General features: G+C 74.1%; 46 protein-coding genes and 1 pseudogene (2 of these 47 running past the window's edge). 30 read left to right on the top strand and 17 right to left on the bottom strand.

The genetic code is table 11. The features are described 5' to 3' along the window. The 6 genes from ABZ862_RS25735 to ABZ862_RS25710 all read left to right on the top strand — a co-directional run. Positions 1-804, top strand: the 3' portion of a protein-coding gene (locus tag ABZ862_RS25735; RefSeq protein ID WP_360962461.1) for an MFS transporter. Its footprint begins 480 nt before the window's first position; only the last 804 of its 1,284 coding nucleotides appear in the window; its start codon lies off the left edge, out of view; it ends in the stop codon at positions 802-804. 327 nt (positions 805-1,131) lie between these two features. Then, a complete protein-coding gene (locus tag ABZ862_RS25730) occupies positions 1,132-3,939 on the top strand; it encodes a SpoIIE family protein phosphatase (protein ID WP_360962306.1) in 2,808 nt (935 codons plus the stop codon). A 71-nt stretch (positions 3,940-4,010) separates the two neighbouring features. Then, positions 4,011-6,929: a SpoIIE family protein phosphatase gene (locus ABZ862_RS25725; protein ID WP_360962303.1), complete on the top strand. Its 2,919-nt coding sequence runs from the start codon at positions 4,011-4,013 to the stop codon at positions 6,927-6,929. Further along, on the top strand, positions 6,926-7,132 hold the full coding sequence (locus tag ABZ862_RS25720; RefSeq protein WP_360962300.1) for a hypothetical protein: 207 nt from the start codon (positions 6,926-6,928) through the stop codon (positions 7,130-7,132). The genes ABZ862_RS25725 and ABZ862_RS25720 overlap by 4 nt, the downstream gene beginning before the upstream one ends. Positions 7,133-7,342: 210 nt before the next feature. Beyond that, on the top strand, positions 7,343-8,044 hold the full coding sequence (locus ABZ862_RS25715) for a DedA family protein (RefSeq protein WP_360962297.1): 702 nt from the start codon (positions 7,343-7,345) through the stop codon (positions 8,042-8,044). Between the two features lie 38 nt (positions 8,045-8,082). After that, the gene (locus ABZ862_RS25710; RefSeq protein ID WP_360962458.1) at positions 8,083-8,772 is read left to right on the top strand and encodes a phosphatase PAP2 family protein; all 690 of its coding nucleotides are present in this window, start codon (positions 8,083-8,085) and stop codon (positions 8,770-8,772) included. A gap of 76 nt (positions 8,773-8,848) precedes the next feature. On the opposite strand, the gene ABZ862_RS25705 is transcribed toward ABZ862_RS25710, so the two are convergent. The 3 genes from ABZ862_RS25705 to ABZ862_RS25695 all read right to left on the bottom strand — a co-directional run bounded on the left by ABZ862_RS25705 (position 8,849) and on the right by ABZ862_RS25695 (position 13,694). After that, entirely contained in the window at positions 8,849-10,348 is a 1,500-nt protein-coding gene (locus ABZ862_RS25705; protein ID WP_360962294.1) for a hypothetical protein, read from the bottom strand. A 254-nt stretch (positions 10,349-10,602) separates the two neighbouring features. Further along, positions 10,603-12,948 carry a glycosyl hydrolase family 65 protein gene (locus ABZ862_RS25700; RefSeq protein ID WP_360962291.1) on the bottom strand — a complete coding sequence of 782 codons (2,346 nt, stop codon included), beginning with the start codon at positions 12,946-12,948 and terminating at the stop codon, positions 10,603-10,605. Further along, entirely contained in the window at positions 12,945-13,694 is a 750-nt protein-coding gene (locus tag ABZ862_RS25695) for a beta-phosphoglucomutase family hydrolase (protein ID WP_360962288.1), read from the bottom strand. Before ABZ862_RS25695 ends, ABZ862_RS25700 begins: the two co-directional genes overlap by 4 nt. A 166-nt stretch (positions 13,695-13,860) precedes the next feature. On the opposite strand from ABZ862_RS25695, the gene ABZ862_RS25690 reads away from it, so the two are divergent. The 5 genes from ABZ862_RS25690 to ABZ862_RS25670 all read left to right on the top strand — a co-directional run bounded on the left by ABZ862_RS25690 (position 13,861) and on the right by ABZ862_RS25670 (position 20,898). Next, a complete protein-coding gene (locus ABZ862_RS25690; RefSeq protein WP_360962285.1) occupies positions 13,861-14,535 on the top strand; it encodes a nucleoside/nucleotide kinase family protein in 675 nt (224 codons plus the stop codon). 376 nt (positions 14,536-14,911) lie between these two features. Next, on the top strand, positions 14,912-16,501 hold the full coding sequence (locus ABZ862_RS25685) for a phospholipid carrier-dependent glycosyltransferase (protein ID WP_360962455.1): 1,590 nt from the start codon (positions 14,912-14,914) through the stop codon (positions 16,499-16,501). Between the two features lie 143 nt (positions 16,502-16,644). Continuing rightward, positions 16,645-17,568 carry a MurR/RpiR family transcriptional regulator gene (locus tag ABZ862_RS25680; protein WP_360962282.1) on the top strand — a complete coding sequence of 308 codons (924 nt, stop codon included), beginning with the start codon at positions 16,645-16,647 and terminating at the stop codon, positions 17,566-17,568. Positions 17,569-17,983: 415 nt separating this feature from the next. Further along, complete coding sequence (locus ABZ862_RS25675; RefSeq protein WP_360962279.1) at positions 17,984-18,364, top strand: hypothetical protein; 381 nt, start codon at positions 17,984-17,986, stop codon at positions 18,362-18,364. 89 nt (positions 18,365-18,453) lie between these two features. Further along, a complete protein-coding gene (locus ABZ862_RS25670; protein WP_360962452.1) occupies positions 18,454-20,898 on the top strand; it encodes a SpoIIE family protein phosphatase in 2,445 nt (814 codons plus the stop codon). A gap of 282 nt (positions 20,899-21,180) precedes the next feature. Here ABZ862_RS25670 and ABZ862_RS25665 read toward each other — a convergent pair whose 3' ends face one another. Beyond that, a complete protein-coding gene (locus ABZ862_RS25665) occupies positions 21,181-21,666 on the bottom strand; it encodes a flavin reductase family protein (protein ID WP_360962276.1) in 486 nt (161 codons plus the stop codon). A 109-nt stretch (positions 21,667-21,775) separates the two neighbouring features. Next, on the bottom strand, positions 21,776-22,501 hold the full coding sequence (locus ABZ862_RS25660) for a peptidoglycan-binding domain-containing protein (RefSeq protein WP_360962273.1): 726 nt from the start codon (positions 22,499-22,501) through the stop codon (positions 21,776-21,778). 238 nt (positions 22,502-22,739) lie between these two features. Between ABZ862_RS25660 and ABZ862_RS25655 the strand changes: the two genes are divergently transcribed. Together ABZ862_RS25655 and ABZ862_RS25650 are read left to right on the top strand one after the other, a co-directional pair. Then, positions 22,740-23,408 (top strand): TetR family transcriptional regulator, encoded by a 669-nt coding sequence (locus tag ABZ862_RS25655; protein WP_360962449.1) that lies wholly within the window; start codon positions 22,740-22,742, stop codon positions 23,406-23,408. 174 nt (positions 23,409-23,582) lie between these two features. Beyond that, a complete protein-coding gene (locus tag ABZ862_RS25650) occupies positions 23,583-23,999 on the top strand; it encodes a hypothetical protein (RefSeq protein WP_360962270.1) in 417 nt (138 codons plus the stop codon). 21 nt (positions 24,000-24,020) lie between these two features. Here the strand turns inward: ABZ862_RS25650 and ABZ862_RS25645 are convergent, their stop codons facing one another. Next, positions 24,021-24,413, bottom strand: a complete 393-nt coding sequence (locus ABZ862_RS25645) for a PPOX class F420-dependent oxidoreductase (protein ID WP_360962267.1) — start codon at positions 24,411-24,413, stop codon at positions 24,021-24,023. Between the two features lie 169 nt (positions 24,414-24,582). On the opposite strand from ABZ862_RS25645, the gene ABZ862_RS25640 reads away from it, so the two are divergent. Continuing rightward, positions 24,583-25,989, top strand: coding sequence for a S1 family peptidase (locus tag ABZ862_RS25640; RefSeq protein ID WP_360962265.1), 1,407 nt, complete (start codon positions 24,583-24,585; stop codon positions 25,987-25,989). Positions 25,990-26,074: 85 nt separating this feature from the next. Here the strand turns inward: ABZ862_RS25640 and ABZ862_RS25635 are convergent, their stop codons facing one another. Beyond that, complete coding sequence (locus tag ABZ862_RS25635) at positions 26,075-26,248, bottom strand: hypothetical protein (protein ID WP_360962263.1); 174 nt, start codon at positions 26,246-26,248, stop codon at positions 26,075-26,077. A gap of 220 nt (positions 26,249-26,468) precedes the next feature. On the opposite strand from ABZ862_RS25635, the gene ABZ862_RS25630 reads away from it, so the two are divergent. Continuing rightward, positions 26,469-27,671 carry a Gfo/Idh/MocA family oxidoreductase gene (locus tag ABZ862_RS25630; protein WP_360962261.1) on the top strand — a complete coding sequence of 401 codons (1,203 nt, stop codon included), beginning with the start codon at positions 26,469-26,471 and terminating at the stop codon, positions 27,669-27,671. A 17-nt stretch (positions 27,672-27,688) separates the two neighbouring features. Here ABZ862_RS25630 and ABZ862_RS25625 read toward each other — a convergent pair whose 3' ends face one another. From ABZ862_RS25625 to ABZ862_RS25610, 4 genes are all read right to left on the bottom strand, one after another. Beyond that, on the bottom strand, positions 27,689-28,387 hold the full coding sequence (locus ABZ862_RS25625; RefSeq protein WP_360962260.1) for a L,D-transpeptidase family protein: 699 nt from the start codon (positions 28,385-28,387) through the stop codon (positions 27,689-27,691). Positions 28,388-28,550: 163 nt separating this feature from the next. Then, a complete protein-coding gene (locus ABZ862_RS25620; RefSeq protein WP_360962257.1) occupies positions 28,551-29,180 on the bottom strand; it encodes an MBL fold metallo-hydrolase in 630 nt (209 codons plus the stop codon). After that, on the bottom strand, positions 29,180-30,265 hold the full coding sequence (locus ABZ862_RS25615; RefSeq protein WP_360962254.1) for an S-(hydroxymethyl)mycothiol dehydrogenase: 1,086 nt from the start codon (positions 30,263-30,265) through the stop codon (positions 29,180-29,182). Before ABZ862_RS25615 ends, ABZ862_RS25620 begins: the two co-directional genes overlap by 1 nt. Before the next feature lie 125 nt (positions 30,266-30,390). Continuing rightward, positions 30,391-30,657 (bottom strand): metal-sensitive transcriptional regulator, encoded by a 267-nt coding sequence (locus tag ABZ862_RS25610; RefSeq protein WP_360962446.1) that lies wholly within the window; start codon positions 30,655-30,657, stop codon positions 30,391-30,393. Positions 30,658-30,841: 184 nt separating this feature from the next. Between ABZ862_RS25610 and ABZ862_RS25605 the strand changes: the two genes are divergently transcribed. Beyond that, complete coding sequence (locus ABZ862_RS25605) at positions 30,842-31,210, top strand: nuclear transport factor 2 family protein (RefSeq protein WP_360962252.1); 369 nt, start codon at positions 30,842-30,844, stop codon at positions 31,208-31,210. A gap of 193 nt (positions 31,211-31,403) precedes the next feature. Further along, positions 31,404-32,651, top strand: coding sequence for a YncE family protein (locus ABZ862_RS25600; protein ID WP_360962250.1), 1,248 nt, complete (start codon positions 31,404-31,406; stop codon positions 32,649-32,651). Between the two features lie 99 nt (positions 32,652-32,750). Here the strand turns inward: ABZ862_RS25600 and ABZ862_RS25595 are convergent, their stop codons facing one another. Beyond that, positions 32,751-33,785 (bottom strand): hypothetical protein, encoded by a 1,035-nt coding sequence (locus ABZ862_RS25595; RefSeq protein WP_360962247.1) that lies wholly within the window; start codon positions 33,783-33,785, stop codon positions 32,751-32,753. 1,337 nt (positions 33,786-35,122) lie between these two features. Here ABZ862_RS25595 and ABZ862_RS25590 point away from each other — a divergent pair. Further along, positions 35,123-35,380 (top strand): DUF1876 domain-containing protein, encoded by a 258-nt coding sequence (locus ABZ862_RS25590; protein WP_360962244.1) that lies wholly within the window; start codon positions 35,123-35,125, stop codon positions 35,378-35,380. Positions 35,381-35,470: 90 nt separating this feature from the next. Here ABZ862_RS25590 and ABZ862_RS25585 read toward each other — a convergent pair whose 3' ends face one another. Then, positions 35,471-37,342: a cellulase family glycosylhydrolase gene (locus tag ABZ862_RS25585; protein WP_360962241.1), complete on the bottom strand. Its 1,872-nt coding sequence runs from the start codon at positions 37,340-37,342 to the stop codon at positions 35,471-35,473. Positions 37,343-37,565: 223 nt separating this feature from the next. Here ABZ862_RS25585 and ABZ862_RS25580 point away from each other — a divergent pair, with 223 nt between their 5' ends. The 7 genes from ABZ862_RS25580 (at position 37,566) to ABZ862_RS25550 (ending at position 45,632) form a co-directional block, all read left to right on the top strand. Further along, positions 37,566-38,126, top strand: coding sequence for a (2Fe-2S)-binding protein (locus ABZ862_RS25580; protein WP_360962238.1), 561 nt, complete (start codon positions 37,566-37,568; stop codon positions 38,124-38,126). Further along, positions 38,123-40,498: a molybdopterin cofactor-binding domain-containing protein gene (locus tag ABZ862_RS25575; RefSeq protein WP_360962235.1), complete on the top strand. Its 2,376-nt coding sequence runs from the start codon at positions 38,123-38,125 to the stop codon at positions 40,496-40,498. The genes ABZ862_RS25580 and ABZ862_RS25575 overlap by 4 nt, the downstream gene beginning before the upstream one ends. Then, complete coding sequence (locus ABZ862_RS25570; RefSeq protein WP_360962232.1) at positions 40,495-41,349, top strand: xanthine dehydrogenase family protein subunit M; 855 nt, start codon at positions 40,495-40,497, stop codon at positions 41,347-41,349. The genes ABZ862_RS25575 and ABZ862_RS25570 overlap by 4 nt, the downstream gene beginning before the upstream one ends. 48 nt (positions 41,350-41,397) lie before the next feature. Beyond that, positions 41,398-42,255: a MoxR family ATPase gene (locus tag ABZ862_RS25565; RefSeq protein ID WP_360962229.1), complete on the top strand. Its 858-nt coding sequence runs from the start codon at positions 41,398-41,400 to the stop codon at positions 42,253-42,255. Continuing rightward, the gene (locus ABZ862_RS25560; protein WP_360962226.1) at positions 42,252-43,781 is read left to right on the top strand and encodes a VWA domain-containing protein; all 1,530 of its coding nucleotides are present in this window, start codon (positions 42,252-42,254) and stop codon (positions 43,779-43,781) included. The genes ABZ862_RS25565 and ABZ862_RS25560 overlap by 4 nt, the downstream gene beginning before the upstream one ends. Then, positions 43,774-44,874, top strand: a complete 1,101-nt coding sequence (locus tag ABZ862_RS25555) for an XdhC/CoxI family protein (RefSeq protein WP_360962223.1) — start codon at positions 43,774-43,776, stop codon at positions 44,872-44,874. Before ABZ862_RS25560 ends, ABZ862_RS25555 begins: the two co-directional genes overlap by 8 nt. 80 nt (positions 44,875-44,954) lie before the next feature. Then, on the top strand, positions 44,955-45,632 hold the full coding sequence (locus ABZ862_RS25550) for an SRPBCC family protein (RefSeq protein WP_360962220.1): 678 nt from the start codon (positions 44,955-44,957) through the stop codon (positions 45,630-45,632). Between the two features lie 219 nt (positions 45,633-45,851). Here the strand turns inward: ABZ862_RS25550 and ABZ862_RS25545 are convergent. Then, a pseudogene (locus ABZ862_RS25545) lies at positions 45,852-46,130 on the bottom strand (metallophosphoesterase family protein); the annotation flags it as partial. Positions 46,131-46,242: 112 nt separating this feature from the next. Here ABZ862_RS25545 and ABZ862_RS25540 point away from each other — a divergent pair. The 3 genes from ABZ862_RS25540 to ABZ862_RS25530 are packed head-to-tail and all read left to right on the top strand — an operon-like array spanning position 46,243 to position 48,835. Beyond that, positions 46,243-46,704, top strand: coding sequence for a MarR family transcriptional regulator (locus ABZ862_RS25540; RefSeq protein WP_360962217.1), 462 nt, complete (start codon positions 46,243-46,245; stop codon positions 46,702-46,704). Next, the gene (locus tag ABZ862_RS25535) at positions 46,704-48,242 is read left to right on the top strand and encodes an MFS transporter (RefSeq protein ID WP_360962215.1); all 1,539 of its coding nucleotides are present in this window, start codon (positions 46,704-46,706) and stop codon (positions 48,240-48,242) included. Before ABZ862_RS25540 ends, ABZ862_RS25535 begins: the two co-directional genes overlap by 1 nt. Positions 48,243-48,244: 2 nt before the next feature. Beyond that, entirely contained in the window at positions 48,245-48,835 is a 591-nt protein-coding gene (locus ABZ862_RS25530) for a hydrolase (protein WP_360962212.1), read from the top strand. Between the two features lie 34 nt (positions 48,836-48,869). On the opposite strand, the gene ABZ862_RS25525 is transcribed toward ABZ862_RS25530, so the two are convergent. Further along, positions 48,870-49,145, bottom strand: a complete 276-nt coding sequence (locus ABZ862_RS25525) for a hypothetical protein (RefSeq protein ID WP_360962209.1) — start codon at positions 49,143-49,145, stop codon at positions 48,870-48,872. Positions 49,146-49,238: 93 nt separating this feature from the next. Beyond that, the gene (locus ABZ862_RS25520; RefSeq protein ID WP_360962206.1) at positions 49,239-51,707 is read right to left on the bottom strand and encodes a SpoIIE family protein phosphatase; all 2,469 of its coding nucleotides are present in this window, start codon (positions 51,705-51,707) and stop codon (positions 49,239-49,241) included. A gap of 267 nt (positions 51,708-51,974) precedes the next feature. Here ABZ862_RS25520 and ABZ862_RS25515 point away from each other — a divergent pair, with 267 nt between their 5' ends. Continuing rightward, positions 51,975-54,107, top strand: a complete 2,133-nt coding sequence (locus ABZ862_RS25515) for a SpoIIE family protein phosphatase (protein ID WP_360962203.1) — start codon at positions 51,975-51,977, stop codon at positions 54,105-54,107. A gap of 254 nt (positions 54,108-54,361) precedes the next feature. Here ABZ862_RS25515 and ABZ862_RS25510 read toward each other — a convergent pair whose 3' ends face one another. Continuing rightward, positions 54,362-55,678, bottom strand: coding sequence for a S1 family peptidase (locus tag ABZ862_RS25510; RefSeq protein WP_360962200.1), 1,317 nt, complete (start codon positions 55,676-55,678; stop codon positions 54,362-54,364). 410 nt (positions 55,679-56,088) lie between these two features. Between ABZ862_RS25510 and ABZ862_RS25505 the strand changes: the two genes are divergently transcribed. Next, positions 56,089-57,264, top strand: partial view of an MFS transporter gene (locus tag ABZ862_RS25505; protein ID WP_360962197.1) — the 5' portion only. The gene runs 333 nt beyond the window's last position; the window shows 1,176 of its 1,509 coding nt (coding positions 1-1,176); its start codon is at positions 56,089-56,091; its stop codon lies off the right edge, out of view.

Below are 57,264 nucleotides of genomic sequence, written 5' to 3'. Positions count from 1 at the left end.
ACCGTGCTGGGCCCGCCGCTGGGCGGCGCGGCGATCGGCCTGTTCGGCCCGGTGGCGACGGTCGTCGCGGACGCGGTCAGCTACCTGCTCTCGGCGGCGGGAATCGGCACGATGAGCCCCGACACCGAGGGCGGTTCCGGCGGCGGGTCGCGTTCGGGGCGGGCCGGGAAGGGGTCGGCCTCCGGTTCCCGTCCGCGCCCGCGGGACGTGCTGGAGGGCTGGCGCCACATCCTCGCCCACCCCGTGCTGCGTCCGCTGTTCTTCAACACGGTCCTGGTCAACGGTCTGATCATGGCGGTGGCGCCGCCGCTGGCGGTGCTGATGCTCGGGCCGCTGGGCTTCCCGCCGTGGCAGTACGGCCTGGCCTTCGCCGTGCCCTGCCTGGGCGGGCTGGTCGGCGCGAGGCTGTCACGCCCGCTGGTGGCCCGGTACGGAGGCCACCGGGTGCTGCGCACGGCCGGGGCGCTGCGGGCCTGCTGGTCGCTGGGGCTGGCGTTCGTCCGGCCGGGGACGGCGGGGCTGGTGCTGGTCATGGTGGTGGAGTTCGGGCTGATCACCTGCATCGGCGTCTTCAACCCAGTGCTCGCGACGCTGAGGCTGGAGCTGACCCCGGCGGAGAAGGCGGCCCGCACCCTGTCGGCGTGGTCGGTGACCGGCAAGGCGTCGATCGCGGCCCTGACCGCGGCATGGGGTGTCCTGTCCGCCGTGACGACCACCCGCACCGCCCTCGCCGCCGCGGGCCTGCTCCTCCTGGCCACCCCTCTCCTGCTCCCCCGGCGCGCCCCTGCCGGAGCCGGCCCCTGACACCATCACCGGACCGGATCCCCGCAGTCCGGGCCACCCCTGCCCGGCAGGGCCCCACCGGGAGCTTCAGGGCGGTTCAGGGGGTTTCAGGGGCGGAGCCCCTGGGGCCGGGAAAGGGAAGGGGCGGCGGGGGCGAGATCCAGCCGCCCGGCCGAGGGCCCGGGGGCGCAGCCCCTGAGGCCGGTACGGGCCCCGGGGGACGGAAGCCCGTCCGTCACCGCCCCCGCGAGGGAACCCGTCCGCCCAGGTGCGCACCGAGCGGATCGTGGCGCATTCTTGCTGTGTCACCCAGCCGGCGGTGCAGGTGCGCGGACGAGACGGGACCGGATGAACGGGAGCGGAGAGCACGAGGACCGCACCCGCGGGCGGCTGGCCACCTTGCTCGCCGAGGTCTCCACCGAGGCACTCGGCACGGTCGGCGGTCGCGTGGGCGGTGTCTACCTGCGCACCGACACCCCCGGGCTGCTGCGGCTCGCCGTGATCGCCGGGCTGCCGAAGCAGCTGTTCCGGCCCTGGTGGCGCCTGCACGCGGACCGCCCGTTCCCCGTCGCGGACTCCTACCGGCTCGGCGTCCAGGTGGTGCTGCCCGACGCGACCGAGACCATGCGCCGCTATCCCCAGTTCGCTGCCGGGCTGCCCTTCCAGTTCGGTTCGATGTATCTGCCCGTCGTCGGCGAGACGACCACGTTCGGGGTGCTGGTGGTCCTGCACCCGGCGGCCCCGGACGCCGTCGCCGGGCTGCCCGACCGCGACCGGGTCGCCCAGCTGGCCGAGGATCTGGGCGCGGACCTGCGCGAGCTGGCGGGCGGCGACGAGTCGGCGATCGTCTGGGAGGGCGAGCCGATGAACGTACGGCCGCCCTCGGCCGCGCGGCCCGAGCGGGGGCGCGTCGGGCGCTTCACCTGGGATCCGGCGGGCGGCACGGTGACACCGGACGCCAGGTTGCGGGCCATGCTGGCCCTTCCGGCCGGCGAGGACGTGCCGGACGTACCGACCGGACCCGGTGTGCGGGACGCGCCCGACGGACCCGGCGGGAACGTGCGGGCGGAGGCGTTCGCCGACGCGGTGGCTCCCGGCGAGGCCCGGCGGTTCCTCGGCGCCCTGCGGGACACGGGGGCGGGCAGACCGCCGGCGCTGCCGTTGCGGCTGCACGCCGGGGACGGTTCACCCCGGTGGGTGGAGCTGTGGGCGGCGGAGACGGAGCGGCCCTCGGCGCCCGAAGCGGCCGCCCCGGGTCCGGAGGCGGGCCTCCCTCCGGACCCGGGGCGGGCGGGCGGCTGCCTCCGTGCCGAAGGCGGGGCGGCGTCTCCCCCGGCCGCCCCGGCCCCGCCCCCGGCGTCCGCCCGTACCGCTGCCTCTGCCGCGTCCGGGGACCGGACGGCGGGCGCGGGCGGCGGCCCGGGCCCCGGGGTGCACGGCCTCGTCGTCGACCCGGGCCGGGACGCCATGGGCGACTCCGCGGCCGATCTGCTGCCCGGCGGCGTCTTCTGTCTGGACCGCACCGGGCTCGTGCGCTACGTCAATCCGCCCGCCGCCCGGCTGCTCGGCCCCGCGCGGGAGGAGCTGCTCGGGCGGCCCCTGTGGGAGCCCATGCCGTGGTGGAGCCGCTCCCCCTGCGACGACCACCTCCGGGCCGCCCTGCTGTCGCCGGAACCGGTGCACTTCCAGGTGCGCCGCCCGGACGACCGGGGCCGCGACTCCCCCGCCCCGTCCGGCGAGGGCGACGGCGGCTGGCTCGCCCTCTCCGTGTATCCCGGGCCGGACCTCCTGACCTGCACCGTAGCCCCCGTACGGCGGCTGGAGACGCCCGAACCCGATGAGGTGGAACCCACCGGACCACGGCTGTCCCGTCTCCGGGACGACACGGCGGCACCGCCCGGCGGCGCCGCGGTCACGGCCCCGTTCTACCGGCCCATCGCCCTCGCCATCGCGCTCACCGACGCCGTCACCGCCCGCCAGGTGTCCGCGGTCGTGATGCGGGAGCTGCTCCCGGCGTTCGGCGGTCGCCGGCTCGCCATCTACCTGTTGCAGGAGCGCCATCTCTACCTCGCCTGGGAGAGCGGCTTCCCGCAGGGTTTCCTCGCCCCGTTCGACGGGGTGGGCCTGGACGCCCGGCTGCCCGGGGTGGAGACGCTGACCAGCGGGCGGCCGCAGTTCTACGAGTCGATGGACCAGCTGACCGCCGCCTACCCCGGCATGCCGGTGGACGCGCACGAGGGATCGCGCGCCTTCCTGCCGCTGATCGCGTCCGGCCGCCCCGTCGGCTCCTGCATCCTCGGCTTCGAGCGCTCCCGCAGTTTCAGCACCGAGGAGCGCACCGTGCTCACCGCGCTGGCCGGGCTGATCGCGCACGCCATGGAGCGCGCGCAGCGCTACGACAGCGAGGCCGCCCTGGCCCGCGGTCTGCAACAGGCCCTGCTGCCGAGGCGGCTCACGGAACACCCGCACGTCGAGACCGCCGGACGCTATCTGCCGGGCACCGAGGGCATGGACGTGGGCGGCGACTGGTACGACGCGGTGGAGGCCGGGGACGGTCTGGCGCTGGTCATCGGCGACGTCCAGGGGCACGGGGTGCAGGCGGCGGCCACCATGGGCCAGCTGCGCAGCGCCGTACGGGCGTTCGCCCTCAGCGACCAGCCGGCCGATCTGGTGCTCAGCGGTACCAACCGGCTCCTCATCGACCTGGATCCCGGCCAGTTCGCCAGCTGCTGCTACGTACGCCTCGATCCCGTGACCGGCCTGGCCTGTTTCGCCCGCGCCGGTCATCTGCCGCCCCTGCTGCGGGCCCCAGACGGCCGCACCCGGGTCCTCGACCTCCCCGGCGGTGTCGTCCTCGGGGTGGATCCGCACGCCCGGTACCCGATGACGGAGCTGCACATCGAGTACGACGCCGTCCTCGCCCTCTACACCGACGGGCTGGTGGAGCGGCCCGGCGCCGACATCGACGACGGGATCACCGCGCTGCGGGTCGCGCTCGCCAGGGCGGGGGCGCTGCCCGGCCGCCGGGGCGGCCGGTCCCTGTCCGGCACGGCCGACCGGCTCACCGCGAACGCCCGGCACTCCGCCGACCGCCCGGACGACGTGGCCCTGCTGCTCGCGGCCCGGCGGGAACGCCCGCGCGCCGGCCGACGGTGACCCCCGGTCACCTCCCGTCACCGGATGTCACCTCTCTCGCCTCGTGGCGCCGGGCAGGGTAGACATGGCACATGGTCCGACTGCTGGGTCGGCCCGGGTCCCGGCAGCCCCGCCCGCCCGGGGACGGCCGCGCGAAGGACGGGCCCGGACGGCCGGAGGCCGAGGGTCCGCGCCGGTCACTGCGCCGGGGCACGGTCGCCGGGCAGGTGTTCGTCCTGCAGGTGGTGATCGTGCTGCTGCTGGTCGTGTCGGCCGTGGTGGCACTGGTGCTGCAGGCACGCCATGACACCAACCAGGAGGCCCGTAACCGCTCCCTGGCCGTGGCGCAGACCTTCGCCGCGTCCCCCGGGATCGCCGAGGCGCTGCGCGCACCGGACCCCACGAAGCTGCTGCAACCCCACGCCGAGGCGGCGCGCAAGGCGTCCGGGGTCGACTTCATCGTCGTCATGAACACCGACGGCATCCGCTACACGCACCCCAGACCGGACCGGATCGGCAAGAAGTTCGTCGGCACGACCGGGCCCGCGCTGGCCGGCGGCGTCGTCATCGAGGAGATCCGCGGCACGATCGGGCGGCTGGTGCAGGTCGTCGTCCCCGTGAAGGACGCGCGGGGCCGGGTGGTGGGCCTGGTGTCGGCGGGGATCACCACCGCGCACGTCGGCTCGACGGCCGGGAAGCAGTGGCCGGTGCTGCTGGCGGCCTCCGCGTTCGCCCTCGCCCTCGCCACGGCGGGCACCGCGCTGGTGAGCAGACGGCTGCTGCGGCAGACCCACGGCCTGGGCCCGCACGAGATGACGCGGATGTACGACCACCACGACGCCGTCCTGCACGCCGTGCGGGAGGGCGTCCTGATCGTCGGCGGCGACGGCTGGCTGCTGCTCGCCAACGACGAGGCGCGCCGGCTGCTCGAGCTGCCGCCGGACGCGGAGCAGCGCCACGTCCTCGATCTCGGTCTGGACTCCGACACCTCCGAGCTGCTCGCGTCCGGGCGCTCCGCCACCGACGAGGTGCACCTGGTCAAGGACCGGCTGCTGGCGGTCAACCAGCGGCCCACCGACGCCCGGGGCGGTCCGCCCGGCAGTGTCACCACGCTGCGCGACTCCACGGAGCTGCGCGCCGTGTCCGGCCGTGCCGAGGTGGCCCGCGAGCGCCTCGACATGCTCTACGACGCCGGTACGGGGATCGGCACCAGCCTCGATGTGACCCGGACCGCCGAGGAGCTCGCGGAGCTGGCCGTGCCGAGGTTCGCGGACTTCGCCACCGTCGACCTGTACGAGGCGGTGCTGCGCGGCGAGGAACCGCAGCCGGGCACGGAGCTGCGGCGCACCGCGGCGAGCGGAGTGCGTGCCGGTGCGCCGCTGTACCCGGTCGGCAGGCGCATCGACTTCGTGGCCACCTCCCCGCAGGGCCACGGCCTCGCCACCGGCGCGGCCGTCCTGGAGCCCCGGCTGCCGCAGGCGTACGGCTGGCACGCGCAGGACCGGGAGCGGGCGGGGCGGATCGTGGCGTACGGCATCCACTCGCTGATCACCGTGCCGCTGCGGGCCGGGAACCTGCCGCTGGGCCTGGTCAGCTTCTGGCGGGCCGACCAGCCGGAACCGTTCGACGAGGAGGAACTGGCCCTCGCGGAGGAGCTGGTCGCGCGGGCCGCGGTGTCCATCGACAACGCCCGCCGCTACACGCGCGAGCACAGCATGGCGGTGACCCTCCAGCGGAGTCTGCTGCCGCGCAGCCTGCCCGAGCAGTCCGCGCTGGACCTCGCCTACCGCTATCTCCCGGCGCAGGCCGGGGTCGGCGGCGACTGGTTCGACGTGCTGCCCCTGCCGGGGGCGCGGGTCGCCCTGGTGGTGGGCGACGTGGTGGGGCACGGGCTGCACGCGGCGGCCACGATGGGGCGGCTGCGCACGGCGGTGGCCAACTTCTCCGCCCTGGATCTGCCGCCGGACGAACTCCTCGGTCTCCTGGACGAGCTGGTCGGCCGGATCGACCAGGAGGACGAGACGCCGTCCGGCAACGGCGCGCCGGTCATCGGCGCGACCTGCCTGTACGCGGTCTACGACCCGGTGTCCCGGCGCTGTGCCCTGGCGCGGGCCGGGCACCCGCCGCCGGCGGTGGTCCGCCCGGACGGCACCGCGGAGTTCCCCGAGGTGCCCGCGGGACCGCCGCTCGGCCTGGGCGGACTGCCGTACGAGACGGCGGAGCTCGAGCTGGCCGAGGGCAGCCGGCTGGTGCTCTACACCGACGGTCTCGTGGAGGACCGGGACCGGGACATCGACGTCGGCCTGGAGCTGCTGCGCGTCGCGCTGACGGGGGCGGGGCGGACGCCGGAGGAGATCTGCCGGGCGGTGCTGGACTCCCGGCCGACCGCCCGGACCAGGGACGACATCGCGCTGCTGGTGGCCGGTACCCGGGTGCTGGGCGCGGACCGGGTGGCGGCCTGGGAGGTGCCCGCCGATCCGGCGGCGGTGGCGCGGACCCGGGCCTCGGTGACCGGACGGCTGTCGGAGTGGGGTCTCGACGAGCTGGCGTTCACCACGGAACTGGTCCTCAGCGAGCTGGTCACCAACGCGATCCGGTACGGCCGCCCGCCCATCACGGTACGGCTGCTGCACGACCGCACGCTGATCTGCGAGGTCTCCGACGCCAGTACCACCTCGCCGCATCTGCGGTACGCCGCGAACACGGACGAGGGAGGGCGCGGGCTGTTCCTGGTGGCGCAGCTCGCCGAACGCTGGGGCACCCGGTACACGCCCGGCGGCAAGATCATCTGGGCGGAGCAGCCGCTGCCGCAGGGTCAGCGGGGAGGCACATCCGGCGCCGGTGCGGCGGGGCCGGACGGTCCCGAGGGGCGGCCCGGGAGACCCCTGGTCCGTGAGGAACCGGGCTTTCAGGATGCAGTGCAAGGCGCGGCGGTGAATCGTGAGAGTGGCCCCGGTCTCTCAGCACGGGCACCGGTGCAGCCATCCGGACCCGAGGAGGAGTCATCATGACGACGTCACCATCCGGCGCACCCCGGTCGTCCGACGACCGCACCACTCCCGACGCCCTGCTCCACACCTACACCGGAACGGAGGTGGCGCCGGAGGACCTGGTGCTGGCCACGGGCCGCGACATCACGCCGAAGACCCTCGAGTGGGCCCGGCGCAAGCTGGCCGAGGAGGGTCCGTCGGCCATGGAGAAGCTGCTGCCGTGAGAACCGGGCCGCGCCGTCCGCGGCCGCCCCCGTCCACGACCACCGCCCGGCCGCACGCACGGCCGGGCGGTGGTCGTGTGTCCGGGGCCGGGTTCCGGGTGACGGGGCGTGTCCCCGGCGGCGGGGAAACCTTCCGGGGCCGCCGGTCGTCTACAGTACAGAGGTTCGTCTACACGAGTGTAGTCACCCTGGATCGGAGAGGCCGCGCCGATGACCGCAGCCCTGTCCCTGTCGTCACAGCTCGCCGTCAACGTACTGGACGCGAGTTCGCTGCTGGCCGCCTTCGGGGTGATCGGTGTCGGGGTGGCCATGTTCGCCGAGACCGGTCTGCTGATCGGGTTCTTCCTGCCGGGCGACTCGCTGCTGTTCACCGCCGGGCTGCTGTGCACGGGGTCGGCCGGGCGGCCCGTGCACCTGTCGCTCGGGCCGCTGCTGGTGCTGGCGGCCGTCGGCACGCTGGCCGGTTCGCAGTGCGGGTATCTGATCGGCAGGAAGGCGGGCGGAGCGCTGCTCACCCGGACCCGTTCGAGACAGCTCAAGGAGGGCGCCCGCCGCGCCGCCGAGCTGATGGAGCGATACGGGTACGCGAAGGCGATCGTCCTGGCCCGCTTCGTGCCGGTGGTGCGCACGGTGCTCAATCCGATGGCGGGCGCGCTGGACGTGCCGGTGCGGACGTTCACCGTGTGGCAGGTGACCGGCGGCCTGGTGTGGAGCGTGGGCCTGATCCTGGCGGGCTACGCACTGGGCTCCTCGATCCCGGGCGTGGACAGATACCTCCTGCCCGTGGTCGCCGTGATCGTCGTGGTCTCGCTGCTGCCGGTCGTGGTGGAGGTCGTACGGGCCCGCCGGGGCGCCGCGCGCGGCAGCAAGGCCACGGAGTCCGACGGCTCCGGCGAGGAGGCCCGCCGGTGAGGCGCGCCCCGGTGGGCACGCGGCGGGACGTCTCCGGCCTGGACCGGGGGGACGTCGCGGAGCTCGCGGGCAGCGTCGGCCTGGGTGCGTGGACGGCGCTCGCCGTGCTGACCATGGTCGTCGTCGGCGGTGACGGCACACCGCTGTTCCTCGACAGCGGTCTGCTGTCCTGGTCGCTCGCCCACCGCCCCGACGCGGCGGTCGCCCTGGCCCGCGGGGTGACGGCGACCGGCACCGGCGTCGTCCCGTACGCGCTGGTCGTGCCGGCCGGGCTGGCCGTCGGCCGTACGGCGCGGCAGCGGGTGACGGCCACGCTGCTGGGACTCGGCTGTCTGCTGGCCGGGCAGCTCACGCGGGCCGTCCTCATGAACCTGGTGGCCCGGCCGAGACCCCCGCACGCCGACTGGCGGACCCATGCCTCCGGCTGGGCGTTCCCCTCCGGCCACACCACCACGTCGGCCCTGACCGCGGGACTGCTGGTCGTCGCCCTGTGCGTCCGGGCACCGCGCGGCAGAGGGGCGCTGTGCGCGGTGGCGGGCTGCTGGGCGGTCCTGGTCGGGCTGACCCGGATCTATCTGGGGGTGCACTGGTTCACCGACGTGATCGGCGGCTGGCTGTTCGCGGCGGGCTGGCTCGGCCTGTGTCTCGCGGCGGCGGCCCGCTGGCTCCCGCCCCGCCTCGTCCACGACGCGACGGGGACTCCCCGCGAGCCCGACGACGCCCCCTGACCCGGCACTGCGCCCCCGGGCCGTTCGGGCCCGGGGGCGCAGTGCTGTCCTGGGCCGATGCCGGGCGGCCCGACCGTCACCGGGTGGTGGACCTGACCGGGGGCGGCGCCAGATAGATGCGCATCGTGCCGTAGCGGACCGGCGACCAGCCGCGGGCGTAGGCCGGCGGGCGGGACGTGGCGGGCACCAGGACGGCCGCCGGCATACGGCGGGCCGTGGCGCGGATCCCCGCGGAGGTGATGTTGGCGTCGTGACCCTTGACCGCCGCCGAGCGGCAGCCCGCGTAGAAGGCGACCGGGATGTTCTGGTCGCCGGTGACCAGGCAGGGCGGGCGGACGTCGAGCCGGTGCAGTTCCGCGGCGAGGCGTGACCAGTGGTTGCGGCCGGCGTGGTCCCGGGCCACGGTCCGGTCCAGGACGTGGTACTGCACCGCGAGGTGCCCGGCGAGGCCGACCGCCAGCAGCGTGACCGCCACCGGACGCCATACGCCGGACGCCGCGGTCACCGTCCTGAGCAGCACGTCGGCGACGGGCAGCGCCAGCAGGGCGTAGGCGGGCAGCAGGAAGCGGGGCGCGGCGTAGCCGATCAGGAAGAGGTAGGGGAAGGCGGCCGAGACGCCGCAGGCGAACGGCACGAGTGTGGCGGCCGTGCGGCGGGCCCGGACGGCGAGCACCAGACCGATCACGGCCAGCACGGGCAGGACGAACCACCACAGGGTGATGGCGGGATTCGGCAGCTGCCCGGTGCAGGGGCGGCACAGGATGCGTCCGCCGAGGCCGCGCATCTGGTCGGTGACGGCGTTGTTCCAGCCCAGGCCGCCCTGGATGCTGGAGCCGTCGTGGAGCCGCTGGGCGAGGCCGCCGTAGCGGACGTACGCCTCGATCACCCACTCCGCGGACCCCGCCACGAGTCCGGCGACGAGGGCGGTGAGCGGCAGCGGACGGCGGGTGGCGGCGGCCAGCACGAGCAGGGGCAGCACGACCCAGACGGCGTCCATGGGCCGCATCAGCGCCATCAGCGCCGTGGCCGCGCCCAGACCCCACAGGGCGGCCCGGTCGCCGCGGTCCGCGCGCAGCCGCACGAAGCAGGCGGCGGCGACGAGCGCGCCGATGGCCACCCAGTAGTTGGGCATGGCCGCGAAGCCGTAGAAGAGCGTCACCCACAGGGTGGCGTAGAGGGCTCCCGCCAGGGCCAGCACGGGCACCGGGAACAGGTTGCGCCAGGTGCGCAGGGCCAGGTAGAGGGCGAGGCCGGAGAGGACGGCGAGGTAGACGCGCAGCATCGGGGTGGACGACGACCAGCTGGTGAGGGGGGCCACCAGGAAGGAGATGCCGCGGGAGCGGGGCGCGCTGAAGTTGGAGGCCGGGGCGTGGGCGCTGACCTGGCTGACGTAGACCGTCTCGTCCCAGCCCAGTCCGGTCGAGGGGCCGACGAGGAGAAGCTGGGCCAGCGCGAAGACGGCCGCCACGACGGCGAGCGGCAGACGGGGATGTCTGTGCCACAGGCCGCCTCCGGACACCGGTGGGGGTCCGCTGACGGGCCGTGACGTGAGAGCGGCGTACGCGCTGCCGGACATCCTTCTCCTCTTGCTCCGCGGCCGGGGGCCGCTGTACCTCCTGCCAGCCTAGGAGCGGCCGGAGCGACACCCTGACGAAATACGGTAAAAGCAGCACTAAAGTCGCCCGTACGGAGAGTAAGAAGGCGTGTCAGGTGCCTCAGGAGGTTGACGTTTGTGCGCGAGGCGCGAGGCGCGAGGCCGCCCCGGCGCCCGGCCGGCGCGGAAGCCGCTCCCGCCCGGGAGTCCACGTCCCGGGCGGCAGCGGGCGGCCGTCAGCGTCCGTTGGGGGTGCGGTGCGGGGGCTGGCCGGGGGCCGGGCGCTGGGGCGGCAGGGGGACGGGCCGGACCGCGGGGTCGGTGGTACGCACGGTCAGTTCCTCCCCGTGATGACGGATCGTCAGCGGCGGCCCCTCCAGCAGGGTGTACGTCGCCTTGTCCGCCCAGATCTCCACCCGCAGCCGGCGGCCGCGGAGTTGCAGGGTGAAGGCGAGCCGGTGGAAGTTCTCCGGCAGGCGCGGCGCGAAGGCCGGTCCTCCGGTACCGGTGCGGCGCATGCCGCCGAACCCCGCGACCAGCGCCATCCAGGTCCCGGCGAGGGAGGCGATGTGCAGCCCGTCGCGGGTGTTGTGCTCCAGGTCCGCCAGGTCCATGAGGGCGGCCTCGGCCGTGTAGTCGTAGGCGAGCCGCAGATGTCCGGCCTGCGCGGCGACGACGGCCTGGACGCACGCCGAGAGGGAGGAGTCCCGGACGGTCAGCGGTTCGTAGTAGGCGAAGTTGCGGGCGATCTGCTCCTCGTCGAACCGGTCGGCGCAGGTGTACATGGCGAGCACCAGGTCGGCCTGTTTGACGACCTGTTTGCGGTAGAGGTCGAAGTAGGGGAAGTGCAGCAGCAGCGGGTACTGGTCGGGGCGGGTGGCCTCGAAGTCCCAGGGCTGGTAGCGGGTGAACCCGGCGTGCTGCTCGTGCACGCCGAGGTCGTCGTTGTACGGCACGTGCATGGCCTCGGCGGCGTCGCGCCAGGCGGCGCTCTCCTCGTCGTCCACCTCCAGCCGGGCCGCCTCGCCGGGATGACGCCGTACGGCGTCGGCGGCGGCCAGCAGGTTCGCGCGGGCCATCAGGTTGGTGTACGTGTTGTCGTCGGCGACCGCGCTGTACTCGTCGGGGCCGGTGACGCCGTCGATGTGGAAGGCGCCCTGCCGGTCGTGGTGGCCGAGGGAACGCCACAGGCGGGCCGTCTCCACCAGCAGCTCCACGCCCATGTCCCGTTCGAACTCGGTGTCCCCGGTGGCCGCGGTGTAGTGCACGACGGCGTCGGCGATGTCGGCGTTGACATGGAAGGCGGCGGTCCCGGCGGGCCAGTACGCCGAGCCCTCGGAGCCCTCGATGGTCCGCCAGGGGAACGCGGCGCCGCGCAGGCCCAGTTGGGCGGCCCGTTCGCGGGCGACGGGCAGGGTGGCGTGCCGCCAGCGCAGCGCCTCGGCGACCGCGTCGGGCGAGGTGTAGGTGAGCAGGGGCAGGACGAAGGTCTCGGTGTCCCAGAACGCGTGCCCGTCGTAGCCGGATCCGGTGAGGCCCTTGGCGGGTATCGCGCGGCGTTCGGCGCGGGCCCCGGCCTGCAGGACGTGGAAGAGGGCGAAGCGGACGGCCTGCTGGATCTCGTCGTCGCCGTCCACCTCGACGTCGGCACGGGCCCAGAAGTCGTCGAGGTACGCCCGCTGTTCGGCGAGCAGGCCGGCCCAGCCGCCGTGCGCGGCGGCGGCGAGGGCGGCGTCGACCTGGTCGCTCATCGCGGGCAGGGAGCGGTTGCCGGACCAGCCGTGCGCGACGAGCTTCTCGACGCGCAGCCGCTGTCCGGGCTCCAGCACGGAGCTGACGGTCAGCCGGGCCACGTCGGCGGTGGACTCGCTGCCGGTGGAGGTGCGGTCGGGCCCGGAGACGACATGGTCGGCGGCCGCGGCGACGCGCAGGCCGCTGCGCCGGGTGCGGTGCACGAGACGCAGCCGGTGTCCCGCGGCGAAGTGCTGCTCCGGCTCCAGCGGGGACGTGAGGGAGACGGCGGCGCGCGGGTCGCCGTCGGCGTCGGGGAGTTGCTCGTTGGCGACCAGCTCGGACTGGATGACCACGCGGGCCCGGCTGCCGACGGCCTCCACCTCGTAGGCGACGGCGGCCACGGCCCGCTGGGTGAGCGAGACCAGCCGGGTCGAGCGCACCCGGACGCGGGTGCCGGCCGGGGAGACCCATTCGCAGGTCCGCTCCAGCGTGCCGGCTCGCAGGTCGAGGGTGCGTTCATGGGCTACGAGACGGCCGTAGCGCAGGTCGAACGGTTCGTCGTCGACGAGCAGGCGCAGGATCTTGCCGTCGGTGACGTTGATGACGGTCTGCCCGGACTCCGGGTAGCCGTAGCCGGCCTCGGCGTAGGGCAGCGGGTGCAGTTCGTGGACGCCGTTGAGGTAGGAGCCGGGCAGGCCGTGCGGTTCGCCCTCGTCGAGGTTGCCGCGCCACCCGACGTGGCCGTTGGACAGGGCGAACACGGACTCGCTCTGGGCGAGCACGTCGAGGCCGAGTTCCGTCTCGCGCACCGCCCAGGGTTCGACGGTGTACGACCGGTGCGTGATCACTCTTCTCCCCCGGCTCCGGCGAGGTCCGCCAGGTCCTTCACGACGATGTCGGCGCCGTGCGCGTACAGCGCGGCCGTCTGTCCGACGCGGTCGATGCCGACCACGTAGCCGAAATGCCCGGAGCGGCCCGCGTCCATGCCGGCCTGGGCGTCCTCGAAGACGGCGGCACGCGCCGGGTCGACGCCCAGGTCGCGGGCCGCGGCGAGGAAGGTGTCGGGACGCGGCTTGCCCGGGAGCTTCCGCTCGGCGGCCACCACGCCGTCGACCCGTACGTCGAAGAGGTCCTCGGTGCCGGTCGCGCGCAGGACGTCGAGGGTGTTGGCGCTCGAGGACACGACGGCGGTGCGCAGTCCCTTCGCGCGCACCGCGTCGATGTAGCGCAGGGTGCCCTCGTACACCTCCACGCCGTGCGTCCTGATCCGCTCCAGCAGCAGGACGTTCTTGCGGTTGCCGAGTCCGTGGACCGTCGCGGCGTCCGGCGGGTCGTCAGGGGCGCCCTCGGGGAGGTCGATCCCCCGGGACGTGAGGAAGGTGCGCACTCCGTCGGCGCGCGGACGTCCGTCGACGTAGCGGTCGTAGTCGTCGCCCGCGTCGAAGGGCCGGAAGTCCGGGCCGTCGCGGTCCTCGAGGTAGGCGTCGAACATCTCTTTCCAGGCGGCGGCATGGACCGCCGCCGTCCTGGTGACGACGCCGTCCAGGTCGAAGAGGCAGGCCAGGATGTCGTCGGGCAGACCGAGCTCTGTCATACACAGCACCTTTCCCCGAGTGGTGCCGTCCACCGGGTGGCGCACACCACATGATGCGTACGGTCCGGGAACTCGCCGCCGGCGCGGGAAGTTCCGCCGTCCGGACACCGGCCGTTGTGCGCCGGGGACGGCGTCGGGTCCGCGCGCGGGTGCGAGACTCTGCGGTGTGCCGCTGACTTTCGACGACCTCCTGCACCGCGCCCGCGCCCTCACCGGAGGCGGACGGCGTGCCCTGCTCGGCATCGCGGGCAGCCCCGGCGCCGGGAAGACGACGCTCGCCGGACGGCTGGTGCGCGCGCTCAACGGGTCCGGCGATCCCTGGGTGGCGCATGTCCCGATGGACGGCTTCCACCTGGCCGACGCCGAACTGGACCGCCTGGGTCTGCGCGACCGCAAGGGCGCCCCGGAGACCTTCGACGCGGCCGGGTACGCGGCGCTGCTGCGGCGGTTGAGGGACGGGGACGGAAGCGGCGGGGACGCCGGGGAGGTCGTGTACGCGCCCGGGTTCGAGCGTGTGCTGGAGCAGCCGCTCGCCGGGGCGGTCCCGGTGCCGCCGTCGGCCCGGCTCGTCGTGACCGAGGGCAACTATCTGCTGCTGGGCACGGGCGCGTGGGCCCGGGTGCGGTCGGCGCTGGACGAGGTGTGGTTCTGCGAACTGCCCGAGCCGGAACGGCTGCGGCGGCTGATCGCGCGTCACGAGGAGTTCGGCAAGGGCCACGAGGAGGCGGTGGCCTGGGTACTGCGCTCCGACCAGCCCAACGCCGACCTGATCGAGGCCACCGGGGACCGGGCCGATCTGAGGGTGCCGATGACGGAGCTGGACGCCACGGCGGACGGCTGACCGCGCTCACGGCGGCGCCGCCGGTTGAACCCCGGGCGGGTGTGCGCCGTACCCGTGTGTACGGCAGAGGGTCTGCCGGTACGACGTGTGCAGCGGTGACGCCGGGCGGGGCGGCGGGAGCGATGCGGCGGCGGGGCCGTACGGCGGTCCCCGCCGGCTCCCGCCCCGTCCGGGGGCGGTCATCGCGGGGTGGACGACGGTGCGCGCACAGCAGACGGACCTGCCCTCCGGCGGCCCGGACGGCACCCGCGCCGCACGGCCCGCGGCGGCGGCCCGGTGGTCCTGGCCGCGCCGGGCCCGCTCACGGCTGTCCGGCGGTCTGCGGCGGCACCGCCGCCGGCTGGTGCCGCTGCTGGTGGCGCTGCTGCTCGCCCAGATGGCCGCGGTCATGGTGACCACGGCGGTCGAGCAGACTCCCACGGTGGACGAGCCGGTCTACGTCGGCACGGCCGCCGTGTATCTGCACGAGCACAGCCTGGACTACAACCCGGAGCACCCGCCGCTGGGCAAACTGGTCGTCATGGCCGGTGTGGCGGCGGCCGGTCCGCACTTCGACGCCTCCTACCGGGGCGACCAGGGGCAGTTGGGGCGGCATCTGCTCTACGAGTCGGGCAACGACCCCTGGCGGCTGATGCTGTGGGCGCGGCTGCCGGTGATCGCGCTGACGCTCGCCTTCGGTCTCGTCGTGTTCGCGTTCGCCAGGGATCTGGCCGGGGCCGGGGGCGGGCTGCTCGCCCTCACGCTGTACACGTTCTCCCCCGATGCCGTCGCCCACGGCTCGCTGGCCACCCTGGACGTGCCGATGGCGGGTTTCCTGCTCACCTCGGTGTGGCTGCTGCGGCGGGCGCGGCACGTCTCCGGGGTGACCGGCCGGACGGTCGCACCGAGCGGACCCCGGCTGTGTCCGCCGCTCGCCGGGGCGGCGCTGGGGGCGGCCGTGGCCACGAAGATGAGCGCGCTGCCCGCCGTACCGGTGCTGCTGCTCCTGGCGGTCGCCGGAGCGTGGGAGGAGCGCGGCGCCCGGGGTGCCGGACGCCGCCGGCTGCTCGTCCTCGGGCTCGGCCGGGCCGCCGTGGTGGCCGCCGTCGCGGTGGCCGTGGTCTGGGCGTCGTACCTCGCGGTGGATCCCCGGCTGCGCTTCTCCCCCGTCGCACCGGTGCCGGTGGTGCACGGGCTGCGGGAGCGCCTGGTGGAGCTGCTGCCGCTGCCGGGCGCCTACCGGGCCGGGATGCGCGTCCAGTTCGGTCTGGAGGACCATGCCTGGCAGGGCTTCCTGTTCGGGCATCTCTACACCGGTTCACGCTGGTACTACCTGCCCGCGGCGCTCCTGGTGAAGACGCCGCTGGGCATGCTCGCGCTGTGGGCGGCGGGCGCCGTCGCCCTGCTCGCCGTACGGCGGCTGCGGCCCGCCGCACCGTACGTACTGCTCCCGCCCGCCGTACTGCTGGGTGCCGCCATGACCGGCACCCGCGACTTCGGCACCCGGTACGTGGTGTTCCTGCCGATGTTCCTCGCGGTGGCGGCCGGCTGTGTCCTGACGGTGCGGCTGCGCCGGACGCCGGTGGTGACGGGGGCGCTGGCGCTGTACGTCGCGGTGAGTTCGCTGCTGACGTTCCCGTACTACCTGCCGTACTCCAACGAGGCGTTCGGCGGTCCCGCCGGGACGCATCTGCGGCTGCACGACTCCAACGTCGACTGGGGCCAGGACCTCGGCAGACTCGCCGACCGGCTGCGCGAGCGGTATCCGGGCGAGCGGGTGTGGCTGGTCTACAAGGGCAGCGGGGTGCCGTCGTACTACGGCATCCACGCGCGCGACCCCCGCGGGGTGCCGCCCGGCGAGGTGCACGGGCTGCTGGTCGTGTCGGACTCGTGGGTGGCCAAGGCACGGGGGCGGCTGGCCATGCTGATCCGCACCGGCCGGGCGGTCGACGAGGTCGGGCACTCGATCACCGTCTACCGGCGCTGACCGGCCGGGACCGCGGCGCCGTGCCGCCCCGCGCACCGGCCGCGGCGGCCCGGGGCGCCCGCCGGCGCCGTCCTGCGGGCATGCCGGCCGGGCCGCCGTGTGAGCTATGTTGAATGATCGTGGCAGACAAAGGAGACGCACCCGTGCCATCGCCGCAGCAGGCACGCGCGCAGGCCGCCGCGATCACCTCGGGCAGGACCGCGCCGGAGGCGGAGGCGGCGCCGACCTCCCAGCTCAGGGAGCTGTTCGACGGGCCGCGCCTGTCGCCCGGGCAGCGGCGGATCGCCCAGTACCTGATCGAGCACATCGCCGAGGCGGCGTTCCTGTCGATCACGGAACTCGCGGACCGGGTCGGGGTCAGCCAGCCGTCGGTCACGCGGTTCGCCGCCGCGGTGGGCTTCAGCGGCTACCCGGCGCTGCGGGAGAGACTCCAGGCGGCGGCCCTGAGCAGGCTGGCGGGCGGTCCGGGCGCGGCCGAGACCGACCGGAGCAACGAACTCCAGGCGGCCGTCGACGCCGAGATCGCCAACCTCCAGAACCTGCGCCACGACTTCGCCGATCCCGACCGGGTCATCCGGGTCGGCCGCGAGCTGTCCCGCTCGGCCCCGCTCACCGTGCTCGGGCTGCGCATCTCGGTGTCGCTCGCGGAGTACTTCGCGTACGCCGCCCGCCGGATCCACCCGGACGTCCGGCTGGTGACCCACGGCGGCAGCGTCGCCTACGACACCCTGTTGCAGTCCAGGGAGGCGGGCGGCACCTGGGTGCTGGCCTTCGGGATGCCCCGGCACCACCACGAGACGCTGAACGCGCTCCAGGTGGCCCGCTCCGCCGGGCTGCGGATCGCACTGGTCACCGACCTGGGCCTGGGCCCGCTGGCCGACGAGGCCGAGGTCGTCTTCGCCACCGGTACCGGCTCCCGCCTGGTCTTCGACTCGTACGCGGCACCCGGCCTGATGTCCGCCGCGCTGCTCCAGGCGATGACCGACGCCGACCCGGAGCGCACCTGGGCACGGCTCGAGGAGTACGAGCAGCTGGCCGAGCGGCGGCAGTTCTTCCTGAAGGACTGAACCGTCCCGGCGGAGAACCGGGCGTCGCGGGAGGCGGGCGTCACACGGTGACATAGGCGGATCGTTCATCCCATTCACCTCATATCCCGCATGAATGTTTTCATACGCCTTGCAAACCGAACGACATATATAAATACTGCAAACGGATTCCCACCTGCCCCGAGAAAGCCGACGGACCGCTCATGCGCCACTCGCACCCGCTGCCGCGCAGGCACCGTCCGTCACCCGGGGCACCGCACGCCCACCCCCGGCCGCCGTCGCCTACCCACGTCGGCGCCTGGGGTGTCCGGCGGGGCATCGCCGTCCCCTGTGCGAACGCCCGCCCACGGCGGCCCCGGTCATCCCCTGGACCGGGGCCGCTTCCGACCCCTCGGACCCGTCGGACCGCCCCCGCCACGCCGCACCCCCGGAAGCGATGACCATGCCCGTGACGACCACGCGTCTCAGCCCCGACTGGCCGTGCCAGGTGAAGACGCCAGGCAGCTACGACTGGGAACGCTCCGCCGCCAGATGGCTGCGCGAGCTGGTCCCGGCGCGCTACGCCAGTTACCCCGTGCTGCTCCGCCACCCCGTCCTGCTGGCCCGGCACGCGCAGATCCAGGTCCAGCAGGAGATCCGGGTCGCCAGGACCGCGCTGCAGACGGCGCGCGCCGACCTGCCCCGGCTCGGTATGCCCGAGTCGGTGATCGAGCACACGATCAAGCTGTACGCGGCCGAGGTCCTCCAGTTGCAGCACATCGCGCGCAGCGTCCGCGCCGTCACCGACGCCCTGGTCGGTCCCGGCGCAGCCCGCTGACCTCGCCCGGGGGACGCCCGGCGGCCTGCCCGGAGCCGCCACCGCCGGGCGGGCCGGGAGCAAACGGTCCCGTGATCCGACCCGCTCGGATGTGCGATGCTCGACGCGTGACCAGCGAGCCCGCGCACCCGCCGGACCGCGGTACCGTCCCTGGCCCCGACCGGACGGCACCGCCGGACGCCGTGTCCGGACAGCGGGCGGAGGCGGACCGGGCGGACGATCTCGCGGCGACCACCGCCGTGCTCGAGCGGGCCAAAGGCGCGCTCATGGCCCTCACCGGCTGCGACGCGGCCGACGCCCACGACGAACTGCTGCGGCGGGCCGCGGACGGCGGCCGCACCCTGATGGAGGAATGCTGGATCACCCTCGGCGCCCTCCGCGCGGCCCCGCGGAGCGGACCGCCCGCCGCCCCCGTCGCCCCGGCGGTGGCCTCCTCGCCCGCCGTCACGGCGCCCCCCGCCGAGTACGACACGCACGCGCGCGCCCTCGCCCGGCTCGGCCGGGACCTGATCCGCGCCGGCTCACCGCAGGAACTGGCCGGCTGCCTGCTGGAGCATCTCGCCGCGGACACCCACGCCGACGCGGTGCTGCTCTACACCCGCGCGCCCGGCGGCGGCCTCGAACTCGCCGGCCACGCCGGGGTCGGCCGGAGCCTCGCCGAACGCTGGAGCCGGGTGCCGCCGGGCAGCGGGTACGCCGCCGTCGACGCCCTGGAGGCGGGCAAGGCGCACTGGCTGGAGGACGCCGAGCAGGACCGCAAACGGTACGTGCTCATCGAGGACCCGCCGCGCCGGTGGCACTCCCGTGCCTGGCTGCCGGTGCCGACCGGCGAGGACACCGCCACCGTCGCACTCGGTGTGCTGCGCCGTGACGCGGGACCGTTCGCTCCGGAGCAGCGGGAACTGCTGCGTGCGGTGGCCCGGCTGTGCGCGGGACGGCTGCGCACCTTCGACGCGGATCCGTCGCACACGCCCGGAGACGTCCCGCACCCCCTGCGCGCGGTGTTCGACGTGCTGCCGGGCGCCACGGTGCTGCTGACCCCGCTGCACGGCCCCGCGGACCCGGCCTCCGTACGGAGCGTCGAGGACTACCGCATCGACGCCGCGACCCCTCAGGCGGTCGACAATCTCGGCAGGACCGGACGCGACCTGGTCGGCCTGCGGCTGCTGGAGTGCTTCCCGGCCGCCGCGAGCGAGCCGCTGTGGCAGGGCTGTCTGAGCACCCTGGCCACCGGGGAGCCGTTCGAGGGACGGCCGTTCACGTCGCACGAGGTGCTCGGCGGGGTGTCGCGCACCGCCCTCTACTCGGTGCGGGCGGCACGGCTCGGCGAGCGGCTGGTGCTGCACTGGATCCGGCACGACGACGCCGACACGCTGGAGCAGCGGATGGCGGACGTGCAGCGGCTCGCCAATCTGGGCTGGGCGAGCTGGAACCTCACCACCGGCGACGTCTCCTGGTCGCCGCAGATGTACGCCATCTTCGACCGCGACCCGGCGCTCGGCCCCGTGGCCCTGGAACGGCTCGCGGACCTGGTGCTGCCCGAGGACCGGCCCGAGCTGCTGCACGCCGTCACGGCCCTGGCCGGTGAGGGCCGGTCCTTCGACCTGCCGCTGCGGATCAGGGCGGCCGGCGGCACCCGGCACCTGCGGGCCGTCGCGGAGGCGGTGCCGGACCGCCACGGCACGCCTGCCGAGGTGCACGGGTTCGTCCAGGACATGACGACGTTGCGGCGGGCCGAGCTGGCGCTGGTGCAGAGCGAGCAGGCCATCCTCACCCAGCACGGGGTGCTGCGGGCCGAGCGCGCGCTGGCCGCCCGGTTGCAGCACGCGCTGCTGCCGATGCCGGGCGAGGCCGTCGCCCTGGCCGGGCTGCGCGTGGAGGTCGCCTATCTTCCCGCGCAGTCCGGGGTCCATGTCGGCGGGGACTGGTTCAGCTCCATCGAGCTGCCCGACGGGAAGGCGCTGTTCGTGGTCGGTGACGTGGCGGGCCACGGGGTCGGCGCCGTCGCCACCATGGCCCAGCTGCGCTTCACCGCGAAGGGCATGGTCATCACGGGCTCCTCGCTGACCCAGGCCCTGGACCGGCTCAACACGCTGCTGCTGCACTCGCACGACCCGCACGCCACCGCCACCATGGTCATGGCCTGCTACGACCCCGGGGAGCGCCGCCTGGTGTGGGCGCAGGCCGGCCATCTCCCGCCGCTGCTGGTGCGCGACGGCGAGGTGCGCTACCTCGACCGCCCCGCCGGGGTGCTGCTGGGCGCGAGCGCCGATCCGGACTACGAGCAGGCCGAGTGCCGGCTGGTGCCGGGTGACCGGGTGCTGTTCTACACCGACGGCCTGGTCGAGCGGCCCACCGAGGTCATCGACGCGGGCCTGGCCCGGCTGGCGGAGGCGGTGGCCGGCCGGCCGGCCGACGGCACGGGCACCCTCGACACGCTGCTCGCCGCGATGCTGGAGGGCGAACGGCGCGACGACGTGTGCGTACTGGACCTCCAGGTCCCGGTGGACGACGAGAAGCCCGGGGACGCCTGACCGGCCGCCGGGCGTCCTCCGGCAGGCCGGGACGGGGTGCGGGTGCGGGTGCGGTCAGTCGTCGTCACGGTGACGCCAGTACCAGAGCACGCCGATCAGCAGGGCCAGCAGGAACACGGCGGGCAGCAGCAGGCCCGGGACGCGGGAGGCGCTCATCGGCGCAGCCTTCGGTCGAGCGGCGGGAAGCCGCGATGGGGGCTCCCCAGGATGAGGTGCGGGCGGGGGCACGGATCCCGGCTTTCCCGTCCCGTTGCCTGGTGTTCGACTCTACCGGGGGTGCTGTCAGTCGACCGGGTGACCAGGTGCGATTCCCCGGCAGTCGGTGAGCCTCAGCAGCGGGACGGTCCCGTCACGCGTGCCCCACTGGACCGGGTCGAGGACGAAGCCGACGTGGTCGCCGCCGTCGAGGTGCTGTCCCGTCCGGCCGACGAACCACGCCGTGGCGTCGGCGAGGACGACCGCGCCGCCGTAGCCCTCCCGCAGGCGCAGCCGCTCGAACTTGTCGGCGCGGTCGCCGGTGCGCCCGCCGAACAGCGCGGCGAGCGCCCGCCGGTCGCGGTCCAGGAGGTGCACGGCGAGGAAGTCGGCGGACCGGGCCACCCGGTAGGTGCGGTTGAGCCGGGACAGCCAGACCACGTACCGCACGGGGCGCATGGAGCACTGCGAGGCGAAGCCCACCAGACAGCCGGCCCGCTCGCCCCGCGCCACCGCGGTCACCACACACATCTCGGGGTCGAGCCGGTCGATGAACGCGCCCACGTCCGCCATGCCCGCACCACCGTCTCCGTCGTCCTCACCCCGTCTGCTGCCCCGGCAGCCGCCGTACAGACCCCGGCCCCGTCGCCCTCCGTCCTTCCTCGCCGTCCGTCGTCGTCCGTCAGTCTCCGTCGAGGGTCGTCCGGGACTCCAGTGCCTGGCGGGTGTCGTTGCCGTAGACGCCGGTCTCGTCGCCGCGGATGCCGTACCAGAGCTGGAAGCGGGCGACGGCCTCGGTGAGCGTCCCGTCGTAGCGGCCGCCGGTGGAGCCGTTCGGATAGACGTCCGGGACACGCAGCAGGCGCTGCTCGAGCTCGGTGACCTCGGGACCGCTGTCACCCTCGCGGAGCGTGCCGGCGCCGTCGGGGTCGGTACCGTCGGCCGGGGTGGCCGACGCGGCCGGTCCGGCCGGTGCGGAGGCGGCCGGGGAGGACGCCCGGGCGGCGGGTGCGGCGTCACCGCGGGCGGGCAGCAGCAGGGCAGCGGCGAAGCCTGCCAGCGCCGCGGCGGCCACTCCCACGGCGACCGCGGCACGGCGCAGTCCGGAACCGGAGCCCGGGTGCCGGCCGCCGCGGCCCGGAGGGACGGCCGGGAGTTCCTGGGTCTCGTCGTCGAAGGCGAGCGAGGGGTCCGGTCCCGTCCCCCGCGCGTCCCCCGGGGGCGTCCCCCGCCGTCGTCCGGGGGCGGGCTCGTCGGGCGGGACGGTGACGGACTCGTAGCCGCCGCCCCTCGGCATGTCCCTCATCAGCTCCGCGAGGGCGTCGGTGCGGCGGGGCCTGAGGACGCGGATGGGTTCGAGGACCGGGCGGTCCTGCGGCGGCTGCCCCGGTTCGGCGGGTGTCGGCACTCTGCTCTCCTTCGGTTCCCGTGCGCACGGGCGGTGTCGACCGTCCCCCGGAGAGTGATACGCGGACGGGGGCGGATGGGTTCAACCGTTCCGGCCGGCCCGCCCTCCCGGTGCCGTGCGCCCCGGCCGGGAGCACTCAGTTCCCTCATGGGGCTGCACTGAGTGCCGTGCGAGCTCGGCGGATGCTACGTTCACGTCCATGAGCTCCAGCAGCGCGGCGACGACCGCGAAGCCGCCCATGCGGGACGCCCTGATCGCGGCGGCGTTCCGGCTCTTCCTGGAACGCGGCTACGAGCACACCACGGTGGACGACATCGTGGCCCTCGCGGGCGTCGGACGGCGGTCGTTCTTCCGCTACTTCCCCTCCAAGGAGGACGTGGTCTTCCCGGACCACGAGCGCTGCCTCGCCGACATGACGGCGTTCCTCGCCGCGAGCCACGACGCGGACGAACCGGTGCGCAGGGTGTGCGACGCGGCCCGTCTGGTGCTGCGCATGTACGCGGAGAACCCGACCTTCTCGGTGCAGCGCTACCGGCTCACCAAGCAGGTGCCGGGACTTCGGGCGTACGAGCTGTCGGTGGTGTGGCGCTACGAGCGTGCGCTCGCGGACTATCTGCGCGGCCGGTTCGCCGGGCGGCGGGACGGGATCCTGCAGGCCGACGTGGTCGCGGCGGCCGTGGTCGCCGCGCACAACAACGCGCTGCGCTCCTGGCTGCGTTCGGACGGCGAGGGCGACGCGAACACCGCGGTGGACCACGCGCTGGGCTATGTCCAGGCGGCGTTCGGGCACACCGCGGCACCGCTGGTGGCCACCCAGCCGGACGACGTCATGGTCATCGTCTCGCGGCGCGACGCCCCGCTGTGGCGGGTCGTGCAGGAGATCGAATCCACCCTCGGCCGGGACTGAGACTCCGCCCGGCACCGCAGATCCGAAAAATTGAGGGTACGCAGTATCTTTACGTCTGACACTGAGTGCCATACGGTGGCGGGCGTGCGCGGTGGCACGGTGAACCGGGCATACGGGTGTGCCCGGACCAGCCCGGCATACGCGGATCCGGCCGAGCGCAGGGAGTTGACCAGCGTGTACCACCTCTCAGGAAACGCCGTTCACGCAACCGCCGGTGCCCCCGTGGGGGTTCTCGACACCGACCGCCGCCAGGACCCGGCGGCCATCGTCTACCAGCGCTGCACCTGGTGCCGTACCGCCATGTACCACCGGGTGCTCTGCCCGGTGTGCCAGGGCAGCGAGCTGCGTACGGAGCGCAGCGAGGGCATGGGCACGGTCCGCCATTCGACGGTGGTGCACCGCAACACCCCGGCCGCGCGCAATGTGTCGCTGATCGAGATGGCCGAGGGCTTCGTGGTGCGGGGCAGGGTCATGGGGCCGCCGATCGGCATCCACAGCGGTGACCGGGTGCGGCTGTCCACCGCCAAGGACCCGGTGCGCGGCGAGCCGGTGTTCCAGCTGGTCGACGAGCCGTACCGGGCCTGGACCTGACCGTGCCCGGCCCGGTGGCGGTCACGGGGCGAGGGTCACCCGGACCCCGACCGTGCCGTCCGCGCCCCGGCGCAGCCGGCTGCCCAGCAGGGTGAGCCGGCCGGCGATGCCGTACTTGCGGGCGATGAGCCGGCGGATGCGGGCGGTGCCCTCGGCGTCGCAGATCTCGGCGGTGGCCGGGACCTGGTGACCGGTCGGCTTGCCGCGTACGTCACAGGGGCCGACCAGGACGTCGGCGCGGGCCCGGATCCGTTTGACCTTCCAGGAGCCGGTGACCGTCCAGAAGGCGGGCGTGTCGCCGTCCAGCACCACCCACACCGGCGTGGCGACCGGGGTGCCGTCCCTGCGGTAGCTGGTGACCAGCAGATACTTTCCTCCGGCCACCCGCCGGGCCGGTGCCGTGTCGTCGTCCATGGGCGCAGTCTAGGCCGCCACGCCCGTCCGCACCGTGCCGCCGGGGCCGCCCGAGGAGATCACCCGCGCGCTGAACGCGGGCGTGCCCGGCCACGTAAGGGAGGGCGGGCCCAACACGCTTGTGGCTCCGCGGTGTTGACAGCGCGTATTCGGGGTTCGGGAGCCAGGTATGAGGCACGCACGACGACGGGTCGTCCGGCGAGTGGCACGGCTGGCGGCCGTCGGCGGACTTCTCCTGGGGGGAGCGATGGTCACCCAGGCGGCCATGGCGAGCGAGCCCCCGGGGCGGAGCGCGGTGGTGCTGCGCGGCACGACGCCGTCGGCGGGGGCCACCGGCGAGGGGCTGGTCGCGAAGCTCGGTACGGCCCGTACGGCGGGCAGCTGGATCGGCGCCGACGGCAGGCCGGTCGTCGCGGTCACCGACGCGGCCGCGGCCTCGGCGGTGCGGGCGGCCGGTGCCGAGGCGAAGCTGGTCGGCCACAGCATGGAGGAACTCACGTCCGCCACGGGCACGTTGCGTTCGGCGCCCCGGGTGGCCGGTACCGCCTGGGCGGTCGACTACACGACCAACCGGGTGGTGGTGGAGGCCGACAGCTCGGTGTCCGCCGCCGCCTGGTCACGGCTGAAGCGGGTCGCCGACGGCATCGGCGGCTTCGTCCGCATGGAGCGCACCCAGGGCGCCTTCACCACCCGGCTGAACGGCGCGGCACCGATCCTCTCCACCAACGGCCGCTGCTCGGCCGGCTTCAACGTGACCGACGGCGGGAGCGACTTCATCCTCACCGCCGGGCACTGCGGCCCGAACGGGTCGATCTGGTTCGCCGACAGCCAGGGCAACCAGCAGCTGGGCACGACCGTCGACGACACCTTCCCCGGCAACGACTACTCGCTCGTCAAGTACGCGACGGGCAAGGCGGGTGACGGCGCGGACGTGGTCGCGGTCGGCGGCGGCAAGGGCGTACGGATCACCGGGGTCGCCGATCCCACCGTGGGACAGCGGGTGTTCCGCAGCGGCAGCACCAGCGGGCTGCACGACGGGCAGGTCACGGCGCTCAACGCGACCGTCAACTACCCGGAGGGCACGGTCACCGGGCTCATCCAGACCACGGTGTGCGCCGAACCCGGCGACAGCGGCGGGCCGTTGTTCTCCGACGGGATCGCGCTCGGTGTGACGTCGGGCGGCAGCGGCGACTGCACGGCCGGCGGTACGACGTTCTTCCAGCCGGTGACCCAGGCGCTGAACGCGCTCAACGTCAAGCTGCTGGTGTCGGCCCAGGGACAGCAGGCGCAGGGGCAGGGCGCGGCGGCCGGGCAGTCGGCGGCGTCCCCCGCGCCGTCCGCCTCGGCCACGCACAGCGCCATCGCGCCGGGTGCGGCCTCCCCCGGCTCGTCGGCGCCGGTCACGGGGACGACGGCGGACACCTCGCTGGCCGCGCGGCTGACCGACCCGAACGTGGTCGGGCCGGGTCTGCTGGTGATCGCGGGCAGTCTGATCGCGCTGGTGGCGACGCGCTGGATCCGTGCGGAGGCGGAACGCAACGCCTACCGGCGGTACTACTCGGCGACGTGGGGCTGATGACGCGGGGCTGATCCGGCAGCGACGCCGGACGGGACCGGGGCGGGCCGGCCGAGAGGCCGGTCAGGACGGCGGCCGGCGGGGCTCAGGCCGCCCGGGCGACCTGAGGAGCGACCGCGGCCCACTCCATGACGAGCCGCCGGTACTCCTCGCGCTGCTCGCCGTTCAGTGTCCCGCCCGACCGGAGCCACAGGGCCCGGATCTGCTCGTTGACCTCGGCCGCCGAACGCTCGGTGGTGGATTCAACAGTGGTGGACATGCTGTGGATCCTACGGGCCCGAACGTGAAGGCGCTGTGAATAAGTTCACCCCATACGGACATCACGGACGTGTCACTGATCACGTCGCGTGACGGGAATCAACGGCGCATCCGCCGCGTCCCCGGGCGCCCGCGGTGAGCGGCCGGTACCACCTTGACGCTCGGTTCACGGCGTGCCGACAGTGAGTGCCCTCAGCCATGACCAGTGGAGGGCAGCTCGTATGACGTTCTCGCTCGGCATCGTCGGGGCCGGACAGTTCTCCGGCCGGTTCGCCGCACTGTTCCACGCCCATCCCGGGGTCCGTGACGTGTATGTCACCGACCTGCTGCCCGAGCGCGCGGAGCGGCTGGCCGCCGCCGAGCGTCTCACGGGCACCTTCCCGTCGTACGAGGCCATGCTGGAGTCGGACGCGGTGGACGCCGTGGGGATCTTCACCCAGCGCTGGACGCACGGCCCGCTGGTGCTGCGGGCCCTGGAGGCGGGCAAACACGTGTACTCCGCGGTCCCCATGGCCGTCACCGAGGAGGAGATCGCGGCGATCGTCGAGGCGGTCCGCGGGACCGGGCTGACGTACATGATGGGCGAGACCAGCCAGTACCACCCGGCCACCGTGCACGCCCGCGACCAGATCGACCGGGGCGCCTTCGGACGGATCTTCTACGCCGAGGGCGACTACGTCCACGACATGGACCTCGGCTTCTACGACGCCTACCGCTACAGCGGCGGGGAGCACTGGAAGGAGACGGCCAGCTATCCCCCGCTGCTGTACCCGACGCACTCGGTGGGCGGGGTGCTGGGCGCCTGGCGGACACGCGCGGTGACCGTGTCGGCGATCGGGGTCGTCGACGAGCGCGGCGACGGCGTCTTCGACCGGTCGGTCAGCCGGTTCGGCAACGACTTCTCCAACGCGACGGCGCTGTTCGAGGTGGCGGGCGGCGGCTCGTTCCGCACCAACGAGTTCCGCCGGGTCGGTTACCCCTCGCAGATCCGTGAGTCCCGGTTCCGCTTCTTCGGCACGGAGGCGAGCATGGAACAGCTGGCCACGGTGGCGCTGTGGCAGGACAAGAAGGGCGTGCTGGACATCACCGGACTGCTCGAGCCCGGGCCCGGCACGGCTCCCGGCGATCCGGCGCTGCGGGACGTCGCGCCGGAGCTGCGTGCCGCGTTCACCTCCGGCTGCGCACCGGTGCACGACCGCTCACGGCTGCCGCGGGAGTACGACGGGCTGCACAACGGGCACGAGGGCAGCCATCACTTCCTCGCCGACGACTTCGTGAGCGCCGTGAACACCGGTACGCCCCCGCCGGTCAACGCCTGGGTCGCCGCCCGCTACACCCTGCCGGGGATCGTCGCCCACCGGTCCGCGCTGCGGGGCGGGGTCCGGCTGGAGATCCCGGACTTCGGGGACGCGCCGGGGGTGTGAGGGCGGCGGCGGTCCGGTCAGGTGCCCGGCTTGCGCCCGTACACGTAGACGTCGTCGCCCTTCTTCAGCAGCGACCAGTACGACTTCGCGTCCTTGGTGGTCATGTTGACGCAGCCGTGCGAACCCGGCGGGTTCCACATGCTGAGGCCGACGGAGTGGAACGCCTGGCCGCCGTCGAAGAACTGGCTGTAGGGCATCGGCACGTCGTAGATCGTCGAGACGTGGTCGATGTCCCGCCAGTAGATCTTCTTCAGGCCGGTGCGGGTCTCGTAGCCGTCACGTCCGGTGCGCACCGGCACCGGGCCGTAGACGAGTTTCTTGCCGTCCTGGATCCAGCTGAGCTGGAGGGTGAGGTCGACGCAGGCGATACGGCCCTTGTTGACCGGGCACTTGCCGTCCTTGTTGGGGTTCTTGCCGACGGCCTTCTGCTTGTTCATCAGGTCCATCACGCCCCAGGTGACCGGGCCCGCGTAGCCGACGGCGGGGGTGATGCCGTGCTTGTTCTGGAAGGCCCGGACGGCCTTGCAGTCGGTGGACGACTGCTTGCCGTCGACCTTGAGGCCGAGGAACTTCTCGACCTGCTTCTGGTACGGGCCGGTCTGTGTCGTACAGCTGGTGGCCGCCTGTGCGGGCGCCGTGGTGGCCGCGAGCGTCAGCGGGGCCACCAGTCCGGTGACTCCCAGGACGACGGCGGCACGTCTGCGTATGTCCCCCATGGCCGATCTTCCCCTCCTCATGTCCGGACCTTCCGTTTCATTGGACCCGCGGATCGCGGCGGTGGTTGCGGTGACGGCCGTCCTGGGACCGAATGGTTACGTTTCTCCCGGCGGGGGCGGTCCGTCCCCGCCGGGAGCGGCGGCTCACGTGGCCGCGGACGGCTCAGTGGCCGCGGGCGATCCACTCGTCCAGGTGGGGCGCCTCGGCGCCGATGGTCGTCGAATCGCCGTGACCGGTGAGGACCTTCGTCCCGGGCGGCAGGGTGAGGAGCCGGTCGCGGATCGAGGCGACGATCGTCGGGAAGTGCGAGAAGGAGCGGCCGGTGGCTCCCGGCCCGCCCTGGAAGAGGGTGTCGCCGGTGAACACGGCCGCGAGACCGGGGTCGTAGAGGCAGACGGCGCCGGGCGCGTGCCCCGGGGTGTGCAGCACGGTCAGGTCGGCTCCGGCGGCCTCGATGACCTGGCCGTCGGCGAGATGGGCGTCGGGGTCGCGGTCGGGGTGGGTCTGCCGCCACAGCGGCAGGTCGTCGGGGTGCAGCCAGACGGTGGCCCCGGTGAGGTCGGCGAGGGCGGGCGCGGCGTCGATGTGGTCGTTGTGGGCGTGGGTGCAGACGATGGCGGTCAGCCGCCGGTCCCCCACGGCCGCGGCGATGGCGTCCGCGTCGTGGGCGGCGTCGATGACGACGACCTCGTGGTCGTCCCCGACGAGCCACACGTTGTTGTCGACGTCCCAGGTGCCGCCGTCGAGGCTGAACTGCCCCGAGGTGACGAGGCGTTCGATGCGGGCGGTCATCAGAGGACCACCACCGAGCGCAGCACGTCGCCCTGGTGCATGCGCTCGAACGCCTTCTCCACCTCGTCGAGCCCGATGGTCTCGGTGACGAACGCGCCGAGGTCCAGCCTCCCCTGCCGGTACAGGTCGATGAGCATCGGGAAGTCCCGGGAGGGCAGGCAGTCCCCGTACCACGACGACTTCAGCGAACCGCCCCGCCCGAACACGTCCAGCAGCGGCAGTTCCAGCTTCATCTCCGGCGTGGGCACACCGACCAGCACGACCGTGCCGGCCAGGTCACGGGCGTAGAAGGCCTGCCGGTAGGTCTCCGGGCGGCCGACGGCCTCGATGACGACGTCGGCGCCGAACCCGCCGGTGAGCTCGCGCACCGCCTCGACCGGGTCGGTCTGCGTGGAGTTCACGGTGTGGGTCGCGCCCAGTTCCCGCGCCTTGGCGAGTTTGCGGTCGTCGATGTCGACGGCGATGACGCGGGACGCTCCGGCGAGGACCGAGCCCATGATCGCCGCGTCTCCGACACCTCCGCAGCCGATCACGGCGACGCTGTCGCCGCGGCCGACGTTGCCGGTGTTGATCGCCGCGCCGATGCCCGCCATCACGCCGCAGCCCAGCAGCCCGGCCACCTCGGGTGCCGCGGCCGGGTCGACCTTGGTGCACTGGCCGGCCGCCACCAGCGTCTTCTCCGCGAAGGCGCCGATCCCCAGGGCCGGGGACAGCTCGGTACCGTCCTTCAGGGTCATCCTCTGCTTCGCGTTGTGCGTGTCGAAGCAGTACCACGGGCGGCCCCGCAGACATGCCCGGCACTGTCCGCACACCGCACGCCAGTTGAGGATCACGAAGTCGCCCGGCGCCACGTCGGTGACGCCCTCGCCGACCGACTCCACCACGCCCGCCGCCTCGTGGCCCAGCAGGAACGGGAACTCGTCGTTGATGCCGCCCTGCTTGTAGTGCAGGTCGGTGTGGCACACGCCGCAGGCCTGGACGCGCACGACGGCCTCACCCGGACCGGGGTCGGGCACGACGATCGTCTCGATCCGCACGGGCTCGTCCTTGCCCGGCGCGATCACGCCACGTACTTCCTGTGCCATGGTGCTGGCCCCTTCCGCACTGTCCGGAGTCGATACTCCCCGACCTTACGGGTGACTGATCGGTAGGCGCGGAGGACCCCCCTGCCGTCACCGCCGGCCGGACCGGGGCCGCGCCGCCGCCGCGGCTACGCCAGGGACAGGAAGAGCTTCTCCAGCCGGCCCTTCATCTCCTCCGTGCCCGCGGTCCGGCCGTCGGCGCCCTCCTGGTCCAGGCCCGTCATGCACTGTTGCAGCCCGGTGGCGATGATCGCGAAGCCCGCCCGGTCGAGCGCCCGGGAGGCCGCGGCGAGCTGGGTCACGACGTCCTCGCAGTCCCGTCCCTCCTCGATCATCCTGATCACGCCGGAGATCTGTCCCTGCGCCCTGCGCAGCCGGTTCAGCACCGACTTCATCTCGTCGTTCTCGAACTGCAGCTCCACGGTCTTCCCTCTCCTCTGTATACCCTTAGGGGTATTTTACCCTCCGGTGCGCGCGACGTGCGTTTGCCGGGCCCACCCGCGCGGAGGAGTCTCGGAGAGTGGGACACCCGCGGCCCGCGCCTCCTTCGAGGGCCGCGGATCCTCGAAGGAGGTCAGCATGGGCACCGCGGCAAGCTCCACCCCGTTCGACACCGACACCCTGCGCCGGGGCGTCGAGGGCCACTCGGCCACGGCACTCGCGTCCCTGTACGCGGACGACGCGGAGATCCGCGTCGTGGACCGCAACACCCAGCCCAGCCACCCCATGGTGCTGCACGGCAGGGACGAGATCCGCGCGATGTACGAGGACATCTACAGCCGCGACATGACGCACAAGCTGGAACGGTGCGTCGTCGAGGGCGACCACGCCGCCTACAGCCAGTCCTGCCGCTACGCGGACGGCATCCGGGTGTTCACCGAGTCGATGGTCACGCTGCGCGACGGCAAGATCGCCGAGGAGATCCTGATCCAGGCCTGGGACGAATAGGAGGGAACCGGTCCGGGTCCGGGGCGCCGCACCGGCGAACCGGACCCGATTTTTGTCATGTCCGCAGTCTTGTGAAGTGGGGCGACTCCTCCTTACTTTTCAGTAAGTTGCTGCCGGGGCAGGTGTGTTGCGCATGCGCACCCCGTTCTCCGGCTTTCCCCGCATGCCGTCGCCCCCAGAGGAGAGAGCAGACATGGCTGCCTTCAGACCCAGGCACCTTTGCTCCGTGGCCGCCGCCCTCGTACTGACCGTCGCCGCCCCCGCGACCGCCGCCACCGCGGACTCGTCCGCCGCGCTGCGGGAGGTGCTGTTCGTGGGCAACAACTGGGACGGCACCGCCACCGTCCTGAAGTCCTCCGGGGACTTCGCCAAGGTCGGCCAGATCGACGTCGTGCCCGACAAGGCGCAGCGGATCGCCGAGATCAACGCCGACCCCATCAAGTGGATCTACTACATGGGGATCCGCAACGAGGTCGGGCAGGGCCACGACCAGTACGTCGACGACATGTACTCCACGCCGGACGGGAAGTCCGTGGTGGTCTCCCGGCCGAGCTTCGCCGACGTCGTCTCCATCGACCTGGCCACGGACAAGATCAACTGGCGCTTCCCGGTGGCCGGTTACCGCGCCGACCACATGGCGGTCTCCCCCGACGGCACCCGGGTCGCGGTCTCGGCGTCCACCGCGAACAAGGTGCAGGTGCTGAACATCGACACCGGGCAGGAGGTCGGCGAGTTCGCGACCGGTGACAAGCCGCACGAGAACGTCTTCACCAACGGCGGCAAGTACATCTGGAACATGGCGATCGGCGAGGTCACCACCTCGCTCGACGACCCGATCTGGGACTGGACCAAGGGCGACCGGCACATCACCGTCGTGGACGCGACGACCTTCAAGCAGGTCAAGGTCATCGACATGCGGGACCGGCTCGACGCGATCGGGCTGAAGGACTACTCCGACGCGGTGCGGCCCGCCGCGTTCAGCCCGGACTGGTCGAAGTTCTACTTCCAGGTGTCGTTCTTCAACGGCTTCCTGGAGTACGACGTCGCCGCCGACCGGATCACCCGGGTGAAGACACTGCCCTCGAACCCGGCGACCAGCACGGACCGCACCACCTGGCTGCTGGACTCGCGCCACCACGGCATCTCGATGAACCCGGCGGGCACCAAGCTGTGTGTCGCGGGGACGATGGACAACTACGCCACCGTCGTCGACCGGGCCACCCTCCAGGAGGGCCCGCTGGTCACCGCGTCGACACCCTACTGGGCCACGGTGAGCGGCGACGGCCAGGACTGCGTGATCTCCGAGAGCGGCGCCGACCAGGTGACCGCGATCGACTTCGCGACCGGCCAGAAGGTGCTGTCGGTCCCGGTGGGCGACCATCCGCAGCGGGTCAGGCTCGGCCATGTGTCCGCGGACTGGACGGGCCCGTCCGGAAGCTGACACCCGCCCGCACCCGGGCGCGGGCGCGGGTCCGGCCCGCGTACGGCATCGGTCCCGCCGCCGGTGCCGTACCGGCACGGTTCCCGGCGGCGCGCCGGCTCAGAAGCGGCTGCCGTGCACCGGGAACGCCGGGCCCCCGGCACGCACCGTCTCGGCGGCGGAGGCGTCGTCGGCGACACCGGAGGCGCGCGGGGTGGGGCCGCCGTCGGGGCCGTAGCCGAAGCGGATCATCAGCTGCGGGCAGCAGCGGCGGCGCGCGGCGCCGGTGGCCTCCCGCAGGTCGGGCCACTCCATCGCCTGGTGCAGGATCGACGTGCGCACCCCGTGCACGGTCGCGAGGAGCAGCACGTGCTGCAGGGCCTGGCCGGCGAGCAGCCAGTCCTCGCGCCGGTCGCGCCCGGTCCACAGCAGGGCCACCTGCGCGTGCCGTTCGAACGGCAGCACGGGCAGCCGCAGTCCGGGCAGCATGCCGGCGAAGTCCCGCATCGGCACCCGGCCGGTGGCCTCGCGGGGGCCGAGGGCGCCCACCGGGATGCCGTACGGCGTCTCGTCGCCCGGCAGGGCGATGCAGCCGCGGGTCTCGGCGACCCGCTCGGCGTCGGCGCGGTTGCGGGCCTCGGCGGCGGCCGTGAGGCGCAGCAGGCGCTGGGTGCCGAGGATGTCGGGCACGTCGAGGTGGGCACCCTCGCTGCGGGCGGCGGCGACCATGCCCGCGACGACCGGCTCGGGCACCGGCCGGCCCGTGAACGGCATACGGCTGGTGTGCCGGCGGTCGACGGCCTCGTAGAGGGCGCGGTAGAGCGGGCGCTCGTACATGGCGCTGCCGGCCAGGTGGACGATGGCCACCAGGTCGGGGTCGCCCAGGTGCGGCAGCAGCCGTACGACGGGCTGGCGGCCCGCGTTCGCCGCGGCGATCCGGAGGTTGAAGAGGGCGGCGCCCACGGAGAGATACATCGCCCGGCGCTGGGGGTCGGCGAGCGGCAGCTGCCGCTCACGGTCCAGGCGCACCTCGATGGTGCGGGCGACCGGGTCCGGATCGAACCGCCAGGGCTGGGTGTTGTGGATCGACGGTGCCGCAACCGCCGCGGAGATCAGGGTCTCCAGGGCAACGGCTTGGACTCCCGTGGTGTGCATCTCTGCTCCTCTGCAGGGCTCTCTCCGTGGGGTCTACGCTCCGTCACCACCAGGCGGTTGTGGAGGGCCGTGCGGTACCGGCGACGGGACCGTCCGGCCCTGCGCCAGCGACGGTGGGCCCTGTGTCGGGTACGGGCTCCTGGGGAGGCTGTCCGACCGGCCGGATGCCCGGCGGTGCGGCGGCCTCGGCGCCCCCGGGCCGGTGACGGTCTCGGGGAGGGGTGGTGCCGTGGTCGCACCAGGAGCCGGTGCCGGGTGCGGCATCCGCCGCGCCGGACGGGAGAAGGGGCCGCACATGCGTCCGGCCGCCCCGCAGTCAGGGCAGACGGGCGGGCGGCCGGACGGGCGACCGGTCCGGACCCGGTACGGCCCACCGCCGCGAGGGAGGCGGCGGCCCGGGTCGTACCCGGGAGGACTCCGGGTCGGTCAGGGACCAGCTTCGCGCACCGGCCCCGCCGCCCGGGGCGGCCGATCTTCCCCACCCGGGGTGCCGTTGCGCCCTCTTGCGGGACCGACGGTCCCTGTCCCCGGCGGGAAGGACGGACCGCCGGAGCCGGTCCCGGCCGCTCGCCCGCCGCCAACGACCGGAGGGGGCGGGGGCCTTGGCCGGTGCGGGACGATCGCGGAACGATCACGGACGGTTGATCCGGTATGCGTCGACCGGGTCACCGCCGGACCACAGGTCCCCTCCTCCCGGGACGACAGGGCCCTTGCGCTCCCGCCCACGCCTGCCGGCGAACCGCACCGGAGCCGCGGGCCCCGGCGCCGAGTCCTTCACCCCGAGCCCCCCTCCGCCACGCCCTCGGCGCCGGGGGCCCTCGCAGCCGTGCCCACGGCGCGGGGACACCCGCCGCCCTCTTCACCCGGAAGCCCCGGCGGCACGGCCCTCCCGCAGGGGAACCCAGCGGCGTGGCCCTCGCACAGGGCACCCCGCAGCCGCACCCCCGGCGCCAGGACACCCGCCGCCCTCTTCACCCGGAGACCCCGGCGGCACGGCCCTCCCGCAGGGGAACCCAGCGGCGTGGCCCTCGCACAGGAGATCCCGGCGGCACGGCTCTCGGTCGCCGGCTCCCCCGCGCTCGGCTGTGCCCACGCGGCAGAGGTCGTCGGCGTGTCGGTTCCCGCTCCGCCTCGCGGGTGTCCGGGTCCGCCCCTGCCCACCCGGGGCGACCGGAACTGCCGGTTCCGCCGGACAGGCCCCGCACCGCGGCGAAAAGGCCGTTCGGCTCTGGACCCGGCCGGGGGGCGGGCGCAGGCTGGCAGGTAGGGGAAGGAACTGTTTCGCCCCGCGTGGTTCCTCCTTGTCGTCCCTCCTTCCCCGCACGGAAGTGATCACGATGGAAGCCAAGCAGTGGACCGTGGACGTCTACATCACCGAGGACGGCGACGACACCCGCGCCCGGGCCGTGCTGAGGACCCGGGACACGTCCGCCGTCACGGGACGGGGGGTGGCCCGCCGTAATCCGGTCGACCGGCCCATCCCCGAGATCGGCGACGAACTCGCCGCCAGCCGCGCGCTGGAGGACCTGGCGATCCGGCTCCACGACGTCGCGTCCGACGACATCGTGGACCTGGCGGGTCCGCTGGCGCGGTGACGCGACGGGAGCGGACCGGAGAACCGCCCGGTCCGCTCCCCCGCTCCCCCCTCCCCGCGCTCCCCGCGAAGAGCGGAAGCGCGCCGGAGGTCAGAACCGGGCCGCGGCCCACGCCGCCAGTTCGGAGCGGGCCGCGGCCAGCAGCGTGGCCGAGGGTGCCGTCGCCCCGTTGGTGACCAGGGCGTAGTGCAGCACGCCCGAGTCGGCGGCGGTCAGCAGCAGACGCCGGCTGCCCGTGCCGCCGGGCTCCGCGGCGGCGGCGACCGGGGTGGCGGAGGTGTAGGACGGCGGGCCGTAGACCGTGCCGAGGTCGGAGACGACGGTGGTCGTGGCGGTGGGGAAGGACGCCGGGAGGTGCAGTTCGGTGGGTGCCGAGCCGCCGTTGGAGCGCCACACCAGCAGCCCGTACTGTCCCGACCCGACGAGCTGCTGCACGTTCGGCAGGGTGCTCGGCACCGGGTTCCAGGTCAGGGTGGTGGAGCCGTCCCGGGAGCGGTCCTCGTAGGTGAAGGCGAGGGTGGTGCCCGCCGTGGCACCGGGGTAGACACGGTCGAGGAGGCGGGCGTCCTGACGGAGCGTCACCGCCCCGGAGCCGTCGAGGGAGACGGCCGACAGGTCCTCGTCGTTCCAGGCGTCGCCGGAGGTCAGCACCTTGTCGGGGTTGGCGTTCATCAGTTCGTGGTGGCGGCCGCTGTAGATGTCCCACTGCCACTGCGAGCCGGACAGCACCGGGCCGGAGCCGGACGGCGAGGTCCACCAGTCCGCGCCCTTGCGGCGGGAGTCGAGCGCCTGGTACATCGCCTTGTCGACGGTGGGCGCCTTGTCGGAGACCGTGCCGGACAGCGGGTGCCCGAACTCGCTGACCACGGCGGCCGTCCCGGCGGCCGAGGCGCGGTCGCGGACCGTGGCGAAGTCGGTGGCGTACTGGCCGTCGGATGCCTTCCCCCACATCAGGATCCCGGAGATCGCCTTCTGGTCGTAGAAGTGGGTGTTGAAGACGTAGCGCGGGCCGAGGGTGCCCGCGTCGAGCAGGCCGCCCTCCTGTTTCTGGGTGTCGATGTTGGCGTTCCAGAACAGGTTGGGCTCGACGAGGGCGGGCTTGTCCTGCCAGCCGGCCGCGTCCATCCGGGCGCGGAAGGCGACGTAGAACGGCCACAGCAGGTCGCGTTCCCAGGTGCGGCTGGTCTGCCCCGAGTCGTAGCTGCCCGCGTACGGCTCGTTGAAGGGGTCGAAGCCGACGACCTCGGCGAACTCGTCGGTGGTGAGGTGTTGCTTCAGATACGCCATCGTGGTCTGGGCGGTGGCGAGGAAGGCGTCCTGGAGGCCGTAGGAGTTGTGCCAGAAGTCGTGGAAGGCCCGGGTGACCGCCTGGTTCTGCGTGATGTTCTGGCCCCAGAACAGACAGATGCCGCACGACTCCTGCGGGTAGCCGCCCGCGTCGACGGCCCACTGCGGGGCGCCGTCGCCGGTGTACCAGCTGCCGGTGTTGAAGAGGTACCGGGACCACAGGTCCTGGTGGAAGTCGGCGTAGACGCGGATGCCGGCGTCCAGGAAGGCGCGCAGCTGGGCGGTGGCGGCGGCCAGGTAGGCGGTGTCGACCTGGCCGCGCACGGGTTCGGCGTAGGCCCAGGAGAGCAGGAAGCGCACGGAGTTGCCGCCGCCGAGGGCGCGCAGCGCGTTCGCGGACTTCTGGGCGTCGGCGACGGAGGCGAAGGGCAGGCCGGTGTTCTCGGCGAGCTTGGCCTCGCCGGAGACGTTGTAGCCGCGCAGGACGACCTCACGGCCGTAGGAGTCGGTGAAGCGGCCGTTCTGCACGGTCAGGGGTGAGCCGTCGAAGGGGAGGGAGCCGGCGGGGGCGGCGCCGGCGGGAGCCGCGCCCGTCACCGTCAGGAGCCCGCCGAGGGCGGCGGAGACGGCGAGGACGGCGAACGGTCGTGTCAGACGTGCCCGTAAGTTTGCCATGTTCATTACAGTCAGATGTCCGCGCCGACAGGTCAATGGTCAACAAACACCTGTCGCACCACTCGCCCCGGCCACGGCCCGGACATAGAGTGACCAGCATCACGCCACTTGGCCGCTTTGCTCCCTTCCGCGCGCGCTTCCCCGATCCCCATCCCCTCGCTCGCCTCGCTCTATTTGCTCCCCTCGCTCCCCCTCGCTTCCGTCGCACGGCTCTGGAGGGCCCATGACCCGCATCACGGTGAAGGTGGACGGCACGACGTACGAGGACGAGGTGGAGCCCCGGCTGCTCCTCGTGCACTATCTGCGCGACCGCCTGGGCCTCACCGGCACCCCGATCGGCTGCGACACCTCGAACTGCGGGGCCTGCACGGTCGAGCTCGACGGCACGACCGTCAAGAGCTGCGCCGTACTGGCGGTGCAGGCGGACGGCGGGACGGTGACCACGGTGCAGGGTCTGGCCAGGGACGGCGAGTGGACGGCACTTCAGCGCGCCTTCCACGAGCGGCACGCCCTGCAGTGCGGCTACTGCACCCCCGGCATGCTGATGGCGGCGCGTGACCTGCTGCGCGAGAACCCGCACCCCACCGCGCACGAGGTGCGCGAGGGCCTCGAGGGCAACCTGTGCCGCTGCACCGGCTACCAGAACATCGTCCGCGCGGTGCTGGCCGCGGCGGAGGCTGAGGCGGACGGCGAGCCGGGCACGGCCCGGGAGTCCGGGCAGGCGCCGGGCGACGCGTCGGACCGGACGGCGGGGCAGCGGCACTCCGAGGAGGTCACGGCATGACCGACCAGGCCGTGGAAGCCGAGGTGGGCCGGGCCCGCCTGCGCAAGGAGGACGCCCGGCTGATCACCGGGCAGACCAACTGGACCGACAACATCACCGTCACCGGCCTGCTCCACATGGCGATCCTGCGCAGCCCCATGGCGCACGCCCGCATCGACCGGGTCGATGTCTCCCCCGCCCTGGAGCGTCCCGGTGTGGTCGCCGCCTTCAGCGGGGCCGACCTCGCCGACGGGCTCGCCTCGCTGCCGTGCGCGTGGCCGGTCACCGAGGACATGGTGCATCCCGACCACCCGCCGCTGGCCGTGGACGAGGTGCGGCACGCCGGTGACCCGGTCGCCGTCGTCGTGGCGCGCGACCGGTACGCGGCGGCCGACGCCCTGGAGGCGGTGGAGGTCGACTACACCCCGCTGCCCCCGGTCCTGGACCTGGAGGCCGCCCTCGCCGAGGACGCCCCGCTGGTGCACGCGGACAAGGGCACCAACCGCTGCTACGACTGGCCGCTGCGCACCGGCGAGGACTTCGCCGCCGTACGGGAGCGCGCCGACGTCGTCCTCAAGCGGCGCTACCTCCAGCAGCGGCTGGTCCCCAGCCCCATGGAACCCCGCGCGGTCGTCGCCGCCCCGCTCTCGGCGTCCGGCGAGTACACCCTCTGGACCGCCACCCAGGTCCCGCACATCGCGCGGATCATGCTCGCCATGGTCACCGGCATCCCCGAGCACAAGCTGCGGGTGATCGCCCCCGACGTCGGCGGCGGCTTCGGCTCCAAGCTCCAGGTGTACGGCGAGGAGGCGATCGCCCTCGCCGTGGCGCGGAGGACCGGCCGGCCCGTGAAGTGGACCGAGTCCCGCTCGGAGAACTTCCTCGCCACCCACCACGGCCGCGGCATGATCCAGGACATCGAACTGGCCGCCACCCGCGACGGCCGGCTGCTGGGCGTCAAGGTCGGCCTGATCGCCGACATGGGCGCCTATCTGATGCTGGTCACCCCGGGCATCCCGATCCTCGGCGCGTTCATGTACCCGGCGATCTACAAGATGGACTCCTACGAGTTCGACTGCACCGGCGTCTTCACCACCCGCACCCCCACCGACGCCTACCGCGGCGCCGGACGCCCCGAGGCGACGTACGCCATCGAGCGCGCCATGGACGAACTCGCCGCCGAGGTCGGCCTCGACCCGGTCGAGGTGCGGCGCCGCAACTGGATCCGGCACGAGGAGTTCCCGTACACCAGCATCGCGGGCCTCACCTACGACAGCGGCAACTACGAGGCGGCCACCGAGAAGGCACTCGCCCTGTTCGGCTACGACACGCTGCGCGCCGAGCAGGCCGACCGCAACGCGCGCGGTGACACCGTACGGCTCGGCATCGGCGTGTCCACGTACACCGAGATGTGCGGTCTCGCCCCCAGCCGCGTCCTGCGGGACCTGCGCTACGGGGCGGGCGGCTGGGAGGCGGCGTCCATCCGGATGCTGCCCACCGGCAAGGTCGAGGTCGTCACCGGCACCAGCCCGCACGGGCAGGGGCACGTCACCGCCTGGAGCCAGATCGCCGCCGACGTGCTGGGCGTGCCGTTCGAGGACGTCGAGGTGATCCACGGCGACACCAAGGCGGCCCCGCAGGGCATGGACACCTACGGTTCCCGGTCGCTGGTCGTCGGCGGCGCGGCCGTGCACCACGCGGCCGTGAAGGTGGTCGACAAGGCCCGCAAGGTCGCCGCGCATCTGCTGGAGGCCAGCGAGCAGGACCTGGAGTTCACCGGCGGCGTGTTCGCGGTGAAGGGTTCCCCGGAGGCCCGCAGGTCCATCCAGGAGATCGCCTTCGAGGCGTTCACCTCGCACGACCTGCCCGACGGCATGGAACCCACCATCAACGCCGAGCACGTGCTCGACCCGGAGAACTTCTCCTACCCGCACGGCACCCATCTGTGCGCCGTCGAGGTCGACACCGAGACCGGCGGGACGACGATCCGCTCGTACGTCTGCGTCGACGACGTCGGCAAGGTCGTCAACCCCCTGATCGTCGAGGGCCAGACGCACGGCGGTCTCGCCCAGGGCATCGCGCAGGCCCTGTACGAGGAGGCCGTCTACGACGAGGAGGGCAACCTGGTCTCCGCCAGTCTGGCCGACTACCTGGTGCCCGGCGCCCCCGATCTGCCCGAGTTCGTGACCGACCGCACCGAGACCCCGGCGACCTCCAACCCGCTGGGCGCCAAGGGCGTCGGCGAGTCCGGGACGATCGCCTCGACACCCGCCGTGGTCAACGCGATCGTCGACGCGCTGCGCCCGCTGGGCGTCCACGACGTGCGGATGCCCTGCACCCCGGAACGCGTGTGGCGCGCGGTCGAGTCCGCGCGGAAGGAGGCCTCGGCATGATCCCCGCCGCATTCGACTACGCCCGCCCCACCGCCGTCGACGAGGCGGTACGGCTCCTCGCGGACGCCGGTGAGGACGCCAAGGTGCTGGCGGGCGGCCAGAGCCTGCTGCCGCTGCTGAGGCTCAGGCTCGCCTTTCCCGAGCTGGTGGTGGACGTGGGCCGGATCCCCGACCTGCGCGGCGTGCGGGAGGAGGGCGACACGCTGGTGATCGGCGCCCTCACCACCCAGCACGCGGTGGTGCACGACCCGCTGGTACGGCGGTACGCCGGGCTGCTGGCCGCCGCCACGGCCACCGTCGCCGACCCCGCGGTACGCCACCGGGGCACCCTGGGCGGTTCCCTCGCCCACGCCGACCCGGCTGGCGACCTGCCCGCGGTGGCGCTCGCGCTGGACGCGGAACTGGTCGCCGCGGGCCCCGGCGGGCGGCGGAGCATCCCGGCCCGCGAGTTTTTCGTCGACTACCTCCAGACGGCTCTGGGACCCGACGAGCTGCTGGTGGAGGTGCGGGTGCCCAAGAAGGAGGGCTGGGGCTTCCACTACGAGAAGTTCCACCAGGTCGCCCAGTCCTATGCCGTCGTCGGTGTGGCCGCCCTGGTCAGGAGCGACGACGGGCACATCGCCGAGGCCCGGGTCGGCCTGACCAACATGGGCGCCGTGCCGCTGCGGGCGACGGCCGCCGAGCAGGCCCTGTCCGGCGCCGGGGACGCGGCGGCGGTGGCGCTGGCCGCGCGGTCGGCGGCGGAGGGCACCCGGCCGTCGCGGGACATCGGCGCCTCCCCCGAGTACCGGGCGCACCTGGCGCGGGTGCTGACGAGACGCGCGGTGCTGGCCGCGGCCGGGATGGGGTGAGCGCCGATCAGCAGTGACACCGCCCGGCGGCCGGCCGGTCCGGCACAGGTGCGGGCCCGCCTGGAGGAGACGGGGTACCTCGTCGACGACGGTCTCGCCATCGCCTGCTTCCTGGCTCTGCGGCTCGGGCGTCCGATCTTCTGCGAGGGCGACGCCGGCGTGGGCAAGACCGCGCTGGCGTCCGCCCTCGCCGAGGCCCTGGACGCCCCGCTGATCCGGCTCCAGTGCTACGAGGGCATCGACGCCTCGCAGGCCCTGTACGACTGGGACTTCCCGCGCCAGCTGCTGCATCTGCGGGCGGCGGAGGCGGCCGGTGTCACGGACGCGGGGCGGCTGGAGAGCGAGCTGTACGACCGCCGGTTCCTGATCGCCCGGCCCCTGCTGAGGGCGCTGGAGACCCAGCCGTCGGTGCTGCTGGTCGACGAGATCGACCGGGCCGACGACGAGTTCGAGGCGTTCCTGCTGGAGCTGCTGTCGGAGTTCTCCGTCACCGTCCCGGAGCTGGGCACGCTGCGCGCCGAGCGGCCGCCGGTGGTGGTGCTCACCTCCAACCGCACCCGCGAGGTGCACGACGCGCTGAAGCGGCGGTGCCTCTACCACTGGTTCGACCACCCGGGCTTCGCCCGCGAACTGGCCATCGTGCGCCGCCGGCTGCCGGAGGTGTCGGCGCGGCTGGCGGAACAGGTCACGGCTCTCACACAGGCGCTGCGCGAGCAGGACCTGCTGAAGCCGCCCGGGGTGGCGGAGACCATCGACTGGGCCCAGGCGCTGGCCGCGCTGGGCGCGACCGAGGTCGACGCGGAGCTGGCGGTGGCGACGCTGGGCTCGGTCCTGAAGTACCGGGAGGACACGGAACGGGCCCGCGGCATGGACCTGGCGGCGGTACTGGCGAGGCGCGGGGCATGAACGGCACCACGGGCGGCACCGCACCGGCGGCCGGACCGCCGGACGCGAGCGGACCGGGCGAGGGCGGACCGGGCGAGGGCGGACCGAGCGAGGGCCGCGGTCCCCGTCCCGGCAGGCCCCGTTCCGGCGGTCCCCGGAGCGCGAGCACCCGGCCCGGGACGGCGGACGCCCCGCAGCGGGCCGGCGGGCACCCGCGCGGCGGCGGCCCCGGCGAGGACACCGGCGGCGCCGCGCACGCGGACGGCGCGGGCGGGCGGCTGCGGGGCGACGCGGTGCTGCTGGGGTTCGCGCGGGCGCTGCGGGCCGCCGGGGTGGACGCGAGCGCGGAACGGCTGCACGCCTTCCTGCGATCGGTGGACGCGCTGGAACCCGGGGCGCGGGCGGACGTGTACTGGGCGGGACGGCTGACGCTGTGCGGCGGCCGGGACGACCTGGAGCGCTACGACCGCGTCTTCGCGGCCTACTTCGGCGGCGGGGAGGGCGGTGCCCGGCCGGTGCCCGCGGCCGCCCCGCCCCGGCTGCGGCCGGTCGCCCGGGACGAGGCCCGGCGGCGGGCCCGCGCCGCCGGTCAGGACGAGGTGCAGGCACCCCCGACCGCCGCGCTCGCCAGCGCGGCCGAGGTGCTGCGGCACCGCGACGTCTCCTCTCTCGCCCCGGCCGAACGCGAGCAGCTGCGGCGGCTGCTGGCCGCGTTCACCCTGCCGGGACAGACCCGGCGCACCGCCCGGCGGCGGCCGGCCCGGCGCGGGGACGTCGATCCGCACCGCACGGTGCGGGAACTGCTGCGGCGTGGCGGCGAGCCCGCGCGGCTGCGCCGGCACGCGCGCGCCGAGCGGCCCCGGCGGGTGGTGCTGCTGGTGGACGTCAGCGGTTCCATGGCGCCGTACGCCGACGCGCTGCTGCGTTTCGCCCACGCGGCCACGCGCGGCTCGGCCCGTACGGAGGTGTTCACCGTCGGCACCCGGCTGACCCGGGTCACCCGCGAGCTGTCCCACCGGGACCCGGACCTGGCGATGACCGCGGTCGCGGAGGCGATCCCCGACTGGCGCGGCGGCACCCGGCTGGGCGGGCTGCTGCGGGAGTTCCTGAACCGCTGGGGCCAGCGGGGGATGGCGCGCGGCGCGGTGGTCGTCGTGCTGTCCGACGGCTGGGAGCGCGGCGATCCGGAGCTGCTCGCCGCCCAGATGCGCCGCCTGCACCGCCTGGCCCACCGTGTCGTCTGGGCCAACCCGCTGAAGGCCCGCCCCGGGTACGCCCCGCTGGCGGCCGGGATGGCGGCGGCCCTCCCGGACGTGGACGCCTTCGTGGCGGGCCACAGCCTGGCGGCGCTGGAGGAACTGGCGCGGGTGGTGCGTGGCGCGGCGGCACCGGGCGGCGGGCGGGCACGCGCGGGAGCCGGGGGACGTGCGGGAGCCGGGGGACGTGCGGGGTACCCGGGGCGTACGCCGGACACGGCACACAGAACTGCGGCGGCGACGCCGGGGGCGGCCCAGGAGGGCCTCGGGAAAGGAGCAGGTCTTGCGTGACATTCTTCCGGCGCTGAGCCGGTGGTACGCGGCGGGGGCGCCGTTCGGTCTCGCCACGGTGGTCGGGACGAGCCGCAGTGCGCCGCGTGACCCCGGGGCCGCGATGGCCGTCGGACCGGAGGACGAGGTCGTGGGCAGTGTGTCCGGCGGATGTGTCGAGGGCGCGGTGTTCGAACTCGCCCAGGAGGTCATGACGAGCGGCGAGGCCCGGCTCACCACCTTCGGCTACAGCGACGACGACGCCTTCGCCGTCGGTCTCACCTGCGGCGGTGAGATCACCGTGCTGGTCCGCCCGGTCACCCGTGACACCGACCCCGGCTTCGCCGAGGTCGCCGGGTCCGTGGCCGCCGGCCGTCCGGTGACCGTGGCCACGGTGACCGACGGCCCGGCCCGGCCCGGCGCCACGCTGGCCGTCTGGCCGGACAAGGTCTCCGGCACCCTGGGCAACGAGGGTCTCGACGCCGCCGTCACCGCCGACGCCCGCGGTGAACTGGCCCTCGGCGCCACGGGCCTGAGGCACTACGGTGCGCGCGGTGAGCGCCGTGAGGACGCCGTCACCGTGTTCCTGCACTCCTTCGCGCCGCCGCCGCGGATGCTGGTGTTCGGCGCGATCGACTACGCCGCCGCGGTCGCCAGGATCGGCGACTTCCTGGGCTACCGGGTCACCGTCTGCGACGCCCGCCCCGTCTTCGCCACGCCGAAACGTTTTCCCGGTGCGGTCGAGGTGGTCGTGGACTGGCCGCACCGCTATCTCGGCGGCACCGAGACCGACGAACGCACGGTGATCTGCGTGCTCACCCACGATCCCAAGTTCGACGTACCGCTGCTGGAGGTGGCGCTGCGCAGGAAGGCCGCGTACATCGGGGCGATGGGCAGCCGCCGTACCCATGACGACCGGATGAAACGGCTGGTCGAGGCCGGACTGACACCACAGGAGCTGGCGCGGCTGCGCTCCCCGGTCGGTCTCGACCTCGGGGCCCGGACACCCGAGGAGGTGGCGGTGTCGGTGGCCGCCGAGATCGTGGCCCTGCGCTGGCGCGGCAGCGGCGCCCCGCTGACGGCCACGGCGGGCGCCATCCATCCGGCGGGCTGACTCCTCAGCGGGAGCGCCGGTCCGCGCACGGTCCGGGGGGACGGAAGAGACGGGCGGGGGGACGAGAACGGGAGGAAGACATGGAGCTGCACCACGAGTTCACCGTGCCGGTCCCGGTCGACGAGGCCTGGCACACGCTCCTCGACATCGAACGGGTGGCGCCCTGCATGCCCGGTGCGACGGTGGAGGCGTACGACGGGAAGACCGTCACCGGCTCGGTGAAGGTCAAGGTGGGCCCGATCACGATGACGTACAAGGGAACCGCCGTCTTCGAGGAGCAGGACGGCGCCGCCCACCGCATGGTGCTCGTCGCGACCGGCCGGGAGACCCGCGGCCAGGGCACCGCGCGGGCGACCGTGACCGGGGCCCTGACCGGGCACGACGGCGGTACGACGGTGTCGGTGCGCACCGAGCTGACGGTGACGGGGCGTCCGGCGCAGTTCGGGCGCGGGGTCATCGCGGAGGTGGGCGACCGGCTGGTGGGGCAGTTCGCGGCATGCCTGTCGCAGCGGCTGACGGCCCCGGCGGAACCGGCGGAGCAGGAGACGCAGGAGGCGCCGCCGGGGGCGGTGGTGGCCGGCGGGGCGGCCGGTGTCGTAGGGGCCGCCGGGGCCCCGCCGGACGAGGCCGGGACGGAGCCCCTGGACCTGTTCCGTGCCGCGGCGGTGCCGGTGGCCAAGCGCGCCGGCGTGGTGCTGGCGGCCGCCGCGGCGCTGGCGTGGGTGGTGATACGCCTGTGGCGGCGCGGGCGGCCCTGAGTCCGTCCGGCGGAGCTCTTCCCCCTCCGGTGGTGTGAGCCGCTCCGGAGGGGGTACGCGCGAGCCGTCGGAGCATTCTTCGCAGAGGAAGGAGGTCCGTGACATCACACGCACTCGCAACAGCCGGGCCGCCCCTCGACCGAGGAGCGGCCCGGTCACGCTTCCGGTGCGGTTTCTTCCGACGGCGGCGTTCCACACGGCCGCCCGGCGGGGCGCTCGACGCGGCGGCAGGCGGTGCGGTTCCACCTCGGTGAGGCGGCTGTCGGCGGCCGTCGCGGTCAGACAGGTGCAGTGCGGCCGGCGGCGCCGGGCGGTCGGTGAGCCGGGATCGAGCAGCCGCAGCCCGGAGGGCGCGGTGGTGTCCCGGGGGATGCGGCTGTGTCCGAACACCAGGACGTCCACGCCGGGGAAGCCCGCGGCGCGGCGTTCCTCACGGCCTTTGGCCGGTCCCGTCTCGTGGACGACGGCGAAACACAGGCCTCCCGGTCCGGCGTAGGCCCGGCCCGCAGGCCCGACTCCGGAACCTCCTCGGAGAGGACTCAGGTTTTCGTCAGGTAAAACTGTTCAGTTCGAACTGGACAGGCTTACCTGTCGAATTTAGGCTGCCCGTATGGCAGAAGCACCCTCCGCCCCACCCGCAGGTGTCTCCGAGTCCGCCGCCCGGGCCGCCCGGGACCTGCGGGTCCTGTTCAGCCGGCTGCGGCGGCGGATCCGTGAGGTCGCCCAGGACGACGACCTCACACCGTCGCAGGAGTCCGCGCTGACCCTGGTCGGCAAGCACGGCGCGGCCACGGCCAGCGCGCTGGCGTCGGCCGAGGGGGTCCGGCCGCAGTCGATGGCCGCCACCCTCGCCGCGCTCGAACGGCACGGGCTGATCCACCGCTCCCCCGACCCCGACGACGGCCGGCGTCAGCTGGTCTTCCTGACCGACGCCGGACGCGCCCGGGGCGAGGACAACCGGCAGGCCCGCGCCCAGTGGCTGGTCCGCGCCCTCGACGAGCGGTACACCGAGGACGAGCGCCGGACCGTCATCGAGGCCCTGGCGCTGCTGGAACGGCTGTCGCAGCCGTGATGCCCGGGCTCCCGGGCATCCTCCGGCGGCGCGGCCCACAAACCGGCGGGCCCGCCCCGGACACCTTCGACCGCCGGCTGATCGCACCGATGGTGCTGGGGTCCGTGCTGAACCCCGTCAACTCCTCGATGATCGCCGTGGCGCTGGTGCCGATCGGGGTCGCCTTCGGGGCGCCGCCCGCGCAGACGGTCTGGCTGGTGTCCGCGCTGTATCTCGCGACCGCCGTCGGCCAGCCGGTGATCGGCCGTCTGGTGGACATGTACGGTCCGCGGCGCCTCTATCTCACCGGCACCGCCCTGGTCGGGGTGGCCGGGCTCATGGGTGCCCTCGCCCCCTCGCTCGGCGTGCTGATCGGCGCGCGGGTGCTGCTCGGTCTCGGTACGTCCGCGGCGTACCCGGCGGCGATGCGGCTGATCCGGGCGGAGGCGGGACGCACGGGACGGGACAGTCCCGCCGGTGTGCTGACCGCGCTGGCGGTCGCCGGCCAGACCGTCGCCGTCGTCGGACCGGCGCTCGGTGGACTGCTCATCGGCGTCGGCGGCTGGCACGCCGTGTTCACGGTGAACGTGCCCCTGTCGGCGGCCTGTCTGGCCCTCGGGGCGCTGCGGCTGCCGAAGGCCGGCCGGGGCGAGCGGCGCCCGGTCGACGCCGCGGGCATGGTGCTGTTCGCCGTGGTGCTGATCGCGCTGATGCTGTTCCTGATGGACCCCCGGCCCGGCCGCCTGTACCTGCCCGCGCTGTCCGCGGCGGCGGCCTGTGCCTTCGCCGTCCGGGAGCTGCGGACCACCGATCCGTTCATCGACCTGCGCGTCCTCGGCGGGAACCCGGCGCTGCTGGCGACGTATCTGCGTCAGTTCCTGGCCTACACCACGGCGTACTCCTACCTGTACGGCTTCACCCAGTGGGTGGAGCAGGGCCGCGGCCTCGGTCCCTCCACGGCGGGGCTGGTCATGCTGCCGGTGTCGGCCACCGCGGTCACCGTCTCCGCGCTCACCGGCCGCCGGGAGGCGGTGTGGGGCAAGCTGGTGACCGGCGCGCTGATCCAGCTGACCGGGTGTGCGGGGCTGCTGCTGCTCGGCTCGGCCAGCCCGCTCTGGGCGCTGGTGGCGGTGGCCGCCGTGATGGGCGTACCGCAGGGGCTGATCGGGCTCGCCGCGCAGAACGCCCTGTACCGGCAGGCCGACCCGGCGCACATCGGTTCCGCCGCCGGGCTGCTGCGCACCTTCATGTACCTGGGCGCGCTCTCCGCGTCCGCCGCCACCGCCGCGTTCTTCCCGCAGCACGCCGACACGCCCGGGCTGCACCACCTGGCCCTGTTCATGGCGGCCGGCTCGGTGCTGCTGCTGGTGACGACCCTGCCCGACCGCTCGCTCGCCGCGCTGACGGCCCGCACGGACCCGTCCAGCCCGTCCGCCCCGTCCGTCCCCCACCCGCCGGACTCGTCCACCGAGTCCACCGAGTCCACCACGTCCACCGAGCCGGGCCCGTCCGCCGAGCCGGGCCCCGCACCGGACCCCCACCCCCGTCGAAAGGCATGACCATGGCTCTCACCACCCTCGACCCGCGTACCGCGCTCGTCGTCATCGACCTCCAGGGCGGCATCGTCGCCCTGCCCACCCAGCCCCACAGCGGGACCGAAGTGGTCGGCCGGACGGCCGGACTCGCCGAAGCCTTCCGCTCCCGGGGACTGCCCGTGGTGCTGGTCCGGGTGTCCTTCGCCGCCGACGGCGGGGACCTGGTCCCGGGCCGGGTGGAGCGGAGCCGGGCCGGGGGCGCCCGGCCCGAGGGCTGGGACGTGATCGCGGACGAACTGGCCGGGCACCCGGGCGACATCCTTGTCACCAAGCACAACTGGGGCGCCTTCCACGGCACCGACCTCGATGTGCAGCTGCGCCGCCGCGGGGTCACGCAGATCGTGCTGACCGGCATCGCCACCAGCATCGGCGTGGAGTCCACCGCCCGCGCCGCCCACGAGCACGGCTACCACGTCACCGTCGCCACGGACGCCGTCGCCGACGCCGATCCGGAGGCGCACCGCGGCAGCGTGGAGCGGATCTTCCCCCGGCTCGGCGAGACGGGCACGACGGCCGAGATCCTCGAGCTCCTCGCCAAGACCGACGAGACGCGCTGAGCCGCCGCGGGGCTCCTGATCGCCGGGGCGGCGGTCAGGGGGCCGGGGGCGCGGTGGCGGCCTCCTCCACGTCCGCCTCGACGTCGGCCCGTGGGCGCCCCTCGTCCCGGGCGTACTCGCTCACCGCGCTCTGCGTGTCCCTGGCCAGGTCCCGCCAGGCCCGTACGGCCGTCTCGTACGTCTCGGTCTGGGCCTCGGTCCAGGTCTCGCGCGTCGGGGAGCCGTAGGTGTTCCGCAGCCCCTTCACCTGGTCGTGCGCCGCGTCGGCCGCGCGCTGCTTCTCCACGAGTTCCTCAAAGGTGTGCGCCACAGGCACGCACCCCATCACACGTGCCGTCGCACGGGCGCCGCGACCTGCCGCGCCGGGGCCCGCACGCACCCGAGTGGACGTGCGGCGGCCGTGTCACGGTCCGCCGTCGGAGTCCAGGACCAGTTCGCTCCACACCTGCTTGCCGCCGCTGACCGGGACCGACCCCCACGCCGCCGACACGGCCTCCACCAGGAGCAGGCCGCGCCCGCCGGTGGCCTCCCAGCCGATGCTGGTCGGCTTGGCGGGGGTGCGGGCCGAGGCGTCGGAGACCGCGACGCGGAGCCGGTGGCCGACCAGGGTGAGGTCGAGGCGGACCGGACCGCCGGTGTGCACGAGGGCGTTGGTGACGAGTTCCGACACGACGAGCAGTACGGCGTCCAGCGCGTCGCCCGGCACGCCCCAGGCCCGCATCGTACGGCGGGTGAAGCGGCGGGCCTGCCGGACGGCCTCCGGCACCCGCCACACCGTCCAGCCCTCGCGCAGCGGGCGCACGGCCATGCCGTCGTAGCGCATCAGGAGCAGGGCGACGTCGTCGCTGCGGCGGGCGCCGTCGAGCAGGGCGTCGGCGACGAGCCCGAGGTGGCCGGGGTCGGACAGGGCGAGCCGGTGGGCGAGGTCGTCCATACCGGTGTCGATGTCCGCGTCGGGGGACTCGACCAGGCCGTCGGTGGTGAGGGCGACCAGTGTGCCGGGCCGCAGCCGCAGCGGGCTCATCGGGAAGTCGGCCTGTGCGACCACGCCCAGCGGCGGGCCGCCGTCCTCGCCGGGGATCTCGGTACGGCCGTCGGGGTGGCGCAGCACGGGCGGCAGATGACCGGCGCGGACGTACCAGGCGGAACCCTCCTCCATGTCGAGGTCGACGTAGCAGCAGGTGGCGAAGAGGTCGGTCTCCATCTCCATGAGGAGACGGTTGGCGTGGGAGACCACCACGTCGGGCGGGTGTCCCTCGGCCGCGTAGGCGCGCAGGGCGGTCCGCATCTGGCCCATGAGGGTGGCGGCGGCCGTGCTGTGCCCCTGGACGTCGCCGATGACCAGGGCCACGTGGTTGTCGGGCAGCGGGATCACGTCGTACCAGTCGCCGCCGACCTCCAGGCCCCCGGTGGCCGGGAGGTAGCGGGCCACCGCGACCGCACCGGGCAGCCGGGGCAGCCGGCGCGGCAGGAGCTGGCGCTGGAGCATGCCGACCAGTTCGTGCTCGGCGTCGAAGGCACGGGCCCGCAGCAGGGCCTGTCCGGCGAGCCCGGCGGAGGCGGTGAGCAGGGCACGCTCGTCGGGGCCGAAGTCGTGGGGGGCGGTCCAGCCGATCAGGCAGACGCCGGCCATCCGGTAGCCCGCGGCCAGCGGCAGGACGGCGAGTCCGCCGGGGCCGACCTCAGCGAGGGCGGGTTCGAGGGCGGCGCCGGCGGGCCAGACGCCGGGGCGGCCCTCGCGGAGGGCGTCGGCGAGGGTGGGCATGTCGCGCACCGCGGCGTCCGGCCACTCGCCGCGCCACTCCTGACGCCACAGCTCGGGCCAGCTCTCCGGTTCGGGCGGGTCGAGGACGGTGACGACGAGCCGGTCGCCCTCGAGTTCGGCGAGCGCCACCCGGTCGGCGCGCAGCGGCTCGCGCAGGGCGTTGACCATGGCCTGGCCGACGTCCCGGGCGGTGCCCGCGTTGGCGAGCGCGGCGGCGAGGCGCTGGACGCGGGCGACGTCGGTGACACCGGTGCGCAGCGCGGACGCGTCGGCGACGGTGCCGACCAGACGGGCGGGGCGGCCTTCCCCGCTGGGCAGCAGCCGGCCGCGCAGCCGCAGCCAGCGGGGCGGGCCGGCGGGCTGGAGGATGCGGAACTCGAGTTCGCGGTCGCCGATGGCCATGTGGTCGGCCTCGGTGACGGACATCAGCGCGGGCAGGTCCTCGGGCAGTGTGCGGCCGAGAAGGGTCTCGACCTTGCCGTCGAAGGCGCCGGATCCGATGCCGAACAGTTCCAGGATGTGGGGGCCGACCTCGACCCGGCCGGTGTCCATGGACAGGCTGAAGGCGCCCGGGGGCAGGTCTTCGCCCCGGGTCCGTTCGGCCGCGACCGGCCAGGAGACGGCGTCGGCGATCAGCGCGAGGCACCGGCGGTCCTCGGTGCCGAAGCCGTCGGGGCGCTCGCTGATCAGCAGCAGGCATCCGCCGCCGTCACCGGCGTGCACGGGCAGCGCGGCGAGGTGCAGGTCCGGGGAGGGCAGCCGGTGCCAGTCGGGGTCCGCGGCGAGTTCGCCGGGCCCCAGCCACACCGCCCGCCCGCCGCGGTGGGCCTCCGCCACGGGCGAGGCGCCGGCCGCGGGGTAGGTCTCCCGCAGCCCGTACAGGGCCCGCGGCAGCCCCGCCGACTCGAGAAGGCACAGCAGACCGCCGTCCTCGCCCGGTGTGTACACGGCGGCGAGCGCCGCACCGGCGAAGACGATCGCCTGCTCGAGGACCCGGCGCAGCCGCTCGGGCGAGGCCGGATCAGCCGTGACTGCTTCCAGGGCCACCTCGGCACGCATGGTCCTCGATCCACGCACCGCAGCGCCCTCACTGACCACGTTCGCCATTACAGCGCGTATGAGCGCGCGACGCAGCCCCTGTGCCGCATCGGCCACCACGGCGCACGGCTCGGCCTCCGCCGACCGGTGAACGGCACGGACCCATGGGTCCCGCAGGGCGCGCCCCCGGCCGGGGGCGGAAGGCCGGGGCACCTGGCCCCGCACCCGCCGCCCCGGTCGGGGACACCGCCGGTGCGGCGGGGCGGGCCGCGGGGCGGTGGCTCGCCGTGCGGGGCGGGCGGGCAGGGGTGAGGCTGAGGACGGGAGTGCGAGGAGGTGGGCGGCGTGGGCGAGGGACAGACCGCTCGGGTACCGGTGGGGCGGCCGGTGCTGTCCCTGGCGCTGGCCTCCATGATGGAGGAGGTGCACGCGCACTCCGGTGCCATGTATCTGCTCGACCCGGACGAGCCGGTGCTGGAGATGGCGGTGGTGGCCGGGCTCCCACGGCAGTTCTCCGCGCCGTGGGAGCGGGTGGCGCTCGGCGCGCCCATCCCGGTCGCGGAGGCGGCCCGCGAGCGGCGGCTGGTGTGGGTGGGCAGCGAGACGGAGATGGCGCACCTGTATCCGCGCATCGCGGTGGTCCTGCCGTACCCCTTCGCGATGGCCGCCCTCCCCGTGGCGACCGCGGCCACGGTCTACGGCGCCGTCTTCCTGACCTGGCCCGGCGGCCACACGCCGGAACTGTCGCGGCACGCGCGGGATCATCTGGCCGCGGCCTGCGACCGGCTGGCGCTGCGTCTGGAGCGGGCCGTGGCGGAGGGGCGGCCGCTGCATGCCGAGCCCGATCTGGTCGGCGCGCCGGCGATGGACATGGCCGGGACCCTGGGTACGGGCGAGGCGGCGCGGATGGTGGCCCGGCTGCCGTACGGGCTGCTGTCGCTGGACCTGCACGGCCGTATCGGGTTCGTCAGCCCGGCGGCGGTCGGCCTGCTCGGGGTGCCGGCGGGCAGACTGCTCGGCACCAAACCCTGGGCGTCGGTGCCGTGGCTCAACGACCCGGTGTACGAGGACCGTTACCGGGCCGCGCTGCTCAGCCAGCACATCACGTCGTTCGTGGCGCTGCGCCCGCCCACGACCTGGCTGTCGTTCCGGATGTACCCGGACACCACCGGCCTGAGCGTACGCGTCGGCCGGGCCCGCTCGGTGGCGCCGCCGGAGGGCCGGGGCGCGGCGGGCCACTCCGGCGGCACCGGGTCCACGGGGCTGGTCACCATCTCCCAGATCCTGAACCTGGCCGGGGCGCTGACCCAGGCGGTGGGCGTGCAGGACGTCGTCCAGCTCGTCGCGGACGAGATCGTCCCCGCGGTGGGCGGCCGCGCCATCGCGGTGCTCGCCGCCCGGGCCGGGCGGATGCACGTACTGGGCCACCGCGGCTACGCCGACACGCACACCGTGCTGCAGTACGACGGCATGCCGCTGACCGCCCAGACGCCCGGGGTGCGCGTGCTGACGCAGGGTGTGCCCGCGTTCTTCGACTCGCGGGAGGACCTGACGCGGCTCTATCCGGCGCTGCCCGCGATCCCGGACGGCCTGGCCGCCTGGGCGTATCTGCCGCTGATCGCGTCCGGCCGCCCGGTCGGCACCTGTGTCCTCGCCTACGCCGAGCCGCGCGCCTTCTCCGCCGAGGAACGCGCCGTGCTCACCAGCCTGGGCGGGCTGATCGCGCAGGCCCTGGAGCGGGCGCAGCTGTACGACGCCAAGCACCGGCTCGCGCACGGCCTCCAGGCGGCTCTGCTGCCGGAGTCGCTGCCGCCCCTGACGGGGTTCCGTACGGCCGCGCGCTATCTCCCGGCGACCCAGGGCATGGACATCGGCGGCGACTTCTACGACCTGGTGCCCGCCCGGCCGCTGCCCGCCGCGGTGATCGGGGACGTGCAGGGGCACAACGTCACGGCGGCGGGTCTGATGGGGCAGATCCGCACCGCCGTACGCGCGTACACGACCGTCGGCCAGGGCCCCGAGGAGGTCATGCGCAGCACCAACCGGCTGCTGATCGAACTGGGTTCGGAGCTGTTCGCGAGCTGTCTGTATCTACGGCTCGACCCCGCGCGCGGGGTGGCCCTGATGGCGCGGGCCGGGCATCCGCCGCCGCTGCTGCTGCCCCCGGACGGCCGGGTACGGGCGCTGGACCTGGCCGGAGGGCCGCTGCTCGGGATCACGGCCGCGGCCCGGTATCCGGCGACGGAGGTCGAGCTGGCCCCCGGTTCGCTGCTCGCCCTCTACACCGACGGGCTGATCGAGTCCCCCGGGACCGACTTCGAGGACGCCCTCGCGGATCTCGGCGAGCGGCTCGCGGAGATCGGGCACCGCCCGCTGGACGAGGTCGCCGATCATCTGGTCCGGCACAGCACGGCCGCACGGGACCGGATCGACGACGTGGCGCTGCTGCTCCTGCGCACCGGGGAGTGAGGCGGCGGGGAGGGGCGGCTGGTGCAGAACCCGGTCCGGCCCTCCCGCCGGAGGGCCGGACCGGGTCCACCGGGCCGGCCGCGACCGCGGCTGAGCGGCCGGGCCGGCCGGTGGACCGTGCCCGCGCGAGGGGAACGCGCGGGTCAGGAGGGAGCGCCGGGTCCGCCGGGTCCGGGGCGAGCGGGGGCACCCTCTGCTCGAAGAGCTCGGGGAGTGCCGGATGCCGCGACGGGCGGACGCCGTCCGCCGCGGCTCTAGCCGTGGTGGCGGCGGCGGTGCTTGGTGGTGCCGGCCGCCGCGGACGGGTCGGCCGCCGTCGCGGAGGGGTCGGCCGCGGTGGCGGACGGGTCGGCCGTGGCGGAGGGGTCCGCGGCCGTGGCGGACGGGTCGGCGGACGCCGACTGGCCGCCGCCCGCGGCGCCCGTGCCGTCGCCGAGGGTGGCGCCGGTGGCCTGGAGGGCGGCGGTGACCGGCTGGAAGAAGGTCTCGCCGCCGGTGGTGCAGTCGCCGCTGCCGCCGGAGGTGAGGCCGACCGCGCCGCCGTCCTGGGTGAACAGGGAGCCGCCGCTGTCGCCGGCCTCGGCGCAGACGTTCGTCTGGATGAGGCCGTTGACCGTGTCGACGCCGTTCGGATCGGTCTCGCTCTGGAAGTTGACGGTGGCGTCGAGACCGGTGACCTGGCCGTTGTGCAGACCGGTGGTGGAGCCCATCCGGAACACGGTCTCGCCGACGGTGGCGTCGGCGGCCGCGGTGATCTGGACGGTCTGTCCGTTGCCGACGTTGACGTCGCTGGTGGTCTGGGTGGCGGGGTCGTCGTACTTGACGAGCGAGAAGTCGTTGCCGGGGAAGACCGCCTGGTCGACGGTGGCGATGGGCGCGCCGCCCTGCGAGTCGGACCACTGCTTGGCGGCGACGCCGCAGTGACCGGCGGTCAGGAAGGCCGGACTGCCGTCGCTGGCGGTGACGTTGAAGCCCAGGGAGCAGCGTACGGTGCCGCCGGTGATCTGGGAGAAGATGGCGTCGCCGCCGGACACGAAGGTCTTGAAGGTGCCCGCGGACTTCTTCAGCGTGGCCATGCCGGTGCCGAGACCCTGGACGGTGGACCGCAGGGTGGCCCACTGGGTGCCGGTGACGGTGCTGTCGGCGGTCACGACGACCTTGTCGGTCCTCGGGTCGACGGCCCACGCGGTGCCGGGGATGGTGGCCTTGGTCTTCAAGGTCTGTGCGGCCGACTTGAGTTCGGCCGTGCTGTTGGTGACCGTGCGGACCTTGGCGCCCGCCTGCTCGGCCTGGGTCACGGCGCTGCTGTCGGCGCCGACCACGTTGACGACGAGCTGCTTGGTGGCGGCGTCGTAGTAGGACCCCGCGAAGGTGTCGCCCATCAGGCCGGAGAGCTGCGAGGCGAGCTGGGAGGCGTCGCCCGCCTTGAGGGTCTTGGGAGCGGCGCTCGCGGCCGCGCCGCCGTCCTGGGAGGCGTTGGCGTTCGGCAGCAGGATCGCGGCCGCTCCGAGCGCCGCGATACCGCCGACGGCTATCGCGGCCTTGCGCTTCGGAATTCGCTTGTGACTCAACCTTCTCGACCTCCTGGGGGGACGGGGTCCGTGCCGCCGGCCCGCAGTCGCCTGCTCGGGCCTGTCCTTACGGGTGCCTGCTCGTTCACGGTGGTTCTCGTCGTGCTGAGGCGACCGGACGGCTCTAGGTACGGGCGGGACGGGCGGGGCGTTCAATTCCGTTTGCCAACTCCTTTGAGCCGCATACGAATCGACCGCCCGGACCGGTGCGCACACCACCCGTGAGGTGACGAACCGTCACGAGCGGGAACCCCGCGACCCGCCGCTCGCCCCCACCCCCGTGCGAAACGTTGCCGTTTCGATGGAAGTCCTCTAGGCTCGCCCTGTACGAAACCGTTTCGTTCCGGAACGCCGAACTGCCGAATCGCGAACATTCGAGCTTCTGAACGACTTCCCTGGAGTGGTTCCCGATGCCACAGAAGACCCTTTCCGGCCGCGCCCCCACGGGCGCCGCGGCCGGCACCGCGCACGACGCGGCCGCCCCCAGGCGCTGGTGGATCCTGGCCGTCATCGCCGTGGCACAGCTGATGGTCGTGCTGGACGCGACCATCGTGAACATCGCCCTGCCGTCCGCCCAGGCGGACCTCGGCTTCTCCGACGGCAACCGGCAGTGGATCGTCACCGCCTACGCCCTCGCGTTCGCCTCCCTGCTGCTGCTCGGCGGCCGGATCGCCGACCTGTTCGGCCGCAAGCCCGCCTTCCTCGCCGGTGTCGTCGGCTTCGCCGCGGCCTCCGCGTTCGGCGGCGCGGCGACCGGCTTCGGCATGCTGGTCGCCGCGCGCGCCCTGCAGGGCGCGTTCGGCGCGCTGCTGGCCCCGGCGGCCCTGTCCCTGCTGAACACGACGTTCACCGACGCCCGCGAGCGGGCCAGGGCGTTCAGCGTGTACGGCGCCATAGCGGGCGCGGGCGGCGCCGTCGGCCTGCTGCTCGGCGGTCTGCTGACCGACGCGCTGGACTGGCGCTGGACGCTGTACGTCAACGTGGCCATCGCCGTCCTCGCGTTCACCGGCGGCTGGCTGCTGCTGGGCAACCACCGCGACGCCGCGGACTCCCGGCTGGACGTGCCGGGCACGGTCCTGGTCGCCGCCGGTCTGTTCACCCTGGTCTACGGCTTCTCCAACGCCGAGACCCACGACTGGGGCTCCCCGCTGACCTGGGGCTTCCTGACGGCGGGCGGGGTGCTGCTGGCGGCGTTCGCATGGTGGCAGACCCGGGCCGCGCACCCGCTGCTGCCGCTGCGCATCCTGCTCGACAGGGACCGCGCGGCCTCCTTCACCGCGGTGCTGATCACGGGCGCCGGGATGTTCGGCGTGTTCCTGTTCCTCACCTACTACCTCCAGCTGAACCTCGGCTTCAGCCCGACGAAGACCGGTGTGGCGTTCCTGCCGATGGTCGCCGCGCTCATGGTGGCCGCCCAGGTGGGCACCACGGTGCTGCTCCCCCGGATCGGCCCGAAGGCGGTCATCCCGCTGGGCTTCGCGATCGCCACGGCCGGCATGGCCTGGCTGAGCGGCATCGGCCTGGGCTCGCACTACGCGAGCGGCGTGCTGCCGCAGATCGTCGTGATCGGCGTGGGCCTCGGCCTG

The sequence above is a fragment of the Streptomyces sp. NPDC047000 genome, assembly GCF_040644295.1.
Lineage (GTDB): Bacteria > Actinomycetota > Actinomycetes > Streptomycetales > Streptomycetaceae > Streptomyces.
Note: the sequence above shows the minus strand (reverse complement) of the source record. Positions and strands in the feature narration are given on the sequence as shown.

What these genes read in the sequence shown, in the direction of transcription:
- ABZ862_RS25730 (WP_360962306.1), top strand. Translation starts at nt 1,132, where the DNA reads ATGAACGGGAGCGGAGAGCACGAGGACCGCACCCGCGGGCGGCTGGCC.
- ABZ862_RS25725 (WP_360962303.1), top strand. Translation starts at nt 4,011, where the DNA reads ATGGTCCGACTGCTGGGTCGGCCCGGGTCCCGGCAGCCCCGCCCGCCC.
- ABZ862_RS25720 (WP_360962300.1), top strand. Translation starts at nt 6,926, where the DNA reads ATGACGACGTCACCATCCGGCGCACCCCGGTCGTCCGACGACCGCACC.
- ABZ862_RS25715 (WP_360962297.1), top strand. Translation starts at nt 7,343, where the DNA reads ATGACCGCAGCCCTGTCCCTGTCGTCACAGCTCGCCGTCAACGTACTG.
- ABZ862_RS25705 (WP_360962294.1), bottom strand. Translation starts at nt 10,348, where the DNA reads ATGTCCGGCAGCGCGTACGCCGCTCTCACGTCACGGCCCGTCAGCGGA.
- ABZ862_RS25695 (WP_360962288.1), bottom strand. Translation starts at nt 13,694, where the DNA reads ATGACAGAGCTCGGTCTGCCCGACGACATCCTGGCCTGCCTCTTCGAC.
- ABZ862_RS25685 (WP_360962455.1), top strand. Translation starts at nt 14,912, where the DNA reads ATGGCCGCGGTCATGGTGACCACGGCGGTCGAGCAGACTCCCACGGTG.
- ABZ862_RS25675 (WP_360962279.1), top strand. Translation starts at nt 17,984, where the DNA reads ATGACCATGCCCGTGACGACCACGCGTCTCAGCCCCGACTGGCCGTGC.
- ABZ862_RS25670 (WP_360962452.1), top strand. Translation starts at nt 18,454, where the DNA reads ATGTGCGATGCTCGACGCGTGACCAGCGAGCCCGCGCACCCGCCGGAC.
- ABZ862_RS25665 (WP_360962276.1), bottom strand. Translation starts at nt 21,666, where the DNA reads ATGGCGGACGTGGGCGCGTTCATCGACCGGCTCGACCCCGAGATGTGT.
- ABZ862_RS25655 (WP_360962449.1), top strand. Translation starts at nt 22,740, where the DNA reads ATGCGGGACGCCCTGATCGCGGCGGCGTTCCGGCTCTTCCTGGAACGC.
- ABZ862_RS25645 (WP_360962267.1), bottom strand. Translation starts at nt 24,413, where the DNA reads ATGGACGACGACACGGCACCGGCCCGGCGGGTGGCCGGAGGAAAGTAT.
- ABZ862_RS25640 (WP_360962265.1), top strand. Translation starts at nt 24,583, where the DNA reads ATGAGGCACGCACGACGACGGGTCGTCCGGCGAGTGGCACGGCTGGCG.
- ABZ862_RS25635 (WP_360962263.1), bottom strand. Translation starts at nt 26,248, where the DNA reads ATGTCCACCACTGTTGAATCCACCACCGAGCGTTCGGCGGCCGAGGTC.
- ABZ862_RS25630 (WP_360962261.1), top strand. Translation starts at nt 26,469, where the DNA reads ATGACGTTCTCGCTCGGCATCGTCGGGGCCGGACAGTTCTCCGGCCGG.
- ABZ862_RS25625 (WP_360962260.1), bottom strand. Translation starts at nt 28,387, where the DNA reads ATGGGGGACATACGCAGACGTGCCGCCGTCGTCCTGGGAGTCACCGGA.
- ABZ862_RS25620 (WP_360962257.1), bottom strand. Translation starts at nt 29,180, where the DNA reads ATGACCGCCCGCATCGAACGCCTCGTCACCTCGGGGCAGTTCAGCCTC.
- ABZ862_RS25615 (WP_360962254.1), bottom strand. Translation starts at nt 30,265, where the DNA reads ATGGCACAGGAAGTACGTGGCGTGATCGCGCCGGGCAAGGACGAGCCC.
- ABZ862_RS25610 (WP_360962446.1), bottom strand. Translation starts at nt 30,657, where the DNA reads ATGAAGTCGGTGCTGAACCGGCTGCGCAGGGCGCAGGGACAGATCTCC.
- ABZ862_RS25605 (WP_360962252.1), top strand. Translation starts at nt 30,842, where the DNA reads ATGGGCACCGCGGCAAGCTCCACCCCGTTCGACACCGACACCCTGCGC.
- ABZ862_RS25600 (WP_360962250.1), top strand. Translation starts at nt 31,404, where the DNA reads ATGGCTGCCTTCAGACCCAGGCACCTTTGCTCCGTGGCCGCCGCCCTC.
- ABZ862_RS25595 (WP_360962247.1), bottom strand. Translation starts at nt 33,785, where the DNA reads ATGCACACCACGGGAGTCCAAGCCGTTGCCCTGGAGACCCTGATCTCC.
- ABZ862_RS25590 (WP_360962244.1), top strand. Translation starts at nt 35,123, where the DNA reads ATGGAAGCCAAGCAGTGGACCGTGGACGTCTACATCACCGAGGACGGC.
- ABZ862_RS25585 (WP_360962241.1), bottom strand. Translation starts at nt 37,342, where the DNA reads ATGGCAAACTTACGGGCACGTCTGACACGACCGTTCGCCGTCCTCGCC.
- ABZ862_RS25580 (WP_360962238.1), top strand. Translation starts at nt 37,566, where the DNA reads ATGACCCGCATCACGGTGAAGGTGGACGGCACGACGTACGAGGACGAG.
- ABZ862_RS25575 (WP_360962235.1), top strand. Translation starts at nt 38,123, where the DNA reads ATGACCGACCAGGCCGTGGAAGCCGAGGTGGGCCGGGCCCGCCTGCGC.
- ABZ862_RS25570 (WP_360962232.1), top strand. Translation starts at nt 40,495, where the DNA reads ATGATCCCCGCCGCATTCGACTACGCCCGCCCCACCGCCGTCGACGAG.
- ABZ862_RS25560 (WP_360962226.1), top strand. Translation starts at nt 42,252, where the DNA reads ATGAACGGCACCACGGGCGGCACCGCACCGGCGGCCGGACCGCCGGAC.
- ABZ862_RS25550 (WP_360962220.1), top strand. Translation starts at nt 44,955, where the DNA reads ATGGAGCTGCACCACGAGTTCACCGTGCCGGTCCCGGTCGACGAGGCC.
- ABZ862_RS25540 (WP_360962217.1), top strand. Translation starts at nt 46,243, where the DNA reads ATGGCAGAAGCACCCTCCGCCCCACCCGCAGGTGTCTCCGAGTCCGCC.
- ABZ862_RS25535 (WP_360962215.1), top strand. Translation starts at nt 46,704, where the DNA reads ATGCCCGGGCTCCCGGGCATCCTCCGGCGGCGCGGCCCACAAACCGGC.
- ABZ862_RS25530 (WP_360962212.1), top strand. Translation starts at nt 48,245, where the DNA reads ATGGCTCTCACCACCCTCGACCCGCGTACCGCGCTCGTCGTCATCGAC.
- ABZ862_RS25520 (WP_360962206.1), bottom strand. Translation starts at nt 51,707, where the DNA reads ATGGCGAACGTGGTCAGTGAGGGCGCTGCGGTGCGTGGATCGAGGACC.